This window comes from Anthropogastromicrobium aceti, assembly GCF_020687335.1.
In the GTDB taxonomy this organism is placed as follows: Bacteria; Bacillota; Clostridia; order Lachnospirales; family Lachnospiraceae; genus Anthropogastromicrobium; species Anthropogastromicrobium aceti.
Genome location: NZ_JAJEQN010000021.1, coordinates 1 through 57,671 on the forward strand (window position 1 = coordinate 1; position 57,671 = coordinate 57,671).

At 41.3% G+C, this 57,671-nt stretch carries 39 protein-coding genes and 1 tRNA gene (1 of these 40 running past the window's edge); 5 read left to right on the plus strand and 35 right to left on the minus strand.

Annotated features, from left to right (window positions below; genetic code table 11):
- Positions 1-69: 69 nt before the first annotated feature.
- The 5 genes from LKD48_RS09070 to LKD48_RS09090 form a co-directional block, all read right to left on the minus strand.
- Positions 70-945: an ABC transporter permease gene (locus tag LKD48_RS09070; protein ID WP_227102000.1), complete on the minus strand. Its 876-nt coding sequence runs from the start codon at positions 943-945 to the stop codon at positions 70-72.
- A 98-nt stretch (positions 946-1,043) separates the two neighbouring features.
- The gene (locus LKD48_RS09075; RefSeq protein ID WP_308731835.1) at positions 1,044-2,588 is read right to left on the minus strand and encodes a GH39 family glycosyl hydrolase; all 1,545 of its coding nucleotides are present in this window, start codon (positions 2,586-2,588) and stop codon (positions 1,044-1,046) included.
- On the minus strand, positions 2,581-5,187 hold the full coding sequence (locus LKD48_RS09080; protein ID WP_308731836.1) for a glycoside hydrolase family 2 protein: 2,607 nt from the start codon (positions 5,185-5,187) through the stop codon (positions 2,581-2,583). Before LKD48_RS09080 ends, LKD48_RS09075 begins: the two co-directional genes overlap by 8 nt.
- Positions 5,184-6,746 carry a glycoside hydrolase family 43 protein gene (locus LKD48_RS09085; protein WP_308731837.1) on the minus strand — a complete coding sequence of 521 codons (1,563 nt, stop codon included), beginning with the start codon at positions 6,744-6,746 and terminating at the stop codon, positions 5,184-5,186. The genes LKD48_RS09080 and LKD48_RS09085 overlap by 4 nt, the downstream gene beginning before the upstream one ends.
- Positions 6,747-6,751: 5 nt before the next feature.
- Entirely contained in the window at positions 6,752-7,915 is a 1,164-nt protein-coding gene (locus LKD48_RS09090) for a family 8 glycosyl hydrolase (RefSeq protein ID WP_308731838.1), read from the minus strand.
- 86 nt (positions 7,916-8,001) lie between these two features.
- On the opposite strand from LKD48_RS09090, the gene LKD48_RS09095 reads away from it, so the two are divergent.
- On the plus strand, positions 8,002-8,943 hold the full coding sequence (locus LKD48_RS09095) for a helix-turn-helix domain-containing protein (protein WP_308731839.1): 942 nt from the start codon (positions 8,002-8,004) through the stop codon (positions 8,941-8,943).
- Between the two features lie 2 nt (positions 8,944-8,945).
- Here LKD48_RS09095 and LKD48_RS09100 read toward each other — a convergent pair whose 3' ends face one another.
- The 6 genes from LKD48_RS09100 to LKD48_RS09125 all read right to left on the minus strand — a co-directional run bounded on the left by LKD48_RS09100 (position 8,946) and on the right by LKD48_RS09125 (position 17,283).
- A complete protein-coding gene (locus LKD48_RS09100) occupies positions 8,946-9,887 on the minus strand; it encodes a carbohydrate ABC transporter permease (protein ID WP_227102005.1) in 942 nt (313 codons plus the stop codon).
- Positions 9,888-9,899: 12 nt separating this feature from the next.
- Positions 9,900-10,838 carry an ABC transporter permease gene (locus LKD48_RS09105; protein ID WP_118613083.1) on the minus strand — a complete coding sequence of 313 codons (939 nt, stop codon included), beginning with the start codon at positions 10,836-10,838 and terminating at the stop codon, positions 9,900-9,902.
- A gap of 82 nt (positions 10,839-10,920) precedes the next feature.
- Positions 10,921-12,618, minus strand: coding sequence for an extracellular solute-binding protein (locus tag LKD48_RS09110; RefSeq protein ID WP_308731840.1), 1,698 nt, complete (start codon positions 12,616-12,618; stop codon positions 10,921-10,923).
- A gap of 176 nt (positions 12,619-12,794) precedes the next feature.
- A complete protein-coding gene (locus LKD48_RS09115) occupies positions 12,795-14,324 on the minus strand; it encodes a response regulator transcription factor (RefSeq protein WP_227102007.1) in 1,530 nt (509 codons plus the stop codon).
- On the minus strand, positions 14,300-16,087 hold the full coding sequence (locus LKD48_RS09120) for a sensor histidine kinase (RefSeq protein WP_308731841.1): 1,788 nt from the start codon (positions 16,085-16,087) through the stop codon (positions 14,300-14,302). The genes LKD48_RS09115 and LKD48_RS09120 overlap by 25 nt, the downstream gene beginning before the upstream one ends.
- Before the next feature lie 68 nt (positions 16,088-16,155).
- Positions 16,156-17,283, minus strand: coding sequence for a phosphotransferase enzyme family protein (locus LKD48_RS09125; RefSeq protein ID WP_308731842.1), 1,128 nt, complete (start codon positions 17,281-17,283; stop codon positions 16,156-16,158).
- Positions 17,284-17,464: 181 nt separating this feature from the next.
- Here LKD48_RS09125 and LKD48_RS09130 point away from each other — a divergent pair, with 181 nt between their 5' ends.
- Positions 17,465-18,406, plus strand: a complete 942-nt coding sequence (locus LKD48_RS09130) for an AraC family transcriptional regulator (protein WP_308731843.1) — start codon at positions 17,465-17,467, stop codon at positions 18,404-18,406.
- Positions 18,407-18,424: 18 nt separating this feature from the next.
- On the opposite strand, the gene LKD48_RS09135 is transcribed toward LKD48_RS09130, so the two are convergent.
- Positions 18,425-19,909 (minus strand): C69 family dipeptidase, encoded by a 1,485-nt coding sequence (locus LKD48_RS09135; protein WP_227102011.1) that lies wholly within the window; start codon positions 19,907-19,909, stop codon positions 18,425-18,427.
- 172 nt (positions 19,910-20,081) lie between these two features.
- On the opposite strand from LKD48_RS09135, the gene LKD48_RS09140 reads away from it, so the two are divergent.
- On the plus strand, positions 20,082-23,513 hold the full coding sequence (locus LKD48_RS09140) for an alpha-L-rhamnosidase (RefSeq protein ID WP_308731844.1): 3,432 nt from the start codon (positions 20,082-20,084) through the stop codon (positions 23,511-23,513).
- Between the two features lie 135 nt (positions 23,514-23,648).
- Here the strand turns inward: LKD48_RS09140 and LKD48_RS09145 are convergent, their stop codons facing one another.
- From LKD48_RS09145 to LKD48_RS09225, 17 genes are read right to left on the minus strand one after another with little or no spacing between them, the layout of a single operon-like run.
- On the minus strand, positions 23,649-24,641 hold the full coding sequence (locus LKD48_RS09145) for a peptidylprolyl isomerase (protein ID WP_308731845.1): 993 nt from the start codon (positions 24,639-24,641) through the stop codon (positions 23,649-23,651).
- Positions 24,642-24,664: 23 nt separating this feature from the next.
- Entirely contained in the window at positions 24,665-25,318 is a 654-nt protein-coding gene (locus LKD48_RS09150; protein ID WP_308731846.1) for a thiamine diphosphokinase, read from the minus strand.
- Between the two features lie 39 nt (positions 25,319-25,357).
- Positions 25,358-26,026, minus strand: coding sequence for a ribulose-phosphate 3-epimerase (gene rpe, locus LKD48_RS09155; protein WP_066562237.1), 669 nt, complete (start codon positions 26,024-26,026; stop codon positions 25,358-25,360).
- Positions 26,027-26,044: 18 nt separating this feature from the next.
- The gene (rsgA, locus tag LKD48_RS09160; RefSeq protein WP_308731847.1) at positions 26,045-26,932 is read right to left on the minus strand and encodes a ribosome small subunit-dependent GTPase A; all 888 of its coding nucleotides are present in this window, start codon (positions 26,930-26,932) and stop codon (positions 26,045-26,047) included.
- A 23-nt stretch (positions 26,933-26,955) separates the two neighbouring features.
- The gene (gene pknB, locus LKD48_RS09165) at positions 26,956-29,541 is read right to left on the minus strand and encodes a Stk1 family PASTA domain-containing Ser/Thr kinase (protein WP_308731848.1); all 2,586 of its coding nucleotides are present in this window, start codon (positions 29,539-29,541) and stop codon (positions 26,956-26,958) included.
- A gap of 25 nt (positions 29,542-29,566) precedes the next feature.
- Complete coding sequence (locus LKD48_RS09170; RefSeq protein ID WP_066562244.1) at positions 29,567-30,292, minus strand: Stp1/IreP family PP2C-type Ser/Thr phosphatase; 726 nt, start codon at positions 30,290-30,292, stop codon at positions 29,567-29,569.
- A gap of 14 nt (positions 30,293-30,306) precedes the next feature.
- On the minus strand, positions 30,307-31,344 hold the full coding sequence (rlmN, locus tag LKD48_RS09175) for a dual-specificity RNA methyltransferase RlmN (protein WP_227099947.1): 1,038 nt from the start codon (positions 31,342-31,344) through the stop codon (positions 30,307-30,309).
- 16 nt (positions 31,345-31,360) lie between these two features.
- Complete coding sequence (rsmB, locus tag LKD48_RS09180) at positions 31,361-32,701, minus strand: 16S rRNA (cytosine(967)-C(5))-methyltransferase RsmB (RefSeq protein WP_308731849.1); 1,341 nt, start codon at positions 32,699-32,701, stop codon at positions 31,361-31,363.
- Entirely contained in the window at positions 32,694-33,398 is a 705-nt protein-coding gene (locus LKD48_RS09185) for a zinc metallopeptidase (RefSeq protein ID WP_066562248.1), read from the minus strand. Before LKD48_RS09185 ends, rsmB begins: the two co-directional genes overlap by 8 nt.
- Before the next feature lie 36 nt (positions 33,399-33,434).
- Positions 33,435-34,388 carry a methionyl-tRNA formyltransferase gene (gene fmt, locus LKD48_RS09190; RefSeq protein ID WP_227099949.1) on the minus strand — a complete coding sequence of 318 codons (954 nt, stop codon included), beginning with the start codon at positions 34,386-34,388 and terminating at the stop codon, positions 33,435-33,437.
- Positions 34,389-34,415: 27 nt separating this feature from the next.
- Positions 34,416-34,949, minus strand: a complete 534-nt coding sequence (gene def, locus LKD48_RS09195; protein WP_066562252.1) for a peptide deformylase — start codon at positions 34,947-34,949, stop codon at positions 34,416-34,418.
- A gap of 34 nt (positions 34,950-34,983) precedes the next feature.
- The gene (priA, locus tag LKD48_RS09200; RefSeq protein WP_308731850.1) at positions 34,984-37,194 is read right to left on the minus strand and encodes a replication restart helicase PriA; all 2,211 of its coding nucleotides are present in this window, start codon (positions 37,192-37,194) and stop codon (positions 34,984-34,986) included.
- 10 nt (positions 37,195-37,204) lie between these two features.
- Complete coding sequence (locus tag LKD48_RS09205) at positions 37,205-38,578, minus strand: UDP-N-acetylmuramoyl-tripeptide--D-alanyl-D-alanine ligase (protein WP_308731851.1); 1,374 nt, start codon at positions 38,576-38,578, stop codon at positions 37,205-37,207.
- Positions 38,575-40,077 (minus strand): UDP-N-acetylmuramoyl-L-alanyl-D-glutamate--2,6-diaminopimelate ligase, encoded by a 1,503-nt coding sequence (locus tag LKD48_RS09210; protein ID WP_308731852.1) that lies wholly within the window; start codon positions 40,075-40,077, stop codon positions 38,575-38,577. Before LKD48_RS09210 ends, LKD48_RS09205 begins: the two co-directional genes overlap by 4 nt.
- Positions 40,078-40,102: 25 nt before the next feature.
- On the minus strand, positions 40,103-41,773 hold the full coding sequence (locus LKD48_RS09215; RefSeq protein ID WP_227099952.1) for a formate--tetrahydrofolate ligase: 1,671 nt from the start codon (positions 41,771-41,773) through the stop codon (positions 40,103-40,105).
- A gap of 25 nt (positions 41,774-41,798) precedes the next feature.
- A complete protein-coding gene (locus LKD48_RS09220; RefSeq protein WP_308731853.1) occupies positions 41,799-44,891 on the minus strand; it encodes a DNA translocase FtsK 4TM domain-containing protein in 3,093 nt (1,030 codons plus the stop codon).
- Between the two features lie 14 nt (positions 44,892-44,905).
- Positions 44,906-45,610: a ClpP family protease gene (locus LKD48_RS09225; RefSeq protein ID WP_118613050.1), complete on the minus strand. Its 705-nt coding sequence runs from the start codon at positions 45,608-45,610 to the stop codon at positions 44,906-44,908.
- Positions 45,611-45,941: 331 nt separating this feature from the next.
- Here LKD48_RS09225 and LKD48_RS09230 point away from each other — a divergent pair.
- Positions 45,942-46,029, plus strand: a tRNA-Ser gene (locus tag LKD48_RS09230).
- A 216-nt stretch (positions 46,030-46,245) separates the two neighbouring features.
- Here LKD48_RS09230 and LKD48_RS09235 read toward each other — a convergent pair.
- The 3 genes from LKD48_RS09235 to LKD48_RS09245 form a co-directional block, all read right to left on the minus strand.
- Entirely contained in the window at positions 46,246-47,805 is a 1,560-nt protein-coding gene (locus LKD48_RS09235) for a glycoside hydrolase family 28 protein (RefSeq protein WP_308731854.1), read from the minus strand.
- Positions 47,806-47,837: 32 nt separating this feature from the next.
- Positions 47,838-48,554 (minus strand): hypothetical protein, encoded by a 717-nt coding sequence (locus LKD48_RS09240; protein WP_118613048.1) that lies wholly within the window; start codon positions 48,552-48,554, stop codon positions 47,838-47,840.
- Between the two features lie 62 nt (positions 48,555-48,616).
- Positions 48,617-49,459 carry a PHP domain-containing protein gene (locus LKD48_RS09245; protein WP_262537461.1) on the minus strand — a complete coding sequence of 281 codons (843 nt, stop codon included), beginning with the start codon at positions 49,457-49,459 and terminating at the stop codon, positions 48,617-48,619.
- Positions 49,460-49,544: 85 nt separating this feature from the next.
- Here LKD48_RS09245 and LKD48_RS09250 point away from each other — a divergent pair, with 85 nt between their 5' ends.
- Positions 49,545-50,951, plus strand: a complete 1,407-nt coding sequence (locus tag LKD48_RS09250; protein WP_308731855.1) for a hypothetical protein — start codon at positions 49,545-49,547, stop codon at positions 50,949-50,951.
- Here the strand turns inward: LKD48_RS09250 and LKD48_RS09255 are convergent.
- The 3 genes from LKD48_RS09255 to LKD48_RS09265 all read right to left on the minus strand — a co-directional run.
- Positions 50,907-54,176 carry a DEAD/DEAH box helicase gene (locus LKD48_RS09255; protein ID WP_308731856.1) on the minus strand — a complete coding sequence of 1,090 codons (3,270 nt, stop codon included), beginning with the start codon at positions 54,174-54,176 and terminating at the stop codon, positions 50,907-50,909. The genes LKD48_RS09250 and LKD48_RS09255 overlap by 45 nt on opposite strands.
- Positions 54,177-54,309: 133 nt before the next feature.
- Positions 54,310-56,061 (minus strand): arginine--tRNA ligase, encoded by a 1,752-nt coding sequence (argS, locus tag LKD48_RS09260; protein WP_308731857.1) that lies wholly within the window; start codon positions 56,059-56,061, stop codon positions 54,310-54,312.
- Between the two features lie 89 nt (positions 56,062-56,150).
- Positions 56,151-57,671 carry the 3' portion of a polyribonucleotide nucleotidyltransferase gene (locus LKD48_RS09265; RefSeq protein ID WP_308731858.1) on the minus strand. It continues 567 nt past the right edge of the window, so 1,521 of the gene's 2,088 nt are visible here — the last part of the coding sequence; its start codon lies beyond the right edge, outside the window — the gene reads right to left on this strand; it ends in the stop codon at positions 56,151-56,153.

Below are 57,671 nucleotides of genomic sequence, written 5' to 3' on the forward strand. Positions count from 1 at the left end.
CTTTAATTTCTCAATGTGCAAGTTCAAAGAATGTGATTTTTTCCCGATTTAATAGCATAAATTTTTTAATTAAATGTGCCTGGGTTTTCGCCTAAAAATTTTATAACTTAAAAAGCCAGTCAGATTTCCGACTGCAAGTTCAGATTTTAAGATCATATTTCCTCCAAACCACAAAATCATGACAATCGTAGTGTACATAATTTCTTGAAAAGCCGGAAGATTCAACACCGCATAGTGAAACGTAGTTTCACTTGACTTTGCCATATCATGGTTTACCTCTTCAAATTTGTCCTCTTCATACTCGTCACGGACAAATGCCTTGACAGCACGAATTGCTATAAGATTTTCCTGCACAACCTGATTTAATCGATCCATAATGCTTTGCAGTCTGGTGTACATCGGTGCAACCTTACGCACAATCACAAAAAGAATGATTGCTAAAATCGGTGTGCACACCACAAAAACAAACGCCAGCTTCGGATTCATATAGAAGGAAAGACCAATTCCCATGATCAAAAGTGACGGACCTCTAGTAATCGGACGAAAGCCTGAAATTATCATGTTTTGAAGTACATTAACATCTGTTGTCATTCTTGTAATCAAAGATGATGTCACAAAATGATCAAGATTAGAAAATGCATACTGCTGTACTCTTGCATATTCTGCCTTTCGAATCTCTGCACCCCATCCATATGAGGCCTTTGCTGAAAAATGGGCATACAAAAGACCAGTGACAAGTGCTCCAAGTGCAAGCAGTGCCATCTGGACTCCCTTTACATAAATATAATTGACATCGTGATTTGCCACTCCGATATCAATCAAGTTTGAAATCATGATCGGGATAAACAGCTCAAAACCAGTCTCGATCATGACAAACAGCGCGCCGAGAATCATGTCCTTTTTGTAAGGCCCCATATACCCGAACAGTCGCTTCATATCTTTCATAAATTCAACTCCTTTGCTGTTTTTTACATTGTTCATTATACAGCAAAGGAGTTTTTTTTGACAATATGCGATTTTTACGTTATTTTTACCTTTTTGCCTTATCTTTTTTCATACTGCATTACGAGCTCATATGAGTAACCACGATCTGGATGAAGTGGTTTTGGTTCAAGCAAAAAGTAAACAACACCATTTTCCTTGATATTTAGTTCAATCGAAATGTGTGATTCTGGCATTGATACAGGTACCATACGCTCGGTGTGAATCTGTGGACGGGCTGTCTGCTTTAAAAGATCAATCTGATCTTTTGTCGGGTTTGCCGGTTCACCAAGATCATGCCATACCTTTAGCGGATTACAGTTCTCTTCATCGACTATCTGCGTCAGAAATAGATATGCATCCGTGGAGGCTGACTGCGTGGTTGGTATCGTCAGATTTAAACAAAGATCTTTTCCAGAACGATTCCTCGTCGCATTCCATGCAATTCCCCTGTAAGAACCATCTTCATATTTCATCACAACACAAGTTTCATCCTTGTAGACACAGATACCTTTCTTCTCTTTTAACTTTTTAAAGAAAGCAAATGTCCAGAAAGTTGGCTTTGGAATACAGCCATTTGCGACAAGGCCAAAACCGCCATGAAATGGAGTAAACGGTACACCAAACTCTTCAAATACATCACCAAATGTCCAGTATGAATATGATTCGTTATCATCACCAAGGCGCGAAAGCTGATGCGCAATGTATGCTGCATTTTGATTTGTATCGTGAATTGGGCAGTTTGGCACATATGAAGTGTTAAACTCCGTAATGTGAATTGGCAGTCCCTTAAAGCGAGGGAAACTGTCAATAATCTCTCTTGTCGTATGAAGATTGGCAAAGCCATCCTCTGGATCCATCAGCTCAATATAGCTGTAATGTCCTTGTGTCTTTGGTGGCTCGGAGGTATAGTGATGTCTTGTTACAAAATCTACGGCAAGATCATTTGTTTCACAATATTCCATAAAGGAACGGATCCACACTTCATCGGTTCCTCCGCACACAGCTGGTCCGCCAACTAAAAATCTGCTGTCTAACTTTTTTATTGCATCAAATGTTGTATGAAACAGTTTGAAATACTCAGGCATATCTGCATTTTCCCAGAATCCTGGCAGATTTGGCTCATTCCATACTTCAATTGGCCAAGTAACAACTTCATCGGTGGTATAGCGCTCGCAAAGATGAGACAAAAGCGCCGTTACCATATCAGTCCATTTCTTGTAGCTTGCTGGCGGTGTTGTGTTTCCCTTCCAGTAAAAGATAGTCTGCGTTCCTGATGCCATTTTCTGCGGCATAAAGCCAAGCTCCAAAAATGGACGCAGACCAAGCGAGATATAGCTGTCCATCACACGGTCAAGATATGTAAAATTGTACTCTGACTCACCTTCTGGCGTTTCCTGATAAATACCTATATCATCACAAAATAGTCCATGACCTCTGATATGAGAAAAGCCAATCTCCTTTTGTACAAGTGACAGCTGCTCCTGATATTCTTTTGTCAGCGCAAGTCCCATGCGCCCAGTTCCAATACAGAAATCTACCTGATTACGGAATACATATTCTTTGTTTTCTTCAATTTGAATGGTTTTTTGAATCACTTCATTCATTCTCTTCTCCTCCTGTCCAAAGATGGATTTGCGCTACAGGCAGTTTGGTTTGATTCCAGTCAATTCTAAAATAGCGAGTAAAGTAGATTCCCTCTGCCTGATAGCACTCTTTGCAATCGTTTCCTTTCTGATTTTCTTTTTTCCTTTTTAATATAACCTTCTCCCACTCTAAATCTGAGCGAAGTTCTGCCACAATTGTCTCTGGCAAGTTCTTTTTTGATTTTTCCAGTGTATCTGGCTCATCTTCAAAGCTAACCTCTAACTGATTGATCCGTCTGACACCTTCAAGGTCAACCATAACCCAATGCATCTGTTCTGATAGATGCTTTGATGAATCTGACATTTTTGGCATCCAACTGCCTTCTTCCTCTGCTGTCACAAAATAAGGCTCATGCCCGATCTCAAAGCTATCAGCAAATACTGGATGCCTCTTTGCCTCATCGTACCTTTCTTTTGGCTTTGGCTCTCCTACTGTATACGGCGGTGGAAGCATCGGATTTAACACCGTGTTCTTGGGTTTTGGCTCTCCATCTGCAAAAATACAAATCTTTGCAGATTTTACACCATCTGCTGTTGCACAAATCACATTTTCACCGCCATACCAGCTTCGAAATTCGATTGCAGCAAGTCCATCCAACATGTTTTTCTTTTCTGGTGAGAACGTGATCGTCTTTCCAGTTGGGAAAATACCATCTCCTTTTTCTACTGTGAATGTCAGCTCGATTTCATTTGAAATCGGATTTCCTTCTTGATCCAAAAGTTCTGCACAAATCCATGCATCCTCCTGTCCGTTTGCACGAAATCTATTAACATCACTGCTTAGACGAATCTGAAAAGGAGTGCCTTCTTTCTTTGGTTTTGGTGCACTTTTTCCAGCCAAATGCTCTCGGTACCAGTACCAACAGGCAAGTGGCAAACGATAATAATCGATCATTCCCATTGAACCCATGCCGTCAAAAATACTGCCATGATGAAAGCCACACCACAAAATCTTTCCGCTTCGCCACGGATAGTCAATCTCAGTTCCATCGGTGAATCGCGGCTCAAATTTTCCTGGGCGCGTCTCTATGCTACTTCCATATTCAGAAACCAAACTCGGAAATCCTGGATCATGGTACAATGCTGCTCCATCCCCATTGTAGCCTGCCAGATCTCCTAGCACGTCAAATCCATCTCTCTGCGCACCGCCCACTGCTGCTGGTCTCGATGGATCAAGCTCATGAGAACGCTCTACCATTTTTCGAATCAGCTCTTTTGCCTTATCCTTTACCGGTGCATCGGTAAAGAAAACCTCATTGCACATGCTCCAGCAAATGATCGATGGATGATTTCGCTGCGTGCAAATCATCTCCTCTAACTGGTCAAGGCAACTTTTTTCAAAAGCAGTCTGATCAGACTCATTTGGAGGATATGCGCTTGCTGTCCAATATCCTTCCTGTTTGTCGCCTCCCGTTCCCCAAAAGCACATCTCCGACCAGAATAGAATACCTTTCTCGTCGCAAACCTGTGCAAAGTATGGGTGATGGGGATAATGAGAACCACGAATGGTATTCATGCCGCACTCTTTTATCATTTGGATGTCTCTTCGAATCCCTGATCGCGTAACGGCATCCGCCCATCCAGCATGATCCTGATGGACATTAGCACCTAAAATGGCAAAATGCTCTCCATTTAAGAAAAATCCATTGTCTTTGTCAAATCGTACTGTTCGAATGCCAAAATTTGTGCGCACACAGTCAACTAAAATTCCATTATAGTTCACACGGCTGACTACTGTATACAATTTAGGCGAATTCGGTGACCACGGTTGTATACCTGACAACGAAATTTGCTGAGTAATTGTCTTCGAATTCAGACTTGAAGTACTGTTACGATCCTTCTTTTCAGAATCAATCTCTCCTTCCGTTTTCATGTTGATTCGTGAGATTTCTTTTGCCAGCACAGTTTCTCCATCCAAAATACAAGTTTCAAGAAAAAGTGGTTCTTGCATCTGGGATAGCCCATTGTTTTGATATTCTCCAATATCAGGGCGCTGATCAAATACCTGTGTATCAATTTTTACAGTTGCATTCCATCCATTCGGATCTTCATTTTCTCTTTCAAGCTTCGTTGTCTGTACAAATACCCCGTATTCCTCAATACCGCAAAATTCTGTTAAAATCAGCTGCACATCACGGTAAATACCGCCATTAAATTGGTGCTCTCCTGCACGCGGAGCAAGCCTTGCATCCCACAGATTGTCCACGCTGACAATCAAATGATTTTTTCCTGGACGAGCCACATTTGTAAGTTCTACCAAAAACGGTGTATAACCACCTCTATGCTCTCCAACCTTTTCTCCATTTAAATAAACACGCGCTTTTTGAAAAACACCTAAAAATTCCAATCGAAGTCTTTTTTTACAGTCTTCCTCCGCCAATGAAATCCAGGTTGAGTAAGTTCCATATCCCACATAGAATTCTTTTTCCATAAAATATGGAATTCCAAATGAATGTGGAATTCCAATGTCCTGCCAGCTTGCAATCTCTTTACTTGTGGCAGTTACCTGATCTCCATAGGTAAATTTCCAATTATTATTTAATAAACGACATTCTCTCATCCTTCCTCCTTCGGTTCAAAAAATTGGAATTTAGAAAAGTCTACAAATCCTCCAGTCTGCTTGGTCGAATAGTAAAACAGTCCAAAACGACATCCAGTAAACAAATCCATCTTAAAATACATTGGCTGGTCAATGCCAAGTTTCTGCCAACCTTCTCGATTTTTATAGAAAAAGGATGCCAGATCTTTCTTGTCAGTAAAATCAGCCTCTGCGCGAAGACAAACTGATGTATCGATTATTGGAACCCTCTGATATTCAATACCTGGATTTTCATATTCAAACTGGCCAAACACAGTTGTATCCTTTGCCGGACGTCCCATCATAATCAGATAAAACTGATCGTTTTCTTTTTTCACACCTGTAAATCCATAATTACCGATAAATGTACTAATTCCAGCAACATCTCCATTTTTCATATGAGCAAACCTAAGTGTCACCTCTGCCGCACATTTTGGTCCAACGGTTCGCTGTGTCAGCGTATTATACGCCTGAAAAAGAGTTGGCGACAGCTTAGCTGAATGTAGACGCAAATGTCCTGGATTTTCAGTAACTGACCAAAAGTCGTCCATTTGCTGATGATTAAATTCCCAGAAATTTTTTAATGTAATCTGACCATTTTCATCTGGCTTATAGAAAAAATCATCACTTCCATTTATTGCCGCATATTGATAACCTGTATCCAAAACAGTTACCACTTCTGGCACTTTCCCATTCTCACCGATTATCGGAAAACCATCTTCAAAATGCATTGGCATCAGCACGGGCGCTCTTCCAAGCGCACCTCGATCCTGAAACATAAAGGCATACCAGTCTCCATCTGGCGTATATACCATACCACCTTGTGCCACACCGAGACCGTGATATCCCATATCATCATCTATGATACATTTCCCCTTAAACGCTCCAGTCAGGGAATCCGACACAAAGCAATCCTCTGTTTTCTTTTTTCCCTTTTCCATATGACAAGTAAATATATAATAGTTTCCGTCTTTTTTATACATATGAGAGCCTTCATAGCCAAGATCTGCATTTTCCTTATCTTGTGCCACAATCCGATTTAGACCATTCTCCTCTGGTCCCGATAAATCCGCTTTTAGCTGTGTCAGATAAAGTGTTTTTTGTCCATGCACAATATAAACACGGTCATCATCATCAAAAAACAATCCGCTGTCATGATACCAGCCTTCTATCGTCTGATGGTTCCATGGTCCATTCGGATCACTTGATGTCAGTAAATGTGATTTATGAGTATCATTTGATGTAAATACAATATAATACTTTCCTTTATGATATCGAAATGTTGGTGCCCACATTCCCTGACCATAAATGTTTTGGTTTCCTTCCATATAATAACGCGGTGTATTGTCTAATCTTTTATACGCATGTGAAAGAATTTCCCATTTTACAAGATCGTATGAACGTAAAATTACACACCCCGGCATAAAATGCATTGTCGTACTCGCCATATAATAAGTGTTTCCAACTCGTATGATATCTGGATCTGGAAAATCTGAATCAATAATGGGATTTTTTGCTACCAATATTTTACCTGTTTTCATAGTGCTCACCATATCCTATACTTTCCGGCCAGCGCCAAAAATGCAAACATATAAAGACAGTTATCATAATAGCGACGCTTTCCCGTACGAAGCGGTGTCTCCCAAAACTTTTTTACCCACCAAAGTGCCAGCTCTTTTTCAGCAGAATTGATCATTTCTTGCTGCACTGGATCTTTTAACACCGCTAAGCTGCCCTCTGCCGTTGTAGCCAAAAGACCAACTGGATGAAGTGCCTTCTGATCAAGTACTGTTCCGTCTACCTCATATGTCATATATGGATTTTCTTTATTTACCACGCCAAGTGTATACTGTAAACGAGAAACTGCCTGTGTCTGACCTACATCTGTCTTAAACCACGCATAATCAAGTCCGATATTCGCTGCTGTGCGATAGGCATCACTGTAAAACCAGTCGTGACGCCCCCATTCAAATACCTTTGTTACAGGTGAGCCATCAAACTCTGCATACTCTGGCGACATACCTGTTTTTGGGTGACTTGACTTCTTCATAAATTCACGGCTGACTTTCGCAGCTTCTGCCCAAAACGGACGATCTTCCTCGTATGCCCACTTTGCAAACAACTCATAAAAATGAGGCAAATGATACGATGGATCAGTAAATGGTGATCCTGGCACAAACAAAATCTGCTTATTTTCACGATTCCACATGGGCTCTCCTAGTCTGCCATTTTCTCCTTTATGAATGCAGGCGCGAAGCAGCTCTTTTGCTTCTTTTTCATATGCAAAAATACCTTCTCCATCCCCCCAACGATGTGATGCAAAAAACAAAGCCATAGCAAAATATTCCTCACCGTCTGGAGCCGGGCCATAAGAATTTTTTGTGCCATCTGTCTGGCATGACCAAGCAAAATAGCCCTCATTTTCGCCTTCTTCCATATACATATATGTTTTTGCCCATTTCCAGATTCGGTCAAATTCCTCTTTCATATCTAGTTGCACACAAAGCATCATTCCATAAGACATGCCCTCTGTACGTGCATCATTATTTCCTGTGTCTTCAATATACGCCATATCGTCCCCCACCGGGAAATACAGCCGTTCTTTTTCATCATAAAAAAATGTAGAAATCAGTTGTGACAGGCGTTCTTCTACCTGCGCATCGCTGATTCCTATCTCTTTCCAAATATTTCGATAGATTCGTTCTTCCATGTTTTTTCCTCCTGATCTTTTCTTTTCGCCGTTTTCTGTGCTATACTATAAAAAGTCTTTATTTTCGCCCTGAAAGGAGCTGCCATATGAATCCTAGCTATCTTTTTTCTCTTTCCGAATCAAAGCGCGCTTTATATCGCAATCAGCCTGATCTTGCACAAGGCCTTCAAATAAGTGAGCCTGAAGAATACGAGCATCCGCCTTTTGTTGAAAACGCGGCTCTTCGTCTGTGGTACAATGAACAGCCTGATCGCTATATGACGCACTGGCATAATGCCACTGAAATGATTGTTGCACTGGAGAACTGCTACACCGTAACAGTACAAAACCAGATTTTTCATCTTCAACCTGGTGATATTCTTGTCGTTCCCCCTGGTGCATTGCACTCCATACAAGGAAATCCAAAAGGTGAAGGATCTCGCTTTATCTTTTTATTTGAGCTGACAATCTTTAACTCCATGTATGATTTTCGCTTTGTACGCAGTGCTTTTTCTAATGCTGTTTTGATAAACCAGACAACTTGTCCTGATATATATGAGCATGAAATTACAGTTCTCATGCAATGTGCAGAAGTATACTGGAGTGACAGCCCTATTCGAATTTTACAAATATACTCTCTCTTGCTGCAGTTTTTCATTTGTTACACGCAAAATTTGCTTGCTAGTAAAATTAGTCCCAATGCACAAAGTCAGTTAGCAAACTCAGATCACAAAACTGCCATTCAGACACTTTTATCTAAAATTGAAACAGACTTTGAACACATTCCCTCACTTGAGGAAGCTGCCACACAGACCGGTCTCTCAAAATTTTATTTTGCCAGACATTTTCGCATCTGTACTGGACATACCTACTGGGATTACATAAACCAGATTCGGTTAAAGAAAGCCTCCCAGCTTCTTGTCGAAACGAATGATGCTATCTGTAAAATTGCTCTTGCCTGTGGTTTTCACGATGTTTCTTCCTTTAACCGCAGTTTTAAAAAGGATATTGGCTGCACTCCCAGCGAATATAGGGCACGAAACAAGTAACGTTACCCTTTCGTTGCACCGAGCGTTACGCCCTTTACAAAATATTTCTGTAAAAATGGATATACAACTAGGATTGGAGCAGAAGCAACAATTGTTACAGCTGCACGTATCGAGGTTGGTGTGATTGTATTTGCTACCTGCTGTCCATTTCCATATACACTAGACAGATCTCGTCCTGACTGTGTGGCCGATGATAAAAGTTTCATCATCTCATACTGAAGCGTGGTCAGATTTTCTTTGCTTGAACAATAAAGGAACGTATCAAACCACTGATTCCATGCGCCTACTGCACACCACAGTGCAACTGTTGCCAAAACTGGCTTGCAGCATGGAAGCACGATCTGCCAATAGCAGCGAAAATGACCTGCACCATCCACCATAGCAGCCTCAGTTAAGCTTTCTGGAAGACCTTGGATAAATGATCGAATAACAATGATATTATAAACGCTTACAAGTCCTGGAACCACATAGACAGCAAAGCTGTTTATCATCTTTAAATCCTTCATCAAAAAATAATTCGGAATCAATCCTGCTGAAATATACATCGTCACGAGAAAATATGATGTGATAAATTTCTTTGCTACAAGCTCTTTTCTTGATAAAACATACGCAATCATAGATCCAAACAAAACTCCAAGTACAGTTGAGATCAAAGTTCGAAGTACAGAATTGATTGCTGCAATAACCATCAGCTTATTTTTAAATACGCTCTGATAGCTGTAAAGTGAAAAAACTCTTGGGAAAAGCTTAATTCCACCGCGAAGAGTATCCTGCGCATCGTTAAACGATACAGCAATCGTATTCCAGAATGGATACAGCATGACAACGATTACACATAGCATAATAAGTGTATTTACTATCGTAAAAATTACATTTCCCGGACGCAGCGCACGCTTACTGATATAAAATTTCTTGCGCGGCCTTCTCATTCCTCTTTGTATCATAACCACTCCTCCTTACATCAGGCTGCTCTCGCCCATTTTATTTGCAATCGCATTAGTTGAAAATACCAGAAACAGTGATATCACAGATTTAAAAATACCAGCAGCTGTTGCTAGTGAATAGTTTCCGATGTTCATACCATATTTTAATACAAAAATATCAATAGTTTGGGAAACATCCTGCAGCAAACCACTTCCCAAAATGTACGGAACCTCAAAGCTTGCATTCATAACCCATCCAAGATTCATAATTAACAATACGATAATGGTGGACTTGATTCCTGGAAGTGTGACATGCCACATCTTGCGGAAACGTCCTGCACCATCAAGCTCCGCTGCCTCATAAAGAGACTGATCTATTCCGGCAATTGCTGCTATGTAAATGATCGAATTCCATCCGGTTTCCTTCCAGATATTAGCAAATGTAGTAATCCACCAAAAATATTTCTGATCACCTAAAAATAATAAAGGCTCTTTAATCAATCCCAGTTTCATAAGTACGTTATTGACTGCACCATCGTTTGTAGAAAGCATCTTGGAAATCAAAGAACACACAATAATCCAGCTCAAAAAATGTGGAAGATATGACACTGTCTGTGTAATCTTTTTGAGTGGAAGCGACTTAATTTCATTTAAAAGAAGTGCAAATACAATTGCAAATAAAAAGCTAAATATCAGATTCATCACAGACATAGCCAATGTATTTCGCATACTTCTCCAGAATTCTATATCTTCGAATAAAAATCGAAACTGATCAAATCCGACAAATTTGGATCCCCAGTAGCCCTTTGCCGGTTTGTAATTTTCAAATGCCATAATCCACCCAGTTAATGGATAATACGAAAAAATAAAGGTATATATCATGCAAGGAACCAGCATAATATAGAGAACTTTGTTTGTTGCAATTTTTTTGAATGTCTTACTTAACGGCTGTTTTTGTTTTTTCTGTTTCATCGACATGACCCCTTTCTCACAGCTCTTTTTTATAAAACAAGAGGAGGGAAGTTGCACCCTCCTCTTACCAAAAGTCACAAATTTACTTGCCCATCTTTAATTCAATCTGTCTGTCAATCTCAGTCTGATATGCATCCAGATCAATTGCATTAAACTCACTCAAGAAATCTTCCCAGATAGAGTCATATTCTGCCTCATCAGAAGCAAGGATCAATCTTGGATAAAACTTCATGGTAACGTCCGTAATCTTTGTGCTTGCAACTGCAGCTGCGCTGCCATCCTCAAGTGACATTGCCCATACTGGATAGTATGCCGGACGAATTATCGGATCGGAGAACATCTCTGCCGGATACTTGATTCCATAGCTCTCTAAAAAGCTCTGATCATAATCAGACTGCGCTGCCATATACTCATCAGCTGACTCGTCTGGTCCACATGGCATATCATCTTCCGTGTAAAGTCCTGTCCACTTCGGGCAATAGTTCCACAGTGGGAATCCAGTCTGATCACGCTTTAATGCCGTATCATAATTGATCGCGCGACGCTCATCTGTCAATAATCTTCCTGTTCCATCTTCGTTATAAACCCAGTCAGTACCTTCTTCTCCCCACTGTAAGTAGTCCTGTACCTCTCTTTGAAGCATCCAGTCAAAGAAACGAAGCAGACGATCTGGATTCTCGCAATTGATGGTGATACCAATTCCATTTGTTCCAGTCGGTATACCATTTGACTGATCCAGGTAGCCATCCTTTACACCAGGATTTGTGATTGGAAGAGCAACATAAGTACGATCATATTTTCCATCGGCCTTTAACAAATTCATTGCACTGCTAAAATTCCAGTTCTGATCATAAAAACCAAGAACGGTTCCTGTTGTCAACTTTGCGATGTACTGGTCATAATCCTGAGTAAATGTATCTGGATCAACTACACCGCTATGATATTCTTCATTTAACTTCTTGTAGAAATCATATGCATCATCACTAATCTGGAAGAAGGATGTCTCAAATGTATCCTGATCAACAAAGATTGCTCCGTCATTTCCTGCTCCGAGAAGATTCTGAACTGGATTTAACAGTGCCCAGTTACGCCAGCCATCTGCTAAAATTTCAAATCCTGTTGTCTTAACGCCATCGATCTCCGGATATTTTGCCATGTAATCCTCAATGATCTTAAAATACTCATCTAACGTGTGAATCTCTGGATAACCAGCTTCTGCAAGAACTGCCTTTTGAATATAGAAGCCAATACCACACTCAAATACAGGTGGATTCTTTGTCACATCGTTCTTCATGGTTCCGTAAATTTCCATGTTGTACATGTGACCATCTTCTTGCGTCAGATAATCTGTTACCTGAGAGTACATCGCATTCAGATTCTCATACTTCGGGATCTCATCCTCAAGCGGAATAAAAGCGCCTGCATCCATCAGCTTTGTAGCTGCATCTCCTGCAAAGATCGCATCTGGATAATCACCGCCTGCAATCATAACACCAAGCTTCTGATCAAGATCACCTACAAGATATTCAAACTTTAATGTAACACCGGTCAGTTCCTGAATCTTCTTGATTACCGGATTGTCCTCTGATGGTGCCACACCAGGGTCACGTACAAAAATTGTATAGGTAATCGGATCGTCTGCATCTTCCATTGGTGTTAATCCACCGTAAATATCAAGACTGCTTGCAGCTGTCTCATCTGCTGATGCCGGAACTGCTGCCAATGTACTAACTGCCATTGCTGATGCCAAAACCATTGTTAACATGCCACGCTTTTTCATAAATGCCTCTCTTTCTGAAACCACTCTTTCGTCTTATGTGGTTTCTCTTAATTTGTTTGATGGTATTATCATTATACCGTAATTTTTCACAATCCTCAATACAGAAAGATCTGCTTTTATTCCACTTTTTAAACCATTTTTATTTGTATATCTTGCTCTATTTGCAAATATTGCTTTTAGTTTCCTTTTTTCCTACGATACTCAGCCGGACTCATACCCGTTTCTTCTGTAAAACGTGAAATAAAATATTTGCTGTCTTTAAAGCCAAGTTCTTCTGCTATCTCATAGACAAGCTGGTCTGATGAACTAAGAAGCTGCTTGGCTTCCTCCATTTTAAGGCGGTTCACATACTGCTTGAAAGTTTCTCCAGATGCTTGCTGTATTACGCGTCCTACATATACCGGACTGATAAAAAAGTGTGCTGCCACCTCTTTTGCCAAAAGCGGCTCTTTGAAATGTTTCTTTATATAAGACAGGATCTGTGACGCAGTTCCCTGCTCATCTACGTTTCCTGTCGTCAGACAATCTGCCGCCATCAAAAACTGATGCTTAACTGCTTTCTCCCACTCCTCATGACGCATATACCATGTACTTTCTCTCCAGTCAAATGTTGTCAGAGAAACCTGCGTATTTTGTGCCTTTTGCAGTAAATCCTGCAAAAGATAAAAGAAACGATAATTAAGCTCCTGAATCATGACAATATTTAATTTTTTCTGCACAGCCTGCGAAATAAGTGCCTCCATACTGTGCACGGCAGCCTCCTTATCATTTTGTGAAAATGCAGCGCGAATTGCCTCAAATCCTTCTTTTTCCTGCTCAAGAAACTGTTCCTGTTCAGATACTTTAAGATCGCTCACTACTTTTTCTTCGCTCCAAAATACACGCGTCATCAGCTCATACAGATGACTGTCGTACTCACTGCGAAATTGATTTGCAGAAAGGTCAAAAATATGCTCGTCCAACAAAATAGCACAGCTAATACCCTGTGATTTCATCCGATGGCGCAGATGACGTCCCAACAAACTCACACTTGACTGATATGCATTCAGGCAATTCTCTGCCACCAGATATGTCAATACGCACCCTCTGCTTCGCACAAATACGCATTGTTCAGACTCAAGCTCCATTTCAATACAGCTTCGTACCGCCTCATACGGATCCTTTTGCTCCCTCCAGGATTCATCCTTTAAAATCACACAATGCATCAAGAAAGTACCTTTCATCAAATCACGCATCCCTGGCTTTTCGCTGTAAAGCATATTTTTTACTACATCTGCCTGCATTAAAAGCTTCTCATTTGCCCGATATGCATGATGCTTGTCAAGTTCTTCCCTTAATTCTTCCAACTCTTTTATCAATTCATCCTCATCGAGTGGCTTAGTCAGATAAGCCTTCACGCCGTAGCGAATCGCTGTTCTTGCATACTCAAAATCGCTGTAGCCCGACAGCATAATGACAAATGGATGATACTCCTTCATCTGCTCTGACAACTCTTTTAAAAGTCCAAGACCATCTAAAATTGGCATACGAATATCGAGAAGCAGTACATCCGGGTGCTGCTGCCGTATTTTTTCGAGTGCATCCTGCCCATTTCTAGCTGTCTGGCAAACACGAAAACCATACATTTCAAAATTAATTACAGCCGGCAGACTGTCACGAATTGCTTTCTCATCATCTACAATCATAACGGTATACATATCCTGCATATTGTCCCCTTTCCTACGACACTTTCAATATCAAATGTCATACGATCCCCATAATATAATGACAATCTTCGATATACATTTTTCAGACCAACACTTTTTCCTTTTTCATCATTTTCCTGAAAGGAAACCTTTAATGCCTCTAGCTTCTCTGCTGTCATACCGCCTCCATTGTCTTCAACTTGAAGATAAAGCATATTCTTTGTAAAGTCGGCTGTTACACAAATGCCCACTAAACGTTTATCCTCGATCGCTTCAAGACCATGCACACATGCATTTTCAACAAGCGGCTGCAAAATCATCTTCGGAATTTTACACTCATAGGCCTCCTCCTGTACATGAATTTCATAGGAAAACTCATCCTCGAAACGATACTCTTGAATATGAAGAAACTCATCTAAAAAGGCAATCTCCTCACGAACTGTAATAATGTTATCATCCCACTCAATCAAATTACGAAACATTTTTGCCATATATTTGATCATCTGAGCTGTCTCAATCTCCCCCTTCACGCGCGCCTTTAATCGAATGCTCTCAAGCGCATTAAACATGAAATGTGGATTTACCTGACTTTGAAGTGCTAAAAAACGCGCCTGATTTGTTTCCCTTTCTAATTGTGCCTGCTGTACCTGCGCTTTATATTCACGCTCAATCAAGTCCTCCTGCTGAGCACTCATACGATCCATACTTTTTTCAAGCACACCAAACTCATCCTGTGCCGTACTTGATTCTGCCTTTTTGATAAAATTGCCATGCGCAATCTCATCGGCCTGCGTGACAAGACGATTTAGCCGTCTGCTAATATTTCCTGCCACAAGATATACACAGCCAAGTGCAAATAAAATGCTGGCAGTTGCCAAAAAAAATGACTGAATTCTGCTTGTTTGAAACTCTTTTGAAATAGAGCTCATATCATAAAGCCCGTATAACGTAAGACCAAAATTTGAAAGCTCGCGTGATAATAAAAGCTTGCCGCTGTCCGCTATTTTTTCTGGATTTATCTGCACCATTTTTCCACTGTTTGCATAACTATTCAGCGCAACGACAACCTGATTATTAGAATCAGTCAATATCATATTTTCAAATAAGTTTGTCTCCTGCAAAATTGCAAGCAGATCATCATATTCTACGTCAACACGAATTAATTTTTGATATGCATCATACTGCTTATAATAATCAAACGCACGAATCACGCTAAGACTTCTGCTGTCAGATGTTCCTGCAATTCTTCTTGTTTCATGAGAAGTCCGAATATATGTATTTGTCTGATTCTTCACTGGATACAAATTGACATAATCAAGAGTTTCACCGAGCGATTCTAATTCCATATCGGATGTCTTTCTCACATAAGCGCCATTCATCAGTGTCGGATTGTCTGTATACAATCTGATCATTCTAATATGATAAGGATACAGATTTGTTTCTGAAAAAAGTACCTGAAACGTTTCCTGATACTGAATCAGATAGTCGAGATCCTTTGTATACTTTTTATCCAGACACTGATACAGCGTCTCGTTTGTTGAATATCGCTTTTCTAATGCAGCGGCCTCTGAAAGCACTGACGCTATTTTTAATGTTTTATCGTCTAGTGCCTCATTGACCGTTGATAACATACGTTCTTTTATTCCACGTTCTGTCTCTAAATAATAAACTGTCTGCTGAAAAATCATCGGAACCAAAATACCGATGCAAAATAAGAAGATCATCTTCTTGACAAATGCTATATTATAGAAGAAATGATGAGCCAGCTGTCTTACCTTTTTCATCCATTGCCACCCCTTTTTGCAACTTTTCTCCTATTTTACTACTTTTTTTCAATTATGCCAAGACTATTTCAGACTTCAGCGCTGACTTTTTGCACTATCTCCTGCATCTGATCCCACTTTGCTTCCATATCTTCAACTAACTTTAACTGTGTACGGCAGCGATCAAGATTGTGGTTTTCTCTTGCAATCTTAAAATATACATCTCCCTGCAGATAATCAGTCAAAAAACGAATGCCATTTTCATATGTCATCATTTTTGCGCCCATCGGAAGAAGGCTGACTTCAATCGGTGTTAATGAATTGCCGCATCCTTTTAAAAATCCTCTTGTATATGTCTCAAACAGCTCCATACTGCAGGAAACAAGGCTTAAATTAATTTCATCCTCTTCTGCTGTACTGGCTCCAGTACGAATAGAATCACCAAAATCATTCATCACAAGACCTGGCATAACAGTGTCAAGATCAATTACACAGATTCCCTTTCCTGTGAGGTCATCAATCATAACATTATTTAATTTAGTATCATTGTGCGTAACACGAAGGGAAAGCTCACCACTTTCAAGACGATCCATAAATTCACTAGCTACTGCCTTATGCTGTCTGATAAATTCAATCTCACGCTGTACACTTGCTGCACGTCCACAAACATCCTCTGCCACGGCACGCTCAAATGTTTGATAACGCTTTTTTGTATCATGAAAATCTACAATAGTTTCGGGCAATGTTTCCGCCGGGTAATCAGACAACAGCTGCTGGAAATGACCAAATGCATACGCACTCTCATAAAACTGTTTTGGATTCTCTGGAAGATCATAACTGGATGCCCCTGTAATGAACTTATATGCACGCCAATACTCTCCCTGCGAATCTACATAAAATGGTTTTCCATAAACAGAAGAAATAATATTTAATGTTTCTCTTGACGGATCTCCTCCATTTTTTTCAATTTTTTTCTTCAAAAATTCCGTTACATTTACAATGTTTTCCATAAGTTCTTCCGGCTGTTTGAATACATTACGATTCATTCTCTGAATGATCACCTTTACCTGACCCATTCCAAAAATATCATACTCTGCCAGATAAGTATCATTGATATGACCGTTTCCAAATGGACGAACATTTATTAATGTACCACTGAATTCAAAATGGCGCACTGCTTCGAGTGCAAATTCACTTACTTCAAATTTCTTTTCCATAAAAAATACCTCGTTTCCTTTTTTTCTTCAATATAACATGACAAAAAATAGGAAGCAAGATAGCTTTAAACTAAACGGACGATTGTATACATAGTGAAGATATTTGTATACAAAACATACTTGAAAAAAAGCTTCTTTCTATTCATAATAAAGTATAAGAATATTGCTAAGGAGGCGGCTTATGTATTATCCAGGTATTGATTTTCAAACATCTATTTCTATCGGAACCATATATAGCATTCACTATTATGAATACCGTACTGATTTTACTTTTTCTGGAGAAACACATGATTTTTGGGAGTTTGTTTATGCAGACAAGGGCGAAACTATTATTACAAGTGATCAAACTGAATTTCGGCTAAAAGCAGGTGAACTTTATTTTCATAAGCCAAATGAATTTCATGCCGTGCGCTCTGATGGGCAAATTGCACCGAATCTGATTGTTATCTCATTTGATCTTTCTGTGTCAAACAAGTCTGATTTACAGCTTTCATCAGAAAAACAGCTTTTTGCGCTCTCAGACCGCATTCTTCGCATTGACCAGACAGAGCGGCGCTTACTTGCTTTAATTATTCAAGAGGCAAAGCAAAGCTTTGACTGCCGCCTTGATGATCCCTACTTAGCTGCCATGCCTCTTAAGCAAACTATGCCGCTTGGCAGCGGACAGCTCATTCGCCTATATCTGGAAGAATTTCTGCTTCATCTGCTGCGCCGTTTTGAGAATGCTCAAAGTATTGGACTTGATAAAAAACCTGCTTCCTATAAATTAAAAAACACGGAAGAAATATTTGATCTGATCACAAACTACCTAAAGCAGCACATTCATGAACAGATTACACTTGAGCAAATTTGTCACGACAATTTAATTGGACGCACGCAGCTGCAAAAGCTTATGAAAGAGCAGTTTAACACGGGAGCCATCAATTATTTTCACCAATTAAAAATTGAGACGGCCAAGCAGCAAATAAGAAGCGGCCGTCTCAATTTCACACAGATTTCTGCCGGACTTGGTTATCAGTCCGTTCAATATTTTTCACGTCAGTTTAAGAATCTGACAGGAATGACGCCAACAGAATATTCATCTTCTATTAAGGCGTTAGCGGAAAATAGTTTTCCCGAATGATTAATAAATCCTTAATTCTTATGCATCTGATCTTGAATATGCATTCTTCATCTGATTGGTCAGTTCAGAAAGCACCTTTTCAAGTGTTGCGAGTGCTTCTTCCTTTGCCATCTGTGCAATTGCCTCATTTGCCTCATGCTTAATGACAAGTCGCTCCGCCTTATCTGCAGTCTGTGCTAATTTTGCATCATATTTTGCAATCAGCGCATGACTCTTTGCCATCACATGACCTTGATAACGCTCAACATGGAACAGAGAACTCTTGTAAGATGCATCTGCCATCGCTGCAATTAACCTGCTTGTCCAGTAGAAATTATCAGTGGACACGTTTTTATCTGTATTTGCTACATAATCTGGTGTTTTTTCGACATCTGCATAGAATGGAAGCAGTGTATTAAATGCATTGGAGCAAAATGCTACCCATTCAATTGCGCGGCTGTCATCCTCGTGATCTGCTCTCATCTGAATAACAGAAAGGAAATCAGTTCGATTTACACCGATTGAACGATATGCACCCTTCATAGACTTATCGCCATATGAAAGATATGGATCATATGGTGTTCCCTGATAATGTGAGGACAGTACATATTTCACATCTTCCACTGTAATCTTCTTTTCTGGAATCAGGCACCACGGAAGGTCATCGGAAAGTGGTGTATAATCAGCATCTGGTCCATCCCATGTAAAGGTTTGAGGATTTAATGTGCGAAGCATATACCATGCACGAGGTGTATTGTACACATGATCTGAGTCATCATGACTTCCGAAAATATCACGCGGAATGAAGCTTCCATCCTGAGAAAGATTTAAATGATTTTTCTCGACAAATTCTTTTAAATCCGCTGAGCACATAAAACCTTTCTGTTCACCATAGGCATCCTCTAAGTCAAATTCATCCATTCCAAACTGATTTGGCATTACTACATAAACATCATCCGGCACTCTTCTTGCAATCCAGTGATGACCGCCGATAGTCTCCAGCCACCAGATTTCATCCTTATCCTGGAATGCAATTCCATTCATCTCATATGTACCGTATGTCTCAAGAAGACTGCCCAGACGCTTTACACCCTCTCTCGCACTTGTTATGTATGGAAGCACTATATAAACGATATCTTCCTCACCGATACCACCCGCTTTTTCTTCTTTTCCATCCTTTGCAGGCTCGTAAACTACAAGTGGATCTGCACCAAGCACACGCGGATTTGAAGTTATTGTCTCTGTTGCTGTCATTGCAACATTTTTCGCATTCACACCACTAGCTGCCCAAATTCCTTCTCCATCAACTGCATTTGGCATGGATGTACAGCGAAGCGGATTGTCAGGCAGTTCAATTTCTACATGAGAAATCACAGAGCGATAAACTTTTTGTCTTTCCTCTGGATGAACTACTACAAATTTTTTCGGCATATAGTGTCCGGCTCCTGAATCATCGTTTCGTGCGATCATTGTTGAACCGTCATATGAAGCATTTTTTCCAACTAATATTGTTGTGCAAGCCATATCTATCTCCTCCTAATAATCAGACTATATTTTGTTTTTCAAGTCGCAATTCAGACTCTGCCCCTATCATAGCATGATTTTAGTGACCAGACAACCCTTCATTGGTTGCTACTCCCCCATTTTTGTGCTATGATACCAAAAGATAAATAAATAGCAAAAGGAGATCGACATAATGAGCACTTCTATTGTAAAATGCCGCACACAGGCACAAATTACACCGCTTGGCGTTGACTGCGAAACACCTATGTTTTCCTGGCAAATGGCTGCTTCACGAACAGGTGCTAAGCAGAGCGCTTATCGCATCATCGTTTCTAAAGATAAGACTATGACTCCCATTATCTGGGACAGTAATATTGTAAAGAGTTATATACAGCACACCGCGTTAACGGCTGACTGCACCAGACTTGAGCCTTCCACACGCTACTATTGGAAAGTCTTCGTGTGGGATGAAGAAAATATGATGCATGAAAGCGAAGTTACATGGTTTGAGACTGGGCTGATGGGAAAGGACGCTTCCGTGTGGAACAATGCACAGTGGATTGGCTCACCGAAGCAAACAACTAATACTGCCTGCCTGTACTCCTATCAGATGAACGTTGATTTTAAAACTGACATCGGTAATAAAGCTGGCATTGTACTCTCTGCCCGAAATAGGGATAACTACGTATTATTTGATGTGGACATGGATAACCGCACACTTATGATTTACGAATATTGCGATAACGCTTGGGATGGCAGCACCAAAGAAGGCCATATTCCTACTGTGACTATTCTTGGCAGCAAAGTTGGCTACATAATTAGTAAGGATGCAGTTTCTGAGGGCTTAGAGCATGATTGGAATACAATCTCCATTACAGTGGATAACCGAGATCTTTCTGTTTCTATCAATAATGTGACTGTAATTCAAAAAGAAGCTGACCTGATGCCAAATGCCGGATTTTTTGTTCCGCGCCGTGGATGTCTGTTCTCTATAGGCTTTAAGCAGTTAGGCAGTACTGCATACTATGACAATCTTGTTATTTCTGACCCGAAAACCAACACTGTTTTCCAGAATGAAAGCTTCTCAGATGAATCTGGTATTTTCTCTGTTCTTGGTTCCTGTAAGGATGGAATCTTAACTATAAAAAATCAGTTTGAACTGGCTTGCCCTGTTCCAGCTATAAATCTGCTTGGTACTTTCCATTCAAACCCATCCAAAAAGATTGCCTCTGCCCGTCTATATGCAACAGCACGCGGTTCCTACCGTGTAAAAGTAAATGGCATTGACGCCGATGGCAGCTTTTTCGCACCAGGCTTTACTGATTATCGCCTTCGCATTTTCTATCAGACATATGATGTGACAAACCTGCTGCATGAGGGCGAAAATCAGCTTTTGGCTACCGTTGGCAAGGGTTATTACAATGGTTACTGCGGTTACAGCGGTCCTATGAAATATGGCGAACAAAACTCTTTTATGGGACGCATGATCGTTACCTACACCGATGGAAGCAAGGATGAACTTGTGACCGATAATTCATGGCTTTTTACTGATAAGGGCGCTGTAGTTGACTCTGACTATCTTGATGGTGAAAATTATGATGCGCGTCTGCTTCCAAATGATCTGTCTCATATTGATAATAGTGACAAACGTTGGAAAACATGTGGCATTCTTCCATGGCCAAGCAAGCCAGTTCCTACAAATGGAACCTTTACTAATCCTGTGAAATTTGAACTTACAGCACAAGAAGGCCCGTCCGCTGTGATTGAGCGTGTGTTGACTCCTATCTCTATACAGGAAATTCCGACTGGTCATTTTGTTTACGATCTTGGTCAGAACATGGTCGGAACAGTTCGCCTTCACTTAAAGGGTGAACGTGGTCTTTCAATTAAACTTCGCTACGGAGAAATGAGCTATGCAAACGGCGAAATCTACATCAAAAATATCCGCTCCGCTGCCAATACTGACACCTATACCTTTAGCGGTGATGAAAACGGAGAAACTTTTGTTCCTTCCTTTACATCACATGGTTTTCGCTATGTGGAAATCACAGGAAATGGCTGTGAGCTTTCCGATATCAGCTGTGTAACAAGTTTAGAAGGTCTTGTTCTTTGCAACACACCAGACACAACTGGAAGCTTTGAGTGTTCCGATCCGTTAGTCAATCAGCTTCAGAGTAACATTCAATGGGGACAGCGCGGCAATTCTCTTCTTGTGTACACCGATTGCCCACAGCGAAATGAGCGTATGGGCTGGACTGGTGATGCACAGGTCTTCGCACCGACTGCTGCCTTTAACATGGATGTTCAGTCATTTATGAATAAATGGCTTCTTGATGTGCGCGACGGTCAGCTAATGTATAATCGTCAGGGCGCTGTCCCGGATACGGCACCTCTTGGCGGCGATAACCGTCCTGCCGGATGTGCCGGTTGGGCAGATGCTTCTGTAATTGTTCCTTGGGAAATGTATCTGGCCTACGGCGATACTCGTGTTCTTGAAGAAAATTATGAGTGCATGGCGCGCTGGATTGCTTACCAAAGTCTAAATTCACGCCAAAACTGCGGTCTTCGTACTGTCGATGGTGTACAAAGACATGATCAGTCAGATCTTTCTTCTAATCCATTTATTCAGGTTCAGCAAAGCCGAGGCGATCATCTGACATTTGATGAATCTACTCCATTTATCCTGACAGCAACTGCTTATGCCGCTTATGTTGCTGACCTGATGGCTCGCATTGCACGAATTTTAGGAAAAACAGATGATGCCGCCCTTTATCAAAAACGTTTCGAGGATATTCGCACTGCCTTTCGTGAGGCTTGGGTTCAGCCAGACGGTTCTTTAGCTTACTGGGGTGAGATGAGCAAAGGCACACCGCAGGCAGATGGTACTATTATCAATCAGACACGCTATTGTGAGAATGCAGGAAGCACCCATCATCCAAGCCAAACAGCCTATGCACTTGCGATTGATTTTAATCTCATACCTGAAGAAACAATGGCTCAGACAACCAATTATTTTGTCGAGTCGATCCATAGAAGAGACAATCATCTTTCTGTTGGTTTCCTTGGAATCAGTCACCTGCTTCCTGCACTGACAAAATGTGGACAGAATGAGCTTGCTTTTACGCTCTTAGAGCAAAAAGGTAATCCAGGATGGCTTTACAGCGTTATAAATGGTGCAACTACTATCTGGGAGCGTTGGAACTCTTACATTGCAGAAACAGGCACATTTGGTGACGTTTCAATGAATTCGTTCAACCACTATGCATATGGTTCAATTGGACAATGGCTCTACCGCACCGTTCTCGGTATTCAGACAGGAGAAGAAAAAGACGAGGCTGGCTATCATCGAATTTTCTTGACACCTTCCTGGGGTGGCGCTCTGAGCTTTGCAAAAGGTGAACAAGAGACACCGTTTGGAAAAATTACTTCCTCCTGGGAAAAGAAAGAGAACTCGATTGTGTATCACTGCACGATACCAGCAAATACAACTGCCCATTTATCACTTCCAGCTATTGGTCACAATAGTGTACAAATCCTCGAAGGTGCTGCAATAGCAGATACTGCTGTATCTGGTGTGGCTGACTTCGAGCTTGTAAGCGGAAGCTATACTTTTAAAATTTGTTAACTATTCATAGTAAGCAAAATGCATTCTGAAAATGTGGCTCTGAGTAGTTTCGAAATTTACTAAAAGGCGAGCATCATGTGTGCCTGACACGCATGTATGCTCGCCTTTTTGTTATTGAAAAAAATAATTTTATTGTCAATTACTATTGGTACAAAAATACCTATCATACGTCTCATACAGATCATCTGATGTAAAAGCTGTTGTCTGATAGAAATGCAGATTTTCCCAGATCTCCTCTGAAATACCAACAGTATGTTCCTTTGCATATGACGTAAAACTTTGTGACCATGTTGCATAGCGAAGCTTTCCGAATACCTGACTTTCATTTTCAGAACTAAGTACCTCGTCAAAATCATCCACACAGCGAATCAAATAATAATTCTGCTCTGTCTGAATAATATCGCTGACTTCACCATCACTCATGTAGATAGCTGTTTCCTCCAAAATTGGATTTAGCGTTCCGCGGCTTACCTGATATTCAATCTGCGAAAATCGACTTACTTCTTTTGCAACACTCTCAAAATCTTCGCCTGATGAAATGCGCTCCTTCGCCTGTTCAATTTCCTTGTATGATGGTGCTGCGATCAACTGAAGTATCATAACACGCTTATCATTATCACTAACTTCTGTGTTTATGCCTGAGCAAAGCTCATCAATTGTCTTCTGTGCAATGCGATACTTTTCATACAAAGATGCTGCTTTTGACTCGTCTGACTGTACGTAACTTTTCTCCTCATCAGACAGGCTGCCATAATAATCGGCTGCTGCAGCCTGACAGACACTGCGTTCCTCATCTGTAAGTGTTACACCAAGCCCTGATGCCATATCGTTTAAAAGCACTAACGTGCACAGTTCTTCTTTTATTCTGCCATCACGCAGATAATCGGAAAAATCAATCTCTCCTGCTTTTTCCTTCCAAAAATCGGTTTCTCCCAGATTTTCATAATAAAGATTATAACGTGTTTGAAAATCCAGAAAGACCAGACTGCACTCTTCTAAGCTCAGTCTGGTTTTTGTTCCGCTAAAAAGAATATGATCATTTAAAGATGTAGAAAGTACAACGTCTCTGCATCCACTAAAGCAAAGCCCTGCCAGACATGCTGTCAAACCTATTATTTGTTTTCTCAATGCTGATACCTCTTTTTCATCAATCATCTTAGATCACGTGAACGAATACAGTAAAGCAGCCCATTCGTAAATGAAACCGCTGCCTTCTCATCACATATCTCATTGCTTATACAGCGTGTACTTCCCTTTTTCAAGGTGAAATTTTCAACATTATAAACAAATCCCTTTAATGTAATGCCTTGTGTCTGATCTGTGTAGGATAAAAATGATACATACTTCCAATCAGCCATTTTTTCAAGCAAAATAGGGCCATCTAGCAGCCTGATTCGATTTTGCTGATCAACTATTTCACATTCAATGCCTTTTGTAAGGGGAATATGAAGAAGTTCCAGATTGCCGAGCATATGATCCATACGGCCTCCTGTTGCACCAAGAATCCAAATCTTATCTGGTTTTTGATCTACTGCAAACTGCACAGCAAGCTCTGCATCTGTCTCATCCTTTTCAGGTGGAAAGGAGAGTAACTTTGTATTTTGATCCTCCTCAAAATGACAAAGCACATCTTTTGAAACTGTGTCAAAATCCCCCATTCCACAATTGCATGGAATACCTGCTGCCAAAACTTTTTCAAGTGCTCCATCTGCAGCCACCACAAAATGTGGCTGCATTTTTTCATAGCACTCCTTTAAAAACAAAGCATCTAATGTTCCGCCCAATACAAGCAATAAGTTCTTCATTCTCTGCATACCTGTCCTGCTTTTATTTGTGCCTATACATCATACCTTCTCTGAATGGTTCATTGCCTCCAGAAGATCGTGTACATTTTGTCCAATATTGCCTTTAAACACACTGCTTCCGCTGACAAGAATATCGCTTCCTGCATCTGCTGCTTCCAGAGCAGTTTCAAGACAAATTCCACCATCCACTTCAATTAAAACAGAATCAAATCCATTCTCATTTAAATACTTGTGCAGTGTCTCCACCTTTTTCGTTACTGAATGGATATATTTCTGTCCTCCAAATCCAGGCTGTACTGTCATGGCAAGCACCATATCTGTCAGATGAAGATATGGATAGACCTCCTCAATCGGGGTATGTGGGTTAACTGCAAGTCCTGCCTTACAGCCACACTCACGAATCCACCTTAAAGTAGCCTCAACATCCTCACATGCTTCCAGATGAATCGTGATCATATCACTTCCAGATTCTGCAAACTCTTTGATATAACGGATCGGCTCCTGGATCATCAAATGGACGTCAAATACACCTGAAAATGCCTTTCTTAGTGTTTTGACAATCGGAAATCCAAATGAGATGCTAGGTACAAAATTACCATCCATCACATCAATGTGAAGCCATTTCACGTCTGCCTCTTTTAATTCCTGAAGTTGTTTTTCTAAACACGAAAAATCTGCTGATAGTAAAGATACTGCCAAATCTGCCATGTGTTACTTTCCTTTCCTTTATTTATATCGTCTTACTGCATTTAATTCTTTATAAAAAGCTGTATAGCTTTCATAACGATTTTGACTGATTTTTCCATTTTGGACTGCTTCCTTTATGCCGCACGACGGCTCTGAAATATGAGAACATCCTGTAAAGCGGCATTTACCAAGATAAGGTGAAAACTCTGGAAAAAGCAGCTCGAGTTCTTCCTTTTCAAGAGAGAGCACATCTAATGAGCTAAATCCAGGTGTATCAAATAAAAATGTCTGATGACCCAGATAAAAAATCTCTGAATGCCTTGTCGTATGCTTTCCTCTTTTTATTTTCTCACTGACTTCGCCAGTATCCATCCCTGCTTCCGGACAAAAATGATTTACCAGCGTTGATTTTCCAACACCACTAGGGCCTGCAAAGGCTGTCACCTTCCCTGAAAGAAGATGAAACAGTTTTTTATGTCCTTCTCCTTCAAAATCATGATAGTCAGTAAAGCAAACAGGATAACCAGCCGGCTCATATATCATTTGAACCTCTTTTTTAAATTCTTCTGTCGCCAAATCAGCCTTTGTAAAACAAAGAATAACCGGTACATTTCGCTTTTCCATTAAAACAAGAAAACGATCCAGCAAATTAAAATTTGGTTCTGGCTCACGGCATGCAAATACGATCACTGCCTGATCTATATTTGCTACCGCTGGACGAAACAACTCGCTTCTTCGAGGAAGAAGCTCTGTAATGGAGCCTTTCTTTTCTTCCTCATCAAGCACCTCAATTGTCACTTCATCACCCACCAGAGGTTTTTTATGGTCTTTTCTGAAAATTCCTTTCGCCTTGCACTCGTACTGCAATTCATTCTCTGCCTGTACATAGTAAAATCCGGCAATTCCTTTGATGATTTTTCCCTGCATCCTGTAATTCCTTTACAATTATTTCAGCTTACAGCGCCTGCTGTGTCTGCCTGAGGCGCTGCTGCATCAGTACTCGGTGCCGGATCTGGGCTTGGTGCCGGCGCCGGATCTGTACTTGGTGCTGGTGCTGGATCTGTACTTGGTGCTGGTGCTGGATCTGTACTTGGTGCTGGTGCTGGATCTGTACTTGGTGCCGGCGCCGGATCTGTACTTGGCGCTGTTGCTGCCGGACCTGTACTGATAAAGACAATTACAGTATCTCCTGCATGTAAGGATCCATCTGCACTAGTCGCAGCCCATCTTGTTACGCTTCCAACTGCCACATAATCACTTGACTCGTACTGAATCTGTGCACCAAGTGACATACCTGCAAGTGTAGATGTTGCCTGCTCCTGCGTCATATTTGTCAAATCATTAGCTCCTAAGCCTACTGTCGGCGGTCCAACACTAACTACAAGCTTTACAGTTGAATACTCTGGTACAGAAGTTCCGCCCTCTGGTACCTGACTAATTACAGTACCTGCTGGAACAGATGTGCTTTCTGCGTATTCAATTGAATAATAAAGATTTGCAGAACCTATTGCAGAATATGCGTATCCTTCTGCTGAATTACCGACAACACCTGGCACAACTGCCATCTTCGGTCCAAGACTTATAGAAAATGCAATCTCAGTTCCACTCTTTTGACTGGTACCTGGATCAAGACTCTGACCGCATACCTGACCTGCCTCGGTATTGTCACTGTTAACTTCACTAATCGTTCCTACACTAAAGCCCGCCTGCTCAATTTTGGCGATTGCCTGCTGTTTTGTCATACCATAAAGATTCGGAACATCAATATATTCAGGTCCTAAACTAATGTAAACCTTTAAAGAATCTCCCGCCTGAAGATATCCTTTATCTGGCTCCATGCGAAGCACCATATCTTTTGCATATTCCTCACTGTATTCGCCAACATACTCTACATCAATATCCTTAAAGCTCCTCAAATAATACTTTAGAATACTAACATTTCCATTGACATACAGTTTACCGTTAATCTCAAACTTATCACTTCCAAGGCTCAAATACACCTTTATGGTACTTCCCTTATCAACAACTGTACCCTTGTCATACTGCTGACGGCACACAAGACCAGTCGCATACTCGTCAGAATACTCATACGTTCTTGCCAAAACAATCTTAAGACCAGCTTCCTTTAATGCCTTTGTTGCTTCTGTAATACTCATACCAAGAAGCTCTGGCACCTTTGTTCTACCATCTGCATTCTGTCCCGATTCATCCTCATATGTTGAGATGATTGGATCATTAGCTGCAGCTGTCGTTTTTTTGTTTGATGATATACTCGTTGGTGTACGCTGAAAGGCACCGGAAAGAGAACCTACAATATACACAAGCATAGCAAGCATGGCAACACCAAGCACAGAGCCAATTGCTGCCAGTATCTTATCAAATGCTGTTGCCTCATCTGGATCTCTCTTTACTTTTTTAGCACGAGAATGCTTTTCTCTTTTATAAGCTTCACTTGAAAAATTGTCGTCCTGATTTCCCGGACCATATGTCTCAAAATCAATCTGCTCGTGACGGCGCTGCTGAGCTGCTGCACTCTCTCTGGCAGGTGAGCGCTTAATTTGCTGACTCTTTAAGCTTCTTTCCTGATATGCTGTATTCTCATGCTGACCGCGGTCTGAACGATTGCGTATATCACGCATCTGTTCATCGCTCATAACAGTAGTCTCTCCATTTGCAGTCTCCTCAAGCTGAACAAAATGAACAAAACGCTCATTTGGTGCAACAAGTGCGTGGCGAAGATCCTTTATGAGATCTGCGCAGCTTGAATAACGCTGGTTAGGACGCTTTTGTGTACACTTGAAAATAATCTGTTCAAGGGCAACAGGAACACTTGGCTCAATGTTGCTTGGCGGCACCATTGCCTCATTGATATGCGCTATTGCTACTGCTACTGTCGTATCACCGTCAAACGGGACACGGCCAGTCACCATCTCATATATCGTAATTCCAAGTGAATAAATATCACTTCTCTCATCACAGTAGCCGCCTCTTGCCTGCTCCGGTGAAATATAATGCACAGAGCCTGCTGCACCGTAAAGGTTTGTTGTCTCATCTGTGATCGCTCTTGCAATTCCAAAATCAGCAACCTTAATACGGCCATCCTTTGATATAATAATATTCTGTGGCTTGATATCACGGTGCACAATATGACGTTTATGTGCAGCCTCAAGACCCTGAGCTACCTGAATGGCAATTCCGATAGACTCTTTTGTTCCTAATTTTCTCTTTCGTGTAATATATTCCTTAAGCGTAATACCATCAATAAGTTCCATTACAATGTAGTGAACATTGTCTTCTTCACCGACATCATAAACTCCAACCACATTGTTATGTGAAAGGCCGGCTGCTGCCTGTGCCTCCATCCGAAACTTTGCTACAAAGCTCTTATCCTTACAGAACTCTTCTTTTAATATCTTAATTGCTACCAGACGGCTTAGCTTTCTGTCTCTTGCCTTATATACATATGCCATGCCGCCGGAACCAATTTGCTCAAGGATTTCATATCTGCTGCTCAGAATTGTTCCTGTTCGTATCATCTTATCCTCCATAACCCTTTGGATATTACTCCACTGATGCCAAAATAACAGAGATATTATCCTGACCTCCGTTTTCATTGGCCTGTTCAATCAGAACATTTGTCTTTTCTTCCAGTGAGGCTGCGCCCTTTGCAATCTCAAAAATTGCATCATCGCCGACCATGTTGGTCAAGCCATCCGAGCACAGCAAAAGTAGATCTCCCGGTACAACAGGTTCCTCAAAAATATCTGCTGCGGTATAATCATGAGAACCGAGTGCTCTCGTAATTATATTTTTCTTGCTCTGGTACTCCTCCGAATCTCTTGTAATCAAACCTTTGCGGTACATTTCCTCCACATAAGAATGATCTTTTGTGATCTGGCGGATTGTATCCGAAATCAGATACAATCTGCTGTCGCCTACCTGAAAAACATGAAGCTTACTTGCCTCATCCACAAATGCAAGCGTCAGCGTCGTTCCCATTCCTCTGTATTCTTCATAATCCTGTGACTTTTCATAGATTCTGCGGTTCACCACGCGAATCGCATCGCTCACAATAAGAAGCGGATTCTCATAAACGGATTCGCTGATGCATTCCACCAATTTCTCTACTGCATAGCGGGACGCAAAATCTCCTGCTTTATGACCGCCCATACCGTCGGCCACAATCAGAAGATTTGGTAGCTTCCCCACCGGTTTATCGGATGCAAAAACAGAATCCTGATTCTGGGAACGCATCCTTCCTATATCACTTTTACAACTAATCTGCATTCCAAAAACTCCTTTTATGTATGTTGTTCAAGATAGCTTTTTCGGAGTTGTCCGCATGCGCCGTCAATGTCACGGCCCATTTCTCTTCTAATAGTAACATGTATTGCACTTTTTTCAAGCAATTTTTTAAATTTCTCTATCTGAACCTGTCCAGACTGAACATAATTTCTTTCTTTAATCGGATTCACCGGAATCAGATTGACATGACAAGGAAAGCCGTTCAAAAGTGCTGCAAGCTGTCTTGCCTCATCTTCATTGTCATTGACACCAGCTACCAGGCTGTATTCAAACGTAACGCGACGTCCTGTAACCTCAAAATACTTTTTGCAGGCTGCCAGCACATCTTGAATATGATACTTGTTTGCAATCGGCATCAATTCCTTTCGCACCGTATCATTTGGTGCATGAAGCGAAAGTGCTAATGTCACCTGACTGTGCCGCGCTGTAAGCTGCTCAATTCCAGGAATTAAACCACAAGTCGAAATAGTTAAATTTCGCTGACTAATATTTAATCCTTCCTCGCATGAGATCAAATCTAGAAAGCGAAATACATTCTCTGTATTATCAAATGGTTCTCCAGATCCCATCAAAACAACATTAGAAATACGCTCTCCAATATCCTTTTGAATCCTGTAGATCTGCTCTAGCATCTCACTTGGACGAAGGCTTCTGACCAATCCATCAAGTGTAGAAGCACAAAAACGACAGCCCATACGGCAGCCGACTTGTGTGGAAATGCAGACGGAATTTCCAAAACGATAGCGCATCAAAACGCTTTCTATCACATTTCCATCTTGGAGACGAAACAGATATTTTCTTGTTCCGTCTATTGAGGAGATCCGCACATCAACAGGCGTTAATACAACAAAATCAGCCTGCTCCTTCAATTTGCTTTTCAATGCGCCGGAAAGGTTGGTCATCTCATCAAAGGAAGAAACAAGATTCTTATGCATCCAGTTATAAAGCTGTTTTGCCCGAAACCCCTTCTCTCCCAGAGCACTCATCCATGTTGTCAGTTCCGGCAATGTCATAGATTTAATATCTTCTTTCATTTCGTTCTCCTGAATATTATTTTCTGCGAAGCCGTGCAACAAAGAAGCCATCACACTGATTTTGTCCTGGAAGCAGCTTAAGCATGCCGCTTGATGGATCATTGCCCTCGATTTCTTCCTTAATAAAAGGAGCCAGACTTTCAAGTTCAAATGGCATCTGTGTTAAAAGATAACGAACATTTTCCTCATTTTCTTCTGGATTTATTGTGCATGTGCTGTAAACTAAAACACCACCCGGCTTTACAAGCTTAGCTGCATTAACAAGAATCTCTCGCTGTAAGCTTACAAGCTCAGTCAGACGTTCTTGTGTCAGCTGATACTTAATGTCCGGTTTTCTTGATAAAATACCAAGACCAGAGCATGGCACATCAGCCAGTACATAATCTGCTGTATCTTTTCTTTCCTCATCAGGCACACATGCATCCCACTGCTCAATCTGCATATTATCGGCATGACAGCGCACTCTGTTTTCTTCAATCAGTTCCAATTTTTCCCATGAAATATCACGGCTTAACACCTTCGTCGTGCCGCCTTTCGCCTTTGCAAGATGAATGCTTTTTCCTCCCGGTGCTGCGCACATATCAATACAAAAACTATTTTCTTGTGGTGCGACACATTGAGCTGCCAGTGCTGAGCTTATATCCTGAATCTGAATAAGACCATCCTGAAATACATTTGTACGGCGAATATCACCTGCGTCTATTAGTTCAAGACAATCGTCTGCATAAGGTGCTTTCTTTACAGAAATGCCTTCTTTCTCTAAAGACGAAACTATTTCTTCTATGCTGTATCTTCCTGTATGACAATGCACATACATTGGATGGCCGCTCTGAGAAACAGCAGCTTCAAGATATGCTACTACCTTCTCTTTTGGATACCAGCTAAGCAGCTTATCATAAAGCCACTGCGGAACAGAATAATAGACAGATGGCTGATCGCTCCAGCCAAGTGTTGGAATGAGTACTGCCATCTTTCGCGTAACAGCATTGACAAATCCTTTTAATGACCAAAAACCTTTCTTTGCTGCAAGCTTGACAGCCTCACTGCAAACTGCATGCTCCGGAACATCCATATATTTCAGCTGATAAGCAGCCATTCTTAAAATGTTTCGAACAACTGGCTTTTGCTTAGAAGCCTTTACGGATGCTGCCTTGTCAATTATTGCATCTAGCTCAATTTTTCGCTCTACACAGCCTCGTGAAAGACGCGCGATAAAAGAACGATCCTTTTGAGGCAGATAACTATATTTATCAAGTGCCTGGCGAATCACGATATGAGAGAATTGATTCTTTTCTAACACCTCAATTAAAATTGCCAGCACAATCTCTCTCTCATTTTCTTTTTTTGTCTCAGTCATCTCTGCGTCTTCCTCCTGTTAAAATCAAAAGACGAAGCAGCTGTAAAATAGATGCTGCTGCACTAGCTACATACGTCAATGCTGCTGCTTTTAACACACGTGCCGTCTGTCCAACTTCGTCACCAATCAGTATATGCTCTTGATCAAGTAAGCGCACTGCACGTCTGGAGGCATTGATTTCTACAGGAAGCGTTACAAGCTGAAACAATACAACTAAACTAAATAACAACAGTCCGGCATTTAAAAATAGACTGCCTGTGGAACTGTTAATAAAAAGACCAATTACAATTAACGGCCATGACAAATAAGAACCAAAATTTACAACTGGAACGAGTGCGCTTCGAATAGAAAGCGGCACATAGCCTTTCGCATGCTGCATTGCATGACCACACTCATGAGCTGCAACACCAATAGCAGCTACAGTTGTTGCATTGTATACTGCATCTGAAAGACTAAGCGTTTTGTTTCGCGGATCATAATGATCTGTCAAACTGCCTGATATGTGCTGAATCTGCACATCATAAATGCCCTGTGAGTGTAAAAGCTTTTGTGCAGCCTGCGCACCTGTCAGACCACTTCTTGCATAGACAGATGAATAACGATTAAATGTTCTGTTTACTAATGCTGATGCACCTACTGAAAGCAGTGCACCAATTAAAACAAGTATATAAGTAGGATCCCAGTAATAATATGGCATACACTTCACCTCCGTGATGTTATATTTTTATGCCTTTCACACCTGTGTAAATAACTCTCCCTGTGCAATTGGATAACCTCTCAGGTAAGCATCAACTGTCATGTTCTTTTTTCCCTCCGGCTGAAGCATACGAAGTGACAATGCACCATTACCAGCCTTAACAATCAGCTGATCTTTTTCACTGACAATAACAGTTCCTGGCGTAGCTGCCGCCTGACTTTCTGTAAGCGTTTCCTGACAAACTACATCACAATCCCAAATCTTAACTGTTTTTCCATGTATCTTTGTAAAGGTACCTGGCCATGAATTTAAGCCTCGAACTAATCGCTCAATACGATCAGCATCCATTGTCCAGTCAATATTTCCCATTGTTTTTTCAAGCTTAGGTGCATATGTGCTTTCTTCCTCGCACTGCGGAATACGAACTGCACTTCCATCCTCTAACTGATCAATTGTCTTCAAAAGAAGCGGACCGCCCATCATGCTAAGCTTATCGTGCAGGCTGTCTCCTGTCTCCTTAGGATCAAGTGTGACTGTGTCCTTAAGCAGCATATCACCCTTATCGATCTCACGACACATATACATTGTCGTAACACCGCTTTCCTTTTCGCCATTTATAACAGCCCACTGAATCGGACCTGCACCGCGATACTTTGGAAGCAGAGATGCATGCACATTGATACAGCCATACTTTGGCATTTCACGAATCTTCTTTGTAACAAACTGGCCAAATGCGACAACTACAATTAACTCTGGCTCATAGGCACGAAGCTCATCTATAACTTCTGGCACACTCACATTTACTGGCTGCATCACAGGAATATTATGTGCAAGTGCACACTCCTTTACCGGTGAAAACTGCATATTTTTTCCTCTGCCCTTTGGTCTGTCTGGCTGTGTGACAACCGCAACAACCTCATGTCTGCTATTAATAAGACTTTGTAATACCGGAACTGCAAAATCTGGTGTTCCCATAAAAATAATTCTCAAACCAACCACTCCTTTGTCTTGATTTTCTTATTTGTGAATTTCTTCTTCAGTAAATTCCTCATAAGCATCCTCGTACAGTTCTTCTTCCTCATCCTCCGGCAAATCTTCATTATTGATCAGACCGCCCTCTGCCTTATCACTGTACAAAATACCATCAAGATGATCGCACTCATGACAAATGCATCTTGCCAGAAGACCTTCGCCCTCTAAGACGTATTCCTCTCCGCGCTCATTTAATGCCTTTACCTTTACATAATCAGGTCTTGTTACAATACCGCTCTTTCCCGGAATGCTAAGACATCCCTCATAGCCTGTCTGCTCACCGCTAACCTCTAAAATTTGTGGATTGATCAATACATGCTGATTGTCATCGGTATCCATAACAACAATGCGCTTTAATACACCGATCTGCGGAGCTGCCAAGCCTACACCGCCGCTCTCATACATTGTATCAAACATATCCTCGATTAAAATTCTTGTTCTTAAACTTACAGACTTTACTGGCTTGCACACCTTGCGAAGACACTCATCGCCCTCTGTTCTAACTGTTCTGATTCCCATATTGTACTCCTCTCTCATATCACAATAAAACGTATCAGCAGACAGTTACAAAAATAGATACTTTTTGTACAGCTGCCTGTTCTGTTATCTCTTGAATAAGCTCCATAGCCTCTAAATACGCTTTATGATCGTTACTTCTTATATAAAGATGCTTTCTCCACATATCCTTGAGCCTTGCAATTGGTGCATCTGAAGGCCCAATTATTTTAATTATATCACAAAATCTTTTATTTATCAACAACTGTACCTGCCAAATCCACTGATTGGCCAGTTTCTCATCTGCAGAAACAGCCATTACCTCGCACATCAAGCCGATTGGCGGATACTGCATCCGCCTTCTAAAACGAATTTCCTGATGATAAAATGATTCATAATCCTGATTAGCTGCTGTCTGAATGCTATAATTTTCTGGATCATATGTCTGAATTATTACATTTCCAGGCTCCATTCCACGCCCTGCACGTCCCGCTGCCTGCGTTAAAAGCTGGAATGTACGCTCGCTGCTTCGAAAATCACAATTATATAGTGACATATCAGCTGCCAAAATCCCAACCAACGTAACACCTGGAAAATCATGGCCTTTGACAATCATCTGTGTGCCGACTAAAATATCAGCCTCTCTTCTTCTAAATGAATCAAGAATCTGCTCATGACCATCCTTCTTAGAAGTCGTATCCATATCCATACGAAGCACTCGTGCAGATGGAAATTGAGCCTTAATCATCATCTCTGCCTTCTGTGTACCAAGACCAAAGCCTGCCAGATATGGTGAACCACACAAAGGACAGCTACGCGGCATCGCTTTTGTATAACCACAATAATGGCAAACAAGCTTATCTCCTAGATGCTCTGTTAATGCAACATCACAATGCGGACATTCAATTGGTTTTCCGCATGAACGACAGCTGACTACACGAGAAAAACCTCTGCGATTTATAAACAGCATCATCTGCTGTTTCTTTGCCAGGCATTCCTCCATTTTTTCACGAAGCTCTCTTGAAAAAACAGAACGGTTTCCTGACGCAAGCTCTTTTCGCATGTCCACAACCTGCACATTTGGCAGGCAGCTTCCTAATACAGCACGTTTTGTCAGACAAAACTTGCGATACTCACCTGATTCAGCTCTTGAAAATGATTCAATTGAAGGCGTCGCTGACCCAAGAAGAAGAAGAGAATTTGTTAGCTGTGCCAACTTGTCTGCTGTCTCTCTTGTGTGATAGCGAGGAATCTGCTCACTGTTATAAGCACCTTCCTGTTCTTCATCTACAATAATAAGACCCAGATTTGAAAATGGTGTGAACAACGCTGATCGCGGTCCAACCATAATTGAAATTTCTCCATTTCTTGCCCTCTCTAACTGATCACTTCGCTCTCCGTCTGAAAGTCTTGAGTTGATCATAGAAACCTGTTCACCAAAACGGCTATAGAAATTTAAAATCACCTGATATGTCAGCGAAATCTCTGGAATCAGAACAATTACCTGCTTATTCTGATGAATCATCCACTCAATCAGATGCATATACACTTCTGTTTTTCCGCTTCCCGTTATGCCATAAAGTAAGGCCGGTGTGCGCACTCCGGCCTGATAGGAAGAAATCAGCTTATCTACTATAGCTTGCTGTTCTTCATTTAACTGTTTTTTTTCTAAGCTGGCAGATTCTTTTGGCAGCACGCTTCGGTAAAAACGCTTTGTCTCAATCTGAATCAGTTTTTCTTCTTCAAGAGCTTTAATTGCATCTGATGCAATTTTTAGCTGCTGTCTGGCAAAAGCAGATGAAATATAGTCTCTGCAAAGAAGAGCCTCCATCAGACGCACGCGTCCCTTCCAGTTCTTTTTCCTTGCAAGATCAAGATAGCTAAGAAAACGTTTTTCGTCTGATGTGCGCACAAGAAAGCTTACCTGCTTCGGACGTACATTTTTTCTGGCAGGCATAACAACGCGAAGTGACTGAATCAAATTTCCGCCATACTCCCGATACATCCAAACGGCAAGTGCAATTCTTGTCTTATCTGATGAATTATCATCTGAAATAATTTCTGTAAGTTCCTTAATCCTATCAGGATCAATATTAGCTTTCGTACCTAATTTTAAAACAAAGCCTTTTTTTTGCGTATTCCTTCGTCCAAATGGGACAAGTACCCACATTCCAGGCTGAACCTGCCCCACAAGACTTTCTGGAATGCGGTACTGAAACGGCCTGTCAAGCGACTCGTGTGAAATATCAATTACTATGTCTGCGTACACCAAAGCCTCCTTACTGCTCCATCAGATATTTTGTAATTTCCTTTAATCCGATTGCGTTAGACGCCTTTAAATAAACAACATCGCCTGCTTTTAAATTCTGATTTAAATATTCTGCAGCCTGCATCTTGTCATCAAATTCATGCACTAAATAGCTGCATTTCTTTTGCCTTGCACCATCTGCAATTGCTTTTGCTGTATCTCCGATTACGATAAGCTCATTTATAGGCTCTGATGCTATCTTTTCGCCAACCTCTCGATGATACTTTAGAGTATTTTCGCCAAGCTCACGCATTTCACTAAGAACTGCAATCCTTCTGCCAGACGTTTCAAAGCCGCCTAATACATTTACTCCTGCCACCATAGATGCCGGGCTTGCATTATATGTATCATCAATAACTTTATAATCTTTTACATCCATGATTTGCAAACGATTCTGAAAACCTGTAAATGTATAAAGAGATTTAGCTGCCAATGTCACATCTACACCATTTAAATGTGCTGCCGCAAGTGCTGCTGTCGCATTTAAAACATTGTGCTGTCCCAAAACAGACAATACAACTGGCACACGCATTTCGTTATGTACAAACGTAAATGCATAGTGGCCATTTTCCATATGAATATCCTCTGCTCTATAATCACAATACTCTTTTGTTCCGTACAAAACATAAGGATAACCTGTAGACTCTCTAAACTTATACAGCAATTCGTCGTCTCCATTTACAATCAAAAGACCCTCTTTTCCAAAGCCCTTTGAAATCGTATACTTTTCATGGCAGATTGCTTCCTGTGAGCCATAAAACTCAATATGAGCAACTCCTACATTTGTAAGAACTGCCATCTTAAGCTGCGCAATTTCACTTATAGTGCCAAGCTCTCCAGGAACATTCATTCCTAGCTCTAAAACTGCAATATCATAGTCGTTGCTCATCAAAGACATGGTGATTGGAAGACCGACAGAGCTGTTATAATTTTTCTGTGTCTTATATACCTTCTTTTCTGCTGAAAGCGCATAAGCAATCATCTCTCTTGTCGTTGTCTTTCCAACGCTTCCTGTCACGCCAATGGCAGGCACAGTAACACGGTTGCGGCAGAGCTTTCCAATCTCATGAAGAGCCAGTACAGTATCTTCCACGCGAATCCATGCGTGATTAGGATCATCCATGCTGTCATGCTCGCTTGTCAGAGTTGCCACACAACCAACTGAAAATGCACCGTCAATAAAACGATGGGCGTCTACTTTTGCTCCAATGATCGGGATAAACAAGTCATTTCCCTGGCTGCTTCTTGAATCAATGGAAAGATGATCGATCTGCTGCTTTTCATCTCCACACAGCAATTTTCCCTTTGTTGCTTCTACAATATCTTTTATACAAATATTAATCACTTGCTGACCTTGCCTTTCTTTGTCTTTTCGATAGATTCCACAATATCTCTTTCAGAAAATGCCTCCACCTTTCCAGCGATTTCCTGTGTATCTTCGTGTCCCTTCCCAACAAGTACAAGAAGATCGCCCGGCCTCATCTGGCTCATGCAGTAGCCTATAGCCTCTTTACGATCCCGTATTACCACATAGTCGCCTGTCACACCCAAAAGTATATCAGCTAAAATTTGCTCAAATGGTTCGTCTCTGGAATTATCCTGCGTAATAATTGTCAAATCGGCTAATTCACTGCTGACGCGCCCCATCGCACTCCGTCGCACGGCACTTCTGTTTCCTCCACATCCAAACATACACAAAATTCTGTTTGGATGATATGCCCGAAGTGATTCCAGCAGATTTTTCAGGCTGGCTTCATTATGTGCATAGTCAATCATAATCGTCCCGCCTTGAAAATGGCCCACCATTTCAAAGCGCCCCCGAACGGAAAATGTACTAAAATCCAACTGGTATGAATCATATTGCTCATCTGATGTTAACAGGCAAAAAGCAGAAAGCGCTGCTGCTGCATTGCTGACATTGCAAAGTCCCGGAAGCTTTAAGCTTATACTTCTTGCAGGCATTTTTTGCCAATGCCATAAAAAATGCTGGTATAATCCGTCTATCTCGACATCTTTTTCAATTTCAGATGCATAGCCATCTGCACAGACACTCGCTGAATACCAGCTGCAAATACCATTCTTATCTGCTGCAATCTCAAATGAAAATGGATCATCTCTGTTTAAGAGTACTTTTTTGCAATTTTTAAAAAATCTTTTTTTCCAGTAGGCATACTCTAAAAAAGAGGCATGTTCATTTCCCCCAATATGATCTGGATAAATATTTGTAAAGATTCCCAAATCAAATGTAAGACCTGCTATTCGTCCCTGCTTAACTGCAAGAGAAGACACCTCTGCAATAAAATGTGTGCATCCGGCCTTAACTGCCTCTGCAATAAAGCCATATAATTCAAACAGCTCTGGTGTCGTATGACTGCTTTTTGTCACGCGATCCTTTAAAAAGAAGCCATTTGTTCCAACAGTGGCACATAACATATGATTATTCAAAAAAAGCTTCTGAAGCATCGCGCAGACCGTTGTTTTTCCCTTGGTACCAGTCACGCCGATCAACAGAAGCTTTTCCTTAGAAAAATCATAAAAATTCGATGCCAGACGCGCTTGTGTCTGCGCTGACACATCTGTTTCTATAACGCAAATATCCTTTTGAGAAGATAAAATACGCCTGCTATCTTCATCATATTTCTCACAGATAACTGCGGCCGCACCTAAAGATAGTGCCTGCCGCAGATATTGTTTTCCACTTGTATGTGTTCCAGTGCGGCAAAAAAATAAATTTCCGCATTTTATCTTTCTTGAATCTTCACAAAGCCCTGTAATCTCACAATTTTCTGGGCTTCCCTGCTGTAAATGATACTCGATTCCTTTTAAAAGTATATCTAGTTTCATTCAGCCTCCTGATTCATAATGATATTTAGAACAATCCTGTGATATGGCCGTCATCGTCCACATCAATGTTAAATGCAGCTGGTGCCTTCGGCAGTCCTGGCATTGTCATAACATCACCTGTCAGTACAACGACAAAGCCTGCACCTGCACTTACATATACATCGCGCACAGTAATCTTGAAGTTTTCAGGTCTGCCTAATTTCTTTGCATCATCAGACAAAGAATACTGATTCTTTGCCATACATACCGGAAGCTCACCAAAACCGAGCTCTGTCAGCTTCTTTAATGCACGATTAGCTGCCGGCTGGAATACAACACCGTCTGCTCCATAAATTTCTTTTGCGATTGTAGTAATCTTATCTTTTAACGCCATCTCAAGCGGATACAGCGGATGATATTCAGACTTCTTTGTCTCAAGTGTCTTAACAACCTTATTTGCTAATTCAACACCGCCGTCACCGCCGTCTGCCCATACCTTTGACAGTGCAAACTCGCATCCTCTCTCCTCACAGAAACTGCGAATATATTCATATTCTTCCTCGGTATCTGTTAAGAAGGAATTTAAGGTAACAACAATCGGAACACCAAACTTCTGGATATTCTCAATATGCTTCTCTAAGTTTACAATACCCTTCTTTACTGCCTCAAGGTTCGGTGCTGCCAGCTCATCCTTCTTTACGCCGCCATTGTATTTTAATGCCTTTACAGTTGCTACGATAACTACAGCATCCGGCTTTAGACCTGCTGCACGGCATTTGATGTCCATAAATTTCTCTGCACCAAGATCTGCACCAAAGCCTGCCTCTGTAACAGCAATATCAGATAATTTCAGTGCCATCTTAGTTGCCTTTACACTATTGCAGCCATGTGCAATATTGGCAAACGGTCCGCCATGTACAAGTGCTGGTGTATGCTCAAGTGTCTGGATTACATTTGGCTTGATGGCATCCTTTAACAATGCTGCCATTGCACCAACTGCCTTTAAGTCTGCTGCTGTAACTGGCTCTCCGTCCATATTATATGCAACAATAATCTTTCCCAGTCTTTCTTTTAAATCACGGATGTTACTGCACAGACAAAGAATTGCCATAATCTCAGATGCAACAGTAATAACAAAATGATCTTCGCGAACAACTCCGTCTGCCTTTGCACCCAATCCAACAACCACATTTCTAAGAACACGGTCGTTCATATCAATACAACGCTTCCACACAATATTTCTTGTGTCAATACGAAGTTCATTTCCCTGCTGAATATGATTGTCAAGCATCGCTGCCAGCAAATTATTTGCAGATGTGATTGCATGGAAATCACCTGTGAAATGAAGGTTCATATCCTCCATCGGAACTACCTGAGAATAGCCGCCTCCTGCAGCACCACCCTTTACACCAAAGCACGGTCCAAGAGAAGGCTCACGCAGTGCAACAATTGCCTTCTTGCCAATCTTGTTTAATGCCTGTGTAAGTCCAATGCTGATAGTTGTCTTTCCCTCTCCTGCCGGAGTTGGGTTAATTGCAGTTACCAAAACCAGCTTTCCATCTGGTCTGTCCTTGATGCGGTTCCATAGCTCATCGGAAAGCTTTGCCTTATACTTTCCATATAATTCCATGTCATCCTCTGTAATACCAAAACCTGCTGTCACCTCGCGGATCGGCATCATCTGTGCCTCCTGTGCGATTTGGATGTCTGTCTTCATAAACGTATCCTCCCTTGTCCTATAGTTACCTGCTCTGCAGGTACTCTTCAAACTCTTCGGCCTTCATTAAGACCTTGCGCGGTTTTGTTCCCTCATCCTTGCTGACCACTCCCGCTGCATAGAGCTGGTCCATGATGCGTGCTGCACGATTGAATCCGATTCTAAGATGGCGCTGCAGATTACCAATAGAAGCCTTTTCCTGCTCAATGATAAATCTTCCTGCTGTCTCAAACAGCTCATCCTGATCACCGCCTGGCAGGCTACTTCCCGGCATATTTGCCTGAAGATCAATATTTGTGTTGATCTCTCCGCCTCTTACATTTTTCTGCTGAGTTAAGAAGTTTACAACCTCTGTTACCTCATCATCGGACACAAATGCGCCCTGAACACGAACTGGCTTGCTGATATAATACGGATGAAACAGCATATCGCCCTTTCCAAGGAGCTTTTCTGCTCCTGTCTCATCCAGAATAGTTCTGGAATCGATTCCGCTGGCAACACTAAAGGCAATTCTTGATGGAATATTTGCCTTGATCACACCAGTAATGACATTTACTGATGGTCGCTGTGTCGCAATAATCAGATGAATACCAGCTGCTCTGGCTTTCTGTGCTAGCTTCTGAATTGCATCCTCTACATCTGTTCCTGCTGTCATCATCAGATCTGCCAACTCATCAACAATTACAATGATCTGTGGGATTTTTTCCGGGCGATCCTTGCCTGGAACATCCTCGATCTGATCAATCTGTGCATTATATCCAATGATATTCCTTGCTTTATGCTCAGCGAACTTTTTATATCGCTCCTCCATCTCATTTACTGCCCAATTTAATGCAGCAGCAGCCTTCTTCGGGTCTGTTACAACCGGAATAAGAAGATGTGGAATACCATTATAAACACTAAGCTCAACCACCTTCGGATCAATCATAATTAATTTTACCTCAGAAGGTCTTGCTTTGTAAAGGATACTCATAATAATTGTATTGATGCAGACTGATTTTCCTGAACCGGTCTGACCGGCAATCAGAAGATGCGGCATCTTTTCGATATCGGCAACGACAGTTTTTCCCGCAATATCCTTTCCTGCGGCAAAAATAGTCTTCGACTTTGCTTTTGTAAATTCATCACTTTCCAGAAGATCACGAAATGCAACCATCTGTTTTTCCTTGTTTGGCACTTCAATACCAATCGCTGCCTTTCCTGGAATTGGTGCCTCAATACGAATATCTTCTGCGGCAAGATTAAGCTTAATATCATCAGCCAGATTAACAATCTTGCTGACCTTTACGCCCTGCTCTGGCTGTAACTCATAGCGTGTAACACTCGGTCCTCTACTAATATTTGTAATCGTAACACCTACACCAAAATCCTGCAGTGTACGCTTTAGCTTATCTGCCGTCTCCTGCATACTTCTAGCAAGCTCTTCGCGCCCCTTGCCTGATGCAGTTCCCGGTGTAAGAAGATCTGTTGACGGAAAGATATATTCTTTTGGCTCCTCATATGCGATCGGAACAACCTTTTCATCGTACTGATCTAGTCTTTCCTTAATTTTCACCGAATCCTTCGGACGCTTATTTTCTCCTGGAAGACCATCAAGCTCGACTGTGATCACCTTTCCAGTTGCAGTACGAACTGTTTTTGTATATACAGACTCATCCTCATCATGCTTCCCTGTATTTTTTGTATCACGCATAAGCATTCGATAGTCCACCGACTCATCTCCTGCTGCCGATGCCCCTGAAATATCTTCTTCTGTTTCATCTGCAGCATCTGTCAAGACAGTATCGGATGAGACATTTTCGGATGAGACATTTTCAGATGACTCAGTATCTGAAGATGATTCCATTGCCTTATTTATAATATTTTCTGAAATATCGTCAAACTCCAGATCATCTTCTTCTTTTACTTCATCATCAGTCTCAAGCACCCAGCCATCATCATGTTTTTGCGGCTCTTCTTCTAAAATATTGCTTGTATCAAGGCGAAGCGGTGTCGTAATTTCCTCACCTTCAATAAACATGCTTGGCTGTGTGACCTTATTTGTATCTTCTGCTGACTTTTGCTCTTCCTTTCCAAGAACAACCTCTTTCATGCTGCGGTCTTCTTCTTCAAGCTCTGTATTTGTACGCAGTTCGCGCTTTCCCTGTGATCCTTGTTCCTTTAACAGCTCACGATTCAATGCTTCCTGCCTTTTACTTTCTTCCAGCTGAATATTTACAAATTCACGATTGATATTTTTCTTTTCGAGAATTTCCTGTCTTTGCTTTTGTAAATTTTCCAGACGCATCCGCTGCATCTTGAGCTGCTCATTTTCTTCCTGCTCTCTGTGCAGACGCTTTTCCTGTGCACGAATTTTACGTCTTCCCTGCTGAAGCTTATGATGGGAAGAAACTGCACGATAAGCATTTTTCGAGTTTTGCTGCAGCTGTGTAACTACAGAATGGCCGAAAAACAATACTACACTGATAAAAAGGCATGCAATCATAATGACAAATGAGCCAATGATTCCAAATGCACTATATAAAACGCCAAACAAAGTGTGGCCAACAAGACCTCCTCCTACTGTAAAGATGTTTGATGTTTCATAGACAATTGATAAAATTGTTTCAATTGACAAAAACAGCAAGATACTCGCTGTCACCTTCTGAATCAATCCGCTGTTATGCCAGTTACTTATTATAAAACATGGCAAAAGAAATAAAATAAGCGGCATACAATAAGCCATTACGCCAAACCATCTAAAATTATATGTATGCAGAAGCTGCATCAGACCTCCGCCTGTAAAAAAACAGCTCAACTGCAAAATTACACAAAACACAAATACTGCAATAACTGCAATATCTTTTAAAATCGTGTAATCTACCTGAACCTGATTCTTTGAATGGTTCTTTTTTCGCTTCGCGGAAGATGAATATCCCTTTGCCGCTGTAGTTTTTTTATTTGTCTTTACTGCCGTCGTTGTTCGCGATGACCTTGCTGCGGCTGGCTTTGATGACGATGCTTTTTTTGTATTCGATGCCCTACCTGCCGCGGCTGACTGTGTTTTCTTTGCCGCTGTGCTGGTTCTTGGAGCTGTCGTTTTCGCTGTGCCTGCCGGCTTTTTTTGTGCTGCAGCCATGATTCCCCTTCCTTTCATTTTTCTATAACCGTTTTAGTATAACACACATGTTTGTTTTTTTCAATCAGTTCATGAAGTTTTGCAATCGCTTCTTTTATTGTACCAACTTCATGAATCAAACCTTCCTTTACAGCTTCCTCTCCCACAAGAATTGAGCCCACATCTCTTGTCAATGTTTTTGTATCCATCATAAGTTCCAAAAGCCTCTTTTCTGAAATTTTACAATGACTCGTCACAAATCCAGTAATCCTATCCTGTATGCGCTTAAAGTAATCATAGCTCTGACGCACACCGATAATCATTCCATTTAATCTAACAGGATGAATCATCATCGTGGCTGTCGGCACAATAAATGAATAATCAGACGATACTGCTAACGGCACACCGATTGAATGACTTCCACCAAGCACAAGTGTTACACTTGGAATTGACATACCTGCAATCATCTCTGCTATTGCCAGACCTGCCTCCACATCACCGCCTACTGTATGAATTAAAATCAAAAGTCCATCCACCTCACAGCTATCCTCAATCTGAGCAAGCTGCGGCAGCACATGCTCATACTTTGTCGTTTTTAAGTTTGATGCCAGACATTCATGACCTTCAATTTCTCCGATAATATTTAGCAGAAAAATTTTATGTTTCTCTTTATTTTCATCTAGTATCAATTCTCCACTCTCACGAATTTGCTCCTGCTGCTTTGTCAGTTTATCCTGCATGCTTTCACCTCCTGCTTTGATATAGAAAGTATCTTACAAAAAGACGAATTTATACAAGTTACAGTTCACTGGACACCCATTCGCAAAACCGCACGTTCCGTGCGTCGTTGCTAACCGCAAACAAGTTTGCGCGCAACTTTGTTTTGTTCATGAACGGGCGTCCACTTCGTCCTGCTGATCTGTCAAATTTCTATGCAAGCATGAAATTTGTCCAGATCTAGCATGACGCGTGAACTGTAACTTATACACATTCAAGCCGTAAAAATCTGCTTGACAAACAACCCTTTTTTATTGTAAACTAACAAATAGTGCAGACGCTAATCTGCTAGTTGGAGCGATATCGAAGTGGTCATAACGAGCCGCACTCGAAATGCGGTTGTCCGTTTCCGGGCACGTGGGTTCAAATCCCACTCGCTCCGCTTTTTGTTAATATCCGCATAATTACTGGAATGTTCGAGAAGTTCAAGAATCCGCTTAATATAACGGTTCTTGAGCTTTTTTATTATATTCTATTTTTTCATTTTAGTCATCTATATGACACGAAATATGACACGACATGACACAGATTTAGATGAATATAAAAATACCCCCGGTGCTTGCAGCACCAGGGGCACGTAAAAACATCTTTGTCAGAATTAATCCTGCTCTTCTTCTACATTTTCAACACCGCTAAGGCAAAGTCTCTCTCCATCCTGACCGTCTATTGAAACATTATGAAGTATCAGATTTTTAACATTTCCAATCACAAGTCCAAGTCTGCTTGCCGGCTCGCATCCCATCATCATGGCTGCAACGCCTGTCTGTGCCTCTTTTGCATATGTGATAGAAACATTATCAAATGCAAGACGCTCTATCTTCTGCTCTGGAAGACCATAGATGTACGCACCACAATAATGTGCATTGTGGCATACAATATTGCGAAACTCAATAGATTCAATCTTTGGTGTGCGTTCATCAACTGGAAGCGCCTCTTTTGTTCCAACATACTCTGTACGGCCATCTGGGTCGCAGAAATAAAAGCTGTTTACTACAAATGGTGCCTTTACACCTTCTAACTCAAGATCTTCAAATACAATGCCTTTTAATACAGAATCTTTTCCGCGTCCGCGTCTTGTTTTTACACGAAGACCTCTGTCTGTGTTTGAGAAACGACACTTTGAAATATGAATATCATCAACACCTGCCGCAATCTCACTTCCTACCGTGACTGCGCCATGACCATCCTGCATCCAGGACTGACGAATATGGATATGCTTTGACGGAACCTTAAATTTCTTGCCCATATAAATCTTTCCTGATTTAATTGCAATACAATCATCACCTACAGAGAAATGAACGCCTGCAATCTCAACATTTGTACAGGACTCTGGATCACAGCCATCTGTATTATGAGAATTTGCCGGTCCCTTTACTTCCATATCTAAGAAGCGAATCTGATTTGAAAAATATGGATGCAGATTCCATGCCGGTGAATTTTGTACTGTAACACCTACAACAGTAATATTTTCACAATGATTTAGAAAAATCATTCTTGGTCTCCAGGCACGAATCTTGTCCTTTGGACGGCTCCACCAATTCTCAAAATCAGCGCGGCCATCAAGAACACCCTTACCGCAGATAGTAACATTTTTTACATGGATTCCTGTAATCATTGATGCAAAGCTGTCAATAGGATTTCCCTCCCAGCTTCCAAGATTATAGTATCCATCCTCGTTGTCATACTCAATCTGTCCTGGAAGAATCGGTGTACGCGCACGGTCATAAATACCTGCTAACACTGCATTTTCCTGCAGCTCCAGAATCATATCACTCTTTAAAAACAGCGCTGTTACAAGATAAGTGCCCTTTGAAATCAAAACTCTTGCATTCTTAGGGCAACAAAGAATAGCTGCCTGAATTGCGCTTGTGTCGTCATGAGCACCATCACCAAATGCGCCAAAATCTCTGACGTTTAATGTGATTGGTTCCGGCTCGGTATGAAATGTAACTGTTTCAGAGGCTTCATTTGCACGCACCAGCATAATCTCATAATCAGTATCTGGAAGCAGCCCATCGATTGTCTGAATCATTCTGTGGAAAACACCCTTTAAGCGACCATTTACCCAAATTTCGTAGCTCGCAGTTTCGTAAATTGCATCCTCATCTAACTCAATTGTCACATGTCGGGATGAGCAAAATAATATATGAAAATTCATGATATACTCCTTTAAATGTAATTACAGTTTCGTTATGCCTCTAATTTCTGCTTTGCCATCTCCATCAGCACCATTGCAGCCTCAAGCTGATCATTATTGCGCTCATGACGGCAAATCACACGATACCATTCTAAAAGTAACCCCTGATATTTATAAGGAAGTAAAATTTTCTGACTGCATGCCTCATAAGCGGCTGCCACAATCAAAATTCTCTGCAGTGCATCAAGTGTGGCAAAATTTTCTCTAAGCACAGAAAATGTCTCTTTGAAAAGATCGGTGATCTGAGCCTGATACTCAAAAACACCCTCTTTCATTGCCTTTTTAATCTGTGTCAAACCATACAGATACCAGCCATCACGCTGCGTTTTCTCTACCTGACACAGTTGGCGATAAATATTCTCGTAATACTGGAGTGTACCATATTTAGTCTCATACTCTGTAAAGAAACTAAGTTCGTAGAACACCTGCTGACCTGTCAAGTGAACATCTTTACTATTTTCGCTACAATATTTCGCAGTCAGCTCTTCGCGAATTTTATTTAATGATTCGCGTCTTTCCGGATTTCGCTCAACAGCCCACAACCAAACACTGGCATATTCTACATTTGTCTGCTCGCTGCTTATTGCACCAAGCCGATCTGCAGCTGCACTTAAGCCAAGCTGCTCGTAAACACGCAGAAGTGCCTTTGCACTGAGCGCATCCACCTCCTTTATTTCGTAGATCCAATTCTGGATTTCTTCCTGTATCATGGTAAATCCCCTTTCTTACTGGACATCAATTCCTGTTTATGTTATTATTATAAAATAAGCATTTATGCAAGCAGCCAATTTGCAAATGCATCCGGTACATAAAGATTTCCCAGTCCTGTCCCAAGCTGAATATCTGGCTTAGGAGTTCCATGGTAATCTGAACCTCCGGTCATGTGAAGCTCATTTTTTACGGCAAGTGTACGAAGTTCCCGCTCCTGCGCATTTGTATAGGTAGAGTAGACAACCTCGATTCCTTCTAATCCACATTCCTTTAAGTCCTTTATGACCTTATCTAATACGGTCAGACTAAGACGATACTGCGGTGGATGTGCCAAAACTGGATGTCCTCCTGCCTCACGAATACAGGTAATTGCCTCTTTTGCAGTTACCCCTTCTTTCGGAATGTAGCACGGCTTTCCATCTCCAAGGTAGCGGTCAAATGCCTCTTTTACAGAGGATACGATACCCTTTTCGTAAAGATATTGTGCAAAATGAGCTCTCGTGATTACAGATCGGTCAAAACGAGCATAAAATTCGTCCTTGTCAATATTGCAAACGTTTTCGCTGATTAGACGCAGCATTTTCTCGTTTCTTTCTTGACGAAGCGCACCATATTGCTCCAACTTTTTTAAAAATTGTACATCTGTCTCATCAACACCAAGACCAAGAATGTGAAATTCCTTCACAACATTTCCAAGATCATATAGACTGGAAATCTCAATTCCTGGAATTAATGTAATAGACAGATCTTCTGCTACCTTCTTTGCCTCCTTGATACCACTTACAGTATCATGATCTGTCAATGCAATTGCCGAAAGCTTTTTCTCATATGCAAGTTCCATCAGCTCAGACGGTGTAAGAGAGCCATCTGAACAGCAGGAATGCGTGTGTAGGTCAACTGCCATAGTTCCTCCTTCGTTTTAAGTGAGTTGGATGTTCTTATTATAGCATTAAATGCTTCCATCATGCAATAGAAAGGTCAGGTTTTCCATGTTAAAGCATACGACAAAATTTACCTCTTTACTTCTTGCAGCCGGAACTTGTTTTTCCGGCACAATCTGTACATTTGCTGAAAGCACAAGTTCTGCTGACGCTGCAAATGCTACAGAAGTTTTTTCTACACCACTGTATACATCCGGTCTGTATAGTACAAATGAACAACCAGAAGGCGTCAAGGTGACACACAATATCTGTCTGGATTACGACAATAATCTGGTGAAAGACAACTATCTGATTCAAAATGAATCCGATACCGATGTTTCGTTTGACATTCTGATTCCACAGATTGCATCATTGGCATCAGAACCAGAAAAGCTGTATAACTTCTATGCACATGCATACGATACAACAGACAGCGATGCACTTAAATTGCTTGATCTGTTTGCAGATACTGATGCTGCTTCCTTTGAGGAATCGTCGTACTATTCTCCTTTATTTTCAGCAAACGGACTTGGTGAAAGTACTCTGACACTTGACGAACTGTATCAGGGGCAGATTTACAATACTTCAATTCCAGAGGATAAGGGTGTTCTCTATCACCTGTCAAGACCTCTCACTGATTCTGTACTTGATGAAAAGGCATGTCTGTCTATCTCAGGGCTTAGTGACAGCTGCCATATTTATCCGCTTGGCTGCAGCTATTCCACAACAGACAATGGCTATGAGCTTTCTATTAGTGAAAATTTCTTTGACTGCTATGTTTTCCTGACTGGAAAAGAAAATACTGATTTCACTGTTTCACTAATTGAGAATGAAAATGCTAAGACCGATTCTGAGAAATTCTCAATGGACGATGAATCCTCTGATCTGAAATCCTACCTTGAATTTTGCTGTGACTGGTATCTGGATCAAAATAAAGACAACACACAGGCAACACCAGAGCTTCTTCTTTCCAATCTGGCTGACTACTTTGGCCGAAGCTCAGTAACAGTTTCTATCGATCTGCTTCCGACAATTGACTGGCTGACCCAGCAGAAGCGTTTCCTCGTTCATCAGTATACTGTCACCGTTCCGGCCGGATCTTCTGCATTTGCATGGACCGAGCGTGAAACTGAACTTTCCAAAAAAGAAGTCACATTAAGCGCACAGCTTTCAAAAGATACTGCATCATATGCAAAAGTTTTGGATACTGTAACTGTATCTCTTCCAGATGGCTATTCATCATTGATTGTCAGAAATGCAGAGAGCAAAAAACTCTCTGATGCAGGATCAAGCGGCGATAACAATTTGGTCACGTATTCCATTAAATCATATAAGGGTGACACCTACAGCGTTGCCCTGTTTAAGACTCCGATGTGGAATGCCACCCTTAAATATATGCCTATTTTTATTGTTATTATGGCAGTATTTATGTTACTTTGCCTGATTAGCTACCTCTCCCGTAGAAAGAAGAGCTAACAGCTCATCCTTAGACATCGACGCAATAGCTCCGAAGTCCATGGAAAGAATATCGTCTGATAATGCTTTCTTGGACTCCTGGAGCTTTATTATTCCCTCCTCGAGAGAGTCCTTTGCGATCAAACGGTACACCGTTACTGTGTTTTTCTGTCCAATTCTGTGTGCACGGTCAGTTGCCTGATTCTGTGCTGCCACATTCCACCACGGATCATAGTGAATTACAATATCTGCCGCCGTTAAGTTTAATCCCGTGCCGCCGGCTTTTAGTGAAATCAAAAATACAGGTGTATCGTCATTCTGGAACTCATCAACAAGGCGCTGACGCTCCTGCTTATCTGTATTTCCTGTCAGACAATAATACTTTGTATTCTGCTCAGCTAAGCGCTCACGAATCAGATCTAACATTGATGTAAACTGAGAGAACAATAATACCTTATGTTTTCCCTTTACAGCACGCTGCACAAGCTCCATACATGCCTCAAGCTTAGCAGAGCTTCCCTGATAATCATCGTAGCAAAGCGCTGGATGACAACAAATTTGACGAAGCTTTGTCAGCTGACTCAAGATAAATATCTTGTTCTTCTCATAATATGCACTGTCAATACCCTGCAGCTGATCAACAAGCTGCTTATGGGCAGCAAGATACAGCTTTCTTTGCTCATCTTCCATTCCAGAATAAATAGTCTTTTCATCCTTTTCAGGAAGGTCTGAAAGCACCTGAGACTTTGATCTTCGAAGTAAAAATGGTGCTGTCATTTTTCGCAGGCGATTTCTCGCCGCTGCATCCTCATTTTTCATGATCGGCATCTCAAATTGTTTTCTAAAACGTGTATAGCTGTACAGATAACCTGGCATCAGATAGTCGAAAATACTCCACAGCTCACTTAAACTATTTTCAATCGGAGTTCCCGTAAGAGCAAGACGATATGCTGCATTTATCTGCTTAACAGCCTTTGCATTCATTGTCATATGGTTTTTGATATACTGTGCCTCATCAAGAATCTGATAGAAAAATTTACAGCCTTCATAGATCTCAAGATCTCGGCGAAGAAGGTCGTATGACGTAATCAAAACATCATACGATGTATATTGCTCAATTAGTTCTTTTCTCTCTTTTGCATTTCCAGCCACAACCTGAATGCGCAAGTTTGATGCAAATAATTCCAGCTCATGCTGCCAGTTATAAATAAGCGATGCCGGACAGACAATAATTGAGCTTCCCTTTCCCTGATCAGATACTAGCAGTGTAATCGTCTGCAAAGTTTTTCCAAGACCCATATCATCTGCCAATATTCCATTAAAATGGTAATCCTGCAGCATTTTAAGCCAACGATATCCATAGATCTGATACTCACGAAGCGTTGCTCCAATAGTTTCTGGAACTGGATACATTTCCAGCTCAGTGCGTTTCATGCGCTCTGCCATGTCGCGAATTTCCTTGCCTGGCTGATAATCAATGCCCTGCATAGACGCAAGCATCTCATCTGCAAATAAGAAGCGATACCCTGGAAGACTCACTGGCCTGTCAACTGCTTCACGGGCATCAATATCCATCACATCCTCAAACTCTGCCAGCTTATCAGCAAACTCATCACTTAGCTTTAAGATTCTGCCATCCTCAAGGCGATGATAATGCTGTTTTTCATGGTAAGCCCTAAGCACATCCTTTAACTGCTTTTCACTTAACCCATCACTCTCAAAGCCAAGCTCCAAAAAATGATCCATAAAGCGCATACCGGCCTTGATCTGAGGTGCCTCATCAAAATGAAGATCAGCCAGACCATCTTCTAGCACAACACTTCCAAATGAATATAGTTGCGGCAGGCAAAACTCCAAAAAGCGTCCAATATCATCTCCATTTTCGATAATATAGCGCTCGCAATCTTCCTGACCATTTTCTTCATCTTTTTCCATGCTTGGAAGATATCTTTCAAGAAGATCCTTTAATGCCTGCTCCTTTTCCACATCACGCACAAGGTTCGTATCTGACTTTTCACCAAGATGAACTATTCTTTTACCATAGCGTGTCTCCATCTTCAGCTCAAGAATATCCCACAAATTTATGGTAAATTTCACCTGAAGCATTGGCGGAACAAATTCCTCCAACGACAAGTCGCGACATTCCAAATTAATATTTTCCTGAATCTCCGGAAGCACATAATGAATAAATGACGGAAAATCACTATTGTTAATATCCATATATCCGCTTCCCGGATAAGCAACCTGCAGCAGATTTCTGTAGAAAATCCTAAGAGCGCGGCTGTAATACTCATCACAAATATAAACTGTATCTTCTCCAAAAAGATAGATATGGCGATTTCCCTCTGCTAACTTCCACTTATCTGGAAGCCACAGTCTTGCGCCATCCTTTCCCTTTTTCTCTAATATCAGTTTTACCTGCGGATTTTCCTTTACAACATGAACCATACGGCTCTTGCCATCCTCGATTAGTTCAAGCTCTCTGCCGCAAAATGCTTTCATATACAAATCGGCAAAGCCTTCCTCAAGCTCAACATTTGAAATTTTCCTATCAAATGTATATTTTTCTTGCTGAGACCAATGATTCAAATAGGAATCAATCTGCAGACAAATGACCTGAATCAATGCTGCCGAATCAGAATCATAGGAATATTCACAGTTTGGATACGAAAGCTGCTTACCAAAAGAAATGTCCTCACCTTTTTGATAGCTCTGTTTAAAGGCAGTCAGATCGCGAATAGGATAAAGATGACGTGTTCCGGCAAAAAATTCCAGTCCGATTTTCTTTCCCTCTGTCACAAACTTTGGTACTACTTTTACATCTGAAATATTGGATTTTTGATACTGCAGCGTATAACGCTTCTCGTATGCCTGAATCATACTTATGCAGGCAGCTGAGGTATGAACACTTGATACAAGCTCTCCCTCACAAAAATATTGCAAAACTGCCGCAATCTCATGACGGCAAAGTTTTCCCGGTGTATGATACTCGCCGCAGGAACATGAAGACTCCTCTATATCAAAGTCTCCCCAATTTCCATCAGCTGCAAGACCTGTTGATTGTATTGTCATCTCTACATCATAGCGTCTGCTTAAATCTCTAACCGTTGCCTGTATCTGTGTTCTTCCATGTGCCTCCTCAGCGCTTGACAAAGCTGCCTGTCCGCGCTGATGAAGGGCACGTCCTTTCTGATATTCCAAAGAGTTTACCGCATACTGCTGCAGCATTTCGTAGGTTTTCTCCATACTTCTCCCCATATATATATCAAATCAATATTGAAGTCTTTTTATAAAACAGTTCCTTTCGTTCAGCCACTTCAAAAAATCCTCATGCAAGCATGGGATTTTTCGAATTTGTCTGAACGCGTGAACTGTTGCATCACATCTTCTCTGGCGCTGCAAATCCAAGCAATTCAATGCATGTCTCCAGAATATCTTTGCAATAAGAAATCAAAGCAATATAGCCCTTCTTCTTATCCTGATCTTCTTCTGCCAAAATCTTTGTCTCATGATAGAAACGATTGAAATCATTTGCTAAATCATAGATATATGCACAAAGTTTATGTGGTGCATACTCAGCACTTGCCTGTGCAAATACATCTGCAAATCTTGTCATATCAAGCATAAGTGCCTTCTGTGCGACACCGTCCGGCACAGTGATTGCAGTTGGAATCTCCTGACCAAACTTCTTTAAGATAGATTTGATTCTTACGATGGTATACAGAATGTACGGACCTGTATTTCCCTCGAAAGAAGTGAAACGATCTACATCAAAGACATAATCCTTTGATGCCTGATTAGACAAATCACCATACTTAATTGCAGAAAGACCAATGATCTTTGCATTCTCGCGTGCTGTCTCTTCATCCTCATCGCGGCTTGCCATGATTTTATCATAAACTGCATCGTTAATATCACGAATCAGGTGCTCAAGACGCATAACACCGCCCTGTCTTGTCTTAAACGGCTTTCCATCCTTTCCGTTCATAGTTCCAAAGCCCAAAAACTGAAGCTTTGTATCTTCCGGAACAAGCTCTGCCAATCTGGATACGCGGAATACCTGTGTAAAATGCATCTCCTGACGCTTATCAACAACATAAATAATGCGGTTTGGCTTAAACAGCTTTTCTCTTTCTACGATAGTAGCAAGATCTGTTGTCTGGTAAAGGCTTGCACCATCTGACTTTAAGATAATACACGGCGGAACTTCCTTTGTATCCTCTGGCTTTGCAACGTCAACAACGAGTGCACCATTTGAAATATAAGCCAATCCCTTATCCTTTAACATCTGAACCATGTCCGGAATATACGGCTGCGCATCACTCTCTTTCTTCCACAGATCAAAATGAACGTCCAGCTTGCTGTAGTTCTTCTGAAGATCTTCGATAGAAACCTTCAAAATGTGATTCCAAATCGCAGTGTAGCCGCGATCCTTATTCTGCAGCATAACAGTTGCATCATGTGCACGCTTTGCAAACTCCTCATCTACCTTTGCCTTACCGCTTGCGCACGGATAGATTTCCTCTAACTCAGAGATTGTAAATGGCGCTTCCTCAGGATATTCACCAGTATATTCATGATCAAAATAAACAAGATCTGGCTTTCTCTCCTTTAACTCAGTAATGATCAGACCCATCTGAAGGCCCCAGTCACCAAGATGCGCATCACCAATAACTTCATTTCCTGCATAACGAAGGATTCTCTTTACGCTCTCTCCGATAATTGCAGAACGCAGATGGCCAACATGAAGCGGCTTTGCTACATTTGGTCCGCCGTAGTCAATTACAATCTTCTCTGGTGCTGACAGCTCAATTCCATGCTTCTTACTTGTCTTCATCTGATTAATATAAGATGCCAAGTATTCATTATCAAGATTGAAATTCAAAAATCCTGGCTTTACAGATGCTACATCCTTTACTACTTTTGAAGACTGCAGCTTCTCTGCCACCTCATCTGCTATCATAAAAGGAGCTTTGTGATATTTCTTTGCACCAGCCATTGCGCCATTACACTGATATTCACACAGATCCGGACGATTAGATACGGTAACGCGTCCAAGCTCGCGCTCATAACCGCAAGCTTCAAATGCGTCTCCAATCTCTCTGGAAATAATGCTAAGTAACTTTTCCATATAAAAACCATACCTTTCTCAAATTGTTTGTAAGATCAAAAGTGGAAAAAGATGCTGCCGAAATTCAACAACATCTTTTTCTTAAAATTTTATTTTACGTCCTTCATGCTGAAGCTGAATCTGCCCATCTTATCCTTACCAAGGCATACAACCTTTACAACCTGTCCTAAGGAAAGAACATCCTCAACCTTCTCTACACGCTTATCAGACATCTTGGAGATATGAACCATACCCTCTTTGCCTGGTGCGAACTCAAGGAATGCGCCGAAGTCCTTGATACTGATAACAGTACCCTCAAGAACCTGTCCCTCTTCGAAATCGCTAGTGATGATTTCAATGGTCTTCATTGCCTTTGCAATCATATCGGCATCTGTACCACATATAGAAACATTTCCATCATCTGTGATATCAATCTTTACGCCAGTTTCAGCGATGATACGATTGATTACCTTACCCTGCTTTCCAACAACATCACCGATTGTAGCCGGATCAATAGTCATCATCTCGATCTTCGGTGCATACTTTCCAACTGTCTGTCTTGGCTCTGCGATTGCCTTGGACATAACCTCATCCATGATGTAAAATCTTGCTTCTCTTGTTCTTGCAATTGCCTCCTCAATGATGGCTCTTGTCAGACCATGAATCTTGATATCCATCTGGATTGCAGTGATACCCTTATGAGTACCTGCTACCTTAAAGTCCATATCGCCAAAGAAGTCCTCAAGACCCTGAATATCAGTCAAAACGATGTAATCATCATCGGTATCGCCAGTAACAAGACCACAGGAAATACCTGCAACCATAGCCTTAAGCGGAACACCTGCTGCCATAAGTGCCATACAGGATGCACAAATGGAGGCCTGAGATGTAGAACCATTAGACTCGAATGTCTCAGATACGGCACGAATTGCATATGGGAACTCTTCTGGTGATGGAAGAACCGGAACAAGTGCTCTCTCAGCCAGTGCACCATGACCGATCTCACGTCTTCCCGGACCTCTGGAAACCTTTGTCTCTCCTACAGAATAAGCCGGGAAATTATACTGATGCATGTAACGCTTGCTTGTCTCGTTCTCATCAAGACCATCAATCTTTTGTGCCTCTGAAAGCGGTGCCAGTGTAACAACATCACAAATCTGAGTCTGTCCTCTGGTGAACATAGCGGAACCATGTGCTCTCGGAATCATGTCAATCTCTGCTGCAAGCGGACGAATCTGAGTGATTGCTCTGCCGTCTGGTCTCTTGTGATCCTTTAAGATCATCTTGCGAACAGTCTTTTTCTGATACTTATAGAGAGCCTCACCGAGCATTGGAATCCACTCTGGATGTGTCTCCTCATAACGCTCCTTTAATCTCTCCTTTAATACACGGATATTCTCCTCACGAACCTGCTTCTCATCTGTGAATACAGCCTCTTCCATCTCTGGTCCCGGAATAAAGGAAGTCATATCCTCCCAAAGCTCTGCATCTACATCATATGACTGATAAGAATGCTTCGGCTTTCCACAATCTGCAACGATTGTATCGATAAAAGCAATAATCTTCTGATTGATTTCATGTGCAGCAAAAATAGCTTCGATCATCTTTGCTTCCGGAATCTCATTTGCACC

What these genes read in the sequence shown, in the direction of transcription:
- LKD48_RS09070 (WP_227102000.1), bottom strand. Translation starts at nt 945, where the DNA reads ATGAAAGATATGAAGCGACTGTTCGGGTATATGGGGCCTTACAAAAAG.
- LKD48_RS09075 (WP_308731835.1), bottom strand. Translation starts at nt 2,588, where the DNA reads ATGAATGAAGTGATTCAAAAAACCATTCAAATTGAAGAAAACAAAGAA.
- LKD48_RS09080 (WP_308731836.1), bottom strand. Translation starts at nt 5,187, where the DNA reads ATGAGAGAATGTCGTTTATTAAATAATAATTGGAAATTTACCTATGGA.
- LKD48_RS09085 (WP_308731837.1), bottom strand. Translation starts at nt 6,746, where the DNA reads ATGAAAACAGGTAAAATATTGGTAGCAAAAAATCCCATTATTGATTCA.
- LKD48_RS09090 (WP_308731838.1), bottom strand. Translation starts at nt 7,915, where the DNA reads ATGGAAGAACGAATCTATCGAAATATTTGGAAAGAGATAGGAATCAGC.
- LKD48_RS09095 (WP_308731839.1), top strand. Translation starts at nt 8,002, where the DNA reads ATGAATCCTAGCTATCTTTTTTCTCTTTCCGAATCAAAGCGCGCTTTA.
- LKD48_RS09100 (WP_227102005.1), bottom strand. Translation starts at nt 9,887, where the DNA reads ATGATACAAAGAGGAATGAGAAGGCCGCGCAAGAAATTTTATATCAGT.
- LKD48_RS09105 (WP_118613083.1), bottom strand. Translation starts at nt 10,838, where the DNA reads ATGAAACAGAAAAAACAAAAACAGCCGTTAAGTAAGACATTCAAAAAA.
- LKD48_RS09110 (WP_308731840.1), bottom strand. Translation starts at nt 12,618, where the DNA reads ATGAAAAAGCGTGGCATGTTAACAATGGTTTTGGCATCAGCAATGGCA.
- LKD48_RS09115 (WP_227102007.1), bottom strand. Translation starts at nt 14,324, where the DNA reads ATGCAGGATATGTATACCGTTATGATTGTAGATGATGAGAAAGCAATT.
- LKD48_RS09120 (WP_308731841.1), bottom strand. Translation starts at nt 16,087, where the DNA reads ATGAAAAAGGTAAGACAGCTGGCTCATCATTTCTTCTATAATATAGCA.
- LKD48_RS09125 (WP_308731842.1), bottom strand. Translation starts at nt 17,283, where the DNA reads ATGGAAAAGAAATTTGAAGTAAGTGAATTTGCACTCGAAGCAGTGCGC.
- LKD48_RS09130 (WP_308731843.1), top strand. Translation starts at nt 17,465, where the DNA reads ATGTATTATCCAGGTATTGATTTTCAAACATCTATTTCTATCGGAACC.
- LKD48_RS09135 (WP_227102011.1), bottom strand. Translation starts at nt 19,909, where the DNA reads ATGGCTTGCACAACAATATTAGTTGGAAAAAATGCTTCATATGACGGT.
- LKD48_RS09140 (WP_308731844.1), top strand. Translation starts at nt 20,082, where the DNA reads ATGAGCACTTCTATTGTAAAATGCCGCACACAGGCACAAATTACACCG.
- LKD48_RS09150 (WP_308731846.1), bottom strand. Translation starts at nt 25,318, where the DNA reads ATGAAGAACTTATTGCTTGTATTGGGCGGAACATTAGATGCTTTGTTT.
- rpe (WP_066562237.1), bottom strand. Translation starts at nt 26,026, where the DNA reads ATGGCAGATTTGGCAGTATCTTTACTATCAGCAGATTTTTCGTGTTTA.
- rsgA (WP_308731847.1), bottom strand. Translation starts at nt 26,932, where the DNA reads ATGCAGGGAAAAATCATCAAAGGAATTGCCGGATTTTACTATGTACAG.
- pknB (WP_308731848.1), bottom strand. Translation starts at nt 29,541, where the DNA reads ATGATACGAACAGGAACAATTCTGAGCAGCAGATATGAAATCCTTGAG.
- LKD48_RS09170 (WP_066562244.1), bottom strand. Translation starts at nt 30,292, where the DNA reads ATGCAGATTAGTTGTAAAAGTGATATAGGAAGGATGCGTTCCCAGAAT.
- rlmN (WP_227099947.1), bottom strand. Translation starts at nt 31,344, where the DNA reads ATGAAAGAAGATATTAAATCTATGACATTGCCGGAACTGACAACATGG.
- rsmB (WP_308731849.1), bottom strand. Translation starts at nt 32,701, where the DNA reads ATGACTGAGACAAAAAAAGAAAATGAGAGAGAGATTGTGCTGGCAATT.
- LKD48_RS09185 (WP_066562248.1), bottom strand. Translation starts at nt 33,398, where the DNA reads ATGCCATATTATTACTGGGATCCTACTTATATACTTGTTTTAATTGGT.
- def (WP_066562252.1), bottom strand. Translation starts at nt 34,949, where the DNA reads ATGGGAATCAGAACAGTTAGAACAGAGGGCGATGAGTGTCTTCGCAAG.
- LKD48_RS09210 (WP_308731852.1), bottom strand. Translation starts at nt 40,077, where the DNA reads ATGAAACTAGATATACTTTTAAAAGGAATCGAGTATCATTTACAGCAG.
- LKD48_RS09215 (WP_227099952.1), bottom strand. Translation starts at nt 41,773, where the DNA reads ATGAAGACAGACATCCAAATCGCACAGGAGGCACAGATGATGCCGATC.
- LKD48_RS09220 (WP_308731853.1), bottom strand. Translation starts at nt 44,891, where the DNA reads ATGGCTGCAGCACAAAAAAAGCCGGCAGGCACAGCGAAAACGACAGCT.
- LKD48_RS09225 (WP_118613050.1), bottom strand. Translation starts at nt 45,610, where the DNA reads ATGCAGGATAAACTGACAAAGCAGCAGGAGCAAATTCGTGAGAGTGGA.
- LKD48_RS09235 (WP_308731854.1), bottom strand. Translation starts at nt 47,805, where the DNA reads ATGAATTTTCATATATTATTTTGCTCATCCCGACATGTGACAATTGAG.
- LKD48_RS09240 (WP_118613048.1), bottom strand. Translation starts at nt 48,554, where the DNA reads ATGATACAGGAAGAAATCCAGAATTGGATCTACGAAATAAAGGAGGTG.
- LKD48_RS09245 (WP_262537461.1), bottom strand. Translation starts at nt 49,459, where the DNA reads ATGGCAGTTGACCTACACACGCATTCCTGCTGTTCAGATGGCTCTCTT.
- LKD48_RS09250 (WP_308731855.1), top strand. Translation starts at nt 49,545, where the DNA reads ATGTTAAAGCATACGACAAAATTTACCTCTTTACTTCTTGCAGCCGGA.
- LKD48_RS09255 (WP_308731856.1), bottom strand. Translation starts at nt 54,176, where the DNA reads ATGGAGAAAACCTACGAAATGCTGCAGCAGTATGCGGTAAACTCTTTG.
- argS (WP_308731857.1), bottom strand. Translation starts at nt 56,061, where the DNA reads ATGGAAAAGTTACTTAGCATTATTTCCAGAGAGATTGGAGACGCATTT.